Here is a 54655-nt window from a genome sequence, read left to right on the forward strand (position 1 = left end):
CGCCGTGCGACCAGCTCCCGGACTTCGTCGTGAGCGAGAGCCCCGTGTCCGGCGAGGCGCTGGAAGGCGCGATCACCCGGCTCATCCAGACCCGCGGCCGGACGCCCCTGCCCGAGGAGTGGGCGGACGTGCCGAGCGTGCGGGCCTGGTACGAAGCCGATCCGTTCGCTTCGACGGCGAGCGAGCCCGACGCGGAACTGGTGGAGAAGCTCGGCCGCGCCGAGCGGGAGCTCGCCGAGGCGCGCCGGGTGATCACCATCCTGCGGAAGAAGGCCAAGGCCCACGCCGAGGAACGGGACCGGCACGCCGGCGAGGTGAAGACGCTGCGCCGCCGCCTCGAGGACGCCTGCGCGACCGACGTGGCCTGCCTGCGCGGCCAGCTCGCGCAGCTGCAGGCGGAGGTGGACGACTACGCGAGGGCGTTCGAGGAGACGGAAGCCGAACGGGACGAGCTCAGGCGCGTCAACGGGTTGCTGGCCGGCCGGCTCGCCCGCCACCACGACGCCGACGACGAGGTCGCCGCCGCCGAGCGCCCCCCGGAAGACTTCCCCAGTTTCGCCGACCTCATCGGCGCCGCGTCGGCCTCGCTCAAGCACCTGGCGATCACGGCCGAGCCGGCGCCGGCCGCGATCCTCGACCACCACCCCAAAGCCGCCGCCTGGCGCCGCAAGGCGTGGGACGCGCTCCGCACTCTCGACGCCTACGCGGGCGCCCGGACGTCCTTGCTCGACGCGGGCCAGGACCCGGGCCCCGAGCTGTCGGACGTGCTCGCCTTCGCCCGCACCGGCCAGCCGGGTTCGCTGATCAGCGCGAACATCATCGCGCTGGCCGAGTCGGACACGGTGACCACGAACGAGCGGCTCCGCCAGGCGCGCACGTTCCGCGTCGATCCCCGGACGAACCCGGCCGGCCGCGACTACTTCGGCGCCCACATCGCCCTGGAGCGCTTCAAGTCGCCGGCACCGCGGCTGCACTTCCTCGACGACACCGACCGCACCGGCACGGTGTACGTCGGGTACCTGGGCGCCCACCTGCCGACGTCGAAGACCAACTGAGCGAGAATCGCGCGCATGACGGAGATCGCGCACAAGCACCTGGCCTACTGCTGGATCGCCCGCGGCGACCGGGTGCTGTTCCTCCGCCGCGGGCCCGGCGTGTTCCTGCCGGGCCGGTGGGAACTGCCCGGTGGCACGGCCGAGCCAGGCGAGCGCCTGGAGGACACCGCGACGCGCGAAGCGGCGGAGGAGACCGGGCTGACGGTGCGCATCACCGGCGAGCTCGCGCGGGATGCGTGGCCGGACGTGGCGGGACGAGCGCTGCGCATCCACGCTTTTGTTTACACGACGGAAGAAGAGGGATCGGGCGAAGTCGTGCTCAGCCCTGAGGAGCACGACGACTTCGCGTGGCTGACGCGCGCGGAGGCCCGGGAACTGCCGCTGCCGGACCACTTCCGGCGGCTGCTCGATCGGTAGCGGTTTTTCGTTGCGCAGCACCGGTTCGCGGCGCTGCGGAGGTCTTCGGGTGGTGATCATGTCTTCGACGGTACCCGAACAAATGTGCGAGCGTCATCGCTGAAACGGGTGATCTGCACGGAGCGCGCGGGCAGCGATTTTGCTTGCGCCACAAGGGAAACCCGCCTAGGGAGCCCCGAATTCCACATTACCGCAAGGGACCGACAAAACCGGAGCACCGCCGACCCCGAGCGGAGACGAACGGCCGACTAATCGCGAGGTGCCAGGTACCGCAACAGAACGCTGGCGCCGTCGGTGAGCACCGAAGCCAGCTCCATCCCGGACGGATCCACCACAGCGCCGAGTGATGCCCGGCCGGACGTTCCCGCCACCAGGAACGGCGCCACCGTCAACCGGAACTCGTCGACCAGTCCCGCCTCGATCAACGAGCCGAACAGCCTCGGCCCGCCCTCGCAGTCGATGCGGCCCAGCCCCTCCGCCACCAGCGTCGACACCACCTGCTCGGCCGACACCGCCAGCTCCCCCGCCACGAACACGCGGGCACCGTTCGCCGCCCAGGCCGAACGCAACTCCGGAGGCGCCGCCGCGGAGGTGAAAACCAGCGTCGGGACCGCCGCCTTGGTGATCACCGGGGCGTCCGCGGGCAGGGACCGTCCCGTGGTCACCACCGCCACCGGCGCGATCGGGGCGAGGCCGAACCGGCGGCGGCGGTCGGCCGTGGCGGCGTCCGGGCGCATGCCCTCGAAGCCTTCCGCCATCGCTGTTCCCGCGCCGACCAGGACCACGTCCGCGAGGTCGTTGCCGAGGCGGTAGACGATCCGGTCCGCCGGGGTCGACAGGCCGCCCGAACGGCCCTCGACGGTGATCGCCCCGTCCGTGCTCGACACGAAGTTCACCGCCATCCAGCGGGGGTCCGCCGGGTAGCGGTACAGCTGTTCGAGGTCGTCTTCGGTGAGGTCGCGCGAAGACGGCCAGACCTCGCGGATCACTCCCACCGGACCGCCTTCGCCGGCGGGCGGGTGCCCGCGATGCTCGCCGCCATCTCCGCCACGTGACGCACCTGGCGGACGTGCTTCGTGCGGATGATCGCCACGCCGGCCGACGCCGCGAGGGCCGCCCGTGCCAGGCCGCCGGGTGTTCCGTCCCCGGCCACCGAAGCCAGCACCGGCACCTCTTCCGCAGGCATCGACCGGAACTCCCCGATGTCGACCACAACGGACAGACCGGGCACGGAAGGGATCGCGGGAGCCACGTAACCGGCGTCGTACCGGGCCGCGACCTCGGCCAGGTCCGCCCGCGCCACGATCAGGTCGGCGCCCGCTTCGCAGCAGGCCGCGGCGACCGACGGGTCCGCGGTGTCCACCCCGATGACGAGGCCGGGAAAAGCTTCACGCGCCTGCTCGATCAGGGCGCCGGTTCCGGGGAAACTCACCAGGTCGGCACCGTCGGCGACGGCGGCACGGGCCGCGGGGAGCGACTCGACCGCGGCCAGCACCAGCGCGCGGTCCCTGCTCAACCGGCGGCCCCGGAAGACGAGGTCGGGGGTTTTCATCGCACTCTCCCTGGCTGGACGTCCTTCGCGATCATAAGCGAGGCCCAGCGGGCGAGTGTTCTTCGCCGTCAGGTGGCGGGGCTTCGTCGCCGGGCCACCCGACTCGACGGATCCTCAGGAGGCAAGCGCCTCGTTGATCGCCAGCAGCTCCTGGCAGGTGCGCGTGGCGGTGAACTCGATGACGTCGTAGCGCGCGAGCCGCCGGACGACGAACGGATCGCTGGCGAGCACGGCGTCGAGCTTGCCGCGCAGCACCGGACGGGTGAGGATCACCTGATCGGCCGCGCCGTTGCCCTTTCCGGAAACCAGGAAGAGTCCTTTCGCGAATTGTTTACGCACCCAGTCCGAATGGTCCGGAAGCGCGTAGTCGACTTCTGTTTCGGGTGCTGTATAGGTCAGCAATGCGATGTACATGTTCGCAGGATAGAACGCCTTCGCCGGGACCGCATCCGCCTGGCGAGTGGCACGCGGCACGCCTTTCATTAATATTCCGTCAAGAACCATGGAATTCCTTTACCGGCGCTTTTTCGACGTACTCGCCGATTGCCGTACGCACGTCGTCGTACGTCGTGGTGTCGCCGCCGGGCCGACGCGGCCGCCCGCGCACGCGAGCAAAACTGCACAGCATGAACGCACTGACCCGGATCTGGTCCGATGGACGGCGCCCCGAGCGGATCGCCTACGCCGTCGGCGCGGCCCTGTTCCTCAGCGGCCTCGCCCACGCTCTCGTGCTCATCGCCACCGGCGGCTCCTGGCTGGGCCCGCTGTCGATGCGCAAGGCCGTCACGTTCGGTCTGTCGTTCGGGCTGACGCTCGCGTCGGTCGCCTGGGCGGCGTCGTTCCTCACCATGCGGCCCCGGCTGCGCGGCGTCCTGCTCGGCGCGTTCACCGCCGCGAGCGTCGCCGAAGTCGCGCTGGTCACCATGCAGGCGTGGCGCGGGGTGCCGTCGCACTTCAACTTCGAGACCTCGTTCGACACCTTCGTCTCGATGACTCTCGCCGTGGGCGGCGGCGTGCTCGTCCTGACCGTCATCGGGTTCACGGCCGCGGCGCTCGTCGAGCCGGGGCCGGCCGCGCCGAGCCTGCGCCTGGCCGTCCGCGCCGGCCTGGTCGTGCTGCTGGTCGCGCTGGCCACCGGCGCGGTGATGATCGGCCGCGGGGTGGTCGCGGCCCGCGGCGGCGACCCGCAGCTGGCGTACACCACCGCAGGCTCCCTCAAGCCACTGCACGCGGTCGCCATGCACGCGATCCTGGTGCTGCCCGCGCTGGCCTGGCTCCTGCGGTTCACCGGCCATCCCGAAGCGCACCGGCTGCAGGTCGTCAAGACCGCGGTCGCCGCCGACGCCGTGCTCACCGCCGTGATCGGTGCCGAGTCCTTCACCGGCATCGACCCGCTGGCGGCACCGCTGCCGCTCCTGCTGCTGTCCGCACTGGCCGCGGCCGTACTGGCGGGTACCGGAATCCACGCGCTGTCCGGCATTGAACCGGCCGTCCGATTCGCACGTGTCCTCAACGGGAAGGCAAGGGGCCGGTAAAACGGCGGACGGAGAACACGCGTGCGGCACGGTATGACCACCCACGGCCTTTTCCAGCAGAACAAGGCCCACAGCCCGTCGTTCTTCTCCGTGGCCAGGGCGATGGGCCAGCACGCGGACGACCTCGCGGACTTCTGCATCCCCTGCAACCCGTACTTCCCGACCGACGAGATGTTCGGCGAGCTCGAACGCAACCTCCGCACGATCCTCAAGTTCTACCCGAGCGACGCCGCCGCGATCACCGCGCAGCTGGCCGGCGTGCTGCGGCTCAACCCGTCGACGATCTCGCTGGCCAACGGCTCGACCGAGCTGATCACCTGGATCGACCAGCTGCTGGTGGACTCCAGCGTCGCCGTGCCGATCCCGACGTTCGGCCGCTGGACCGACCAGCCGATGGAGACCGGCAAGCGCGTCGACATGTTCCTGCTGAAGGAAGCGGACGGCTTCGAGCTGCGCGTGGACGAGTACATCGACTTCATCAAGCGCCGCGGCTCCCGGGTCGCAGTGCTGTGCAACCCGAACAACCCCGACGGCGGGTACCTGCCGCGCCGCGAGGTGATCCGGTTCATGGACGCCCTCGAGGACCTCGACCTGGTCGTCATCGACGAATCGTTCATCGACTTCGTCGAGGTCGAGCAGAACCCGTCGGTGGCCGCCGAAGCCGTCGTCCGGCCGAACGTGATTGTGCTGAAGAGCCTCGGCAAGAACTTCGGGCTGCACGGAATCCGGTTCGGCTACCAGGTCTCGAACCCGGCGCTGACGCGCAAGCTGTCGGCCGCCCTGCCGAAGTGGAACCTGAACTCCCTCGCCGAAACGGTGATCTTCATGCTCGCCGAGCACCGCGCGGAGTACGAGGACAGCCTCAAGAAGCTCGCGCTCGACCGGTTCATGATGCATTCGCAGCTCGGGCAGTTCCCGGAGCTGACGGTGTTCCCCTCCCAGGCGAACTTCCTGCTGGTCAAGCTGCCCGCGTCGGTCGACGGCGCCGAGCTGTGCGACTACCTGCTCGCCGAGCACCACCTGCTGGTGCGCCAGTGCGGCAACAAGATCGGCATGACGAGCCAGTTCATGCGCTTCGGGGTGCGGCCGGACACCGAGGTCGAGCGGCTGGTCGAAGGACTGCGCGGCGTGGAACGGCTCGGCGGCGGGCGGCACACGACGCCGACCATCGAGCTGGTCTCCCACTCGCGCGAGCCGGAACGGTCGATCAGCTGAGCACCTGGGCGATGGCCGACTTCCAGGCGAACACCCGGCCGTTCGCCGAGCTCGACCGCGCCGGCCGGACCCGGCGCCTGCGACGGCTCGCGGAAGCGGCGTTGACGGCCTACGCCGTGCCGGTGGCCCGCCTGACCCCGCTGGCCCACGGGCACAACACGTCGTTCCGCGTAGACGGCGCGGACGGCCACCGGTACGTGCTGCGGGTACAGCGGCCGGACGGCCCCGGCGTCGCCCAGGTCCGGGCCGAGATGGCCTGGCTCGCCACGCTGCGCCGCGAAACCGGCCTCGTCGTCCCGCAGCCGGTGCCGACGCGCGCGCGGGACCTGGTCACCGTGGTCGCCGACCCCGCGGTGCCCGAACCCCGCACCTGCGTGCTCTGCCACTGGGTCGAGGGCCGGTTCCTCGACGAGCGGCTCAGCGCACCGCAGCTGTACGCGGTGGGCGAGTTCGCCGCGCGGCTGCACCTGCACGGCACGCGGATGAACGGCCTCGACCGGCGCCGCGTCGACGACCTGACCGAGTTCGGCCGCACGCAGGTGGACGGCTTCTCCGCGGCGGTCGTCGAACGGGCCGTCGCGGCGGCGGGCGGCGACGAGCGGATCCGCAAAGCGGTGGCGCGCGCCCGCGCGGTGCGCGCGGAGCTGGGGTACGGCTCCGACGTCTTCGGCCTGGTGCACGGCGACCTGCACCAGGACAACTACCTGCTGCACCGCGGCCGGGTGCACGCGATCGACTTCGACGACTGCGGCTACGGGCACTTCGCCTACGACCTCGCCGTGGCGCTCGACGCCCTCCGGCACCTGCCCCACCGCGAAGAGCTGAAGGAGGCGCTCCTGGACGGCTACCGCTCGGTCCGCCCGGCCGCGGCCACGACGGACGCGGGCGTGCTGGCCGCCTTCGCCGGGCTTCGCCGGGTCCAGCTCCGCCTCCGCTGACCTCGCCGACGTGGCACTTTCATAGGGAAAGTGCCACGTTACAAGCCGCCGTTACAATTGCTACATGGCCGGACGATCGAGCAACGCCACCAGTACCCGCGACCGCCTGCTCATGGCCGCCGGTCAGCTCCTGCACGAAGCGGGCGACGGGCCGGTGTCGACGCGGGCGATCTGCGAACGCGCCGGCGTCCAGGCACCCACGCTGTACCACCACTTCGGCAGCAAGCAGGGCCTGCTCGACGCGGTCGTCAACTACGGCTTCACCCAGTACGTCCAGGCGCCGGAACCGGGCGGCGACCCGGTGGACCGGATCCGCGCGGGCTGGGACAGGCACGTCGAGTACGGCTTGGAGCACCCCGCGTTCTACGTGCTGCTCTACGGCCAGATCGAGCCGGGCGTGCCGTGCAACCTCACGTCGAGCGCCGAAGCGATGCTGCTGGAGCTCTTCACGCCGTTGGCGCGCGACGGCCGCCTGCGCGTCGAGGCGGCGGAGGCCGCGCGGCAGTTCGCGGCGGCCAACAGCGGCGTGACGCTCAGCCTGATCGCCCAGCCGAAGGAAAGCCGGGACCTCACGATGTCCGCGCAGGTCAGGGAGTCGGTGCTGGCCGGGCTGCTCGCCGACCGCCCGGCCGAAGGCACATCCGTGAGCGCCCTCGCTGTCGCTTTGTCGACCGCCCTCGAGGACGACGATCGCGCCTTGACCCCGACCGAGCGCCTGATGCTGCGGGAGTGGCTGCACCGGCTGGCGAGCTGAACGCTACATTTGCTACATTGCTCGATATGGCAAATGTATCGAGCACTTTCGGCCTGTTCCTGGCTCCGCACCGCGACGACGTGGTCCGCAAGGAACAGGCGATCGCGGCGGACGCACTGGGGTACGGCGTGGTCTGGCTGGGCACCGGGAGCAACTCGGTCGGCGACCTCGCCTTCGTCGAAGAAATCCTCGCCGCCACCGAACGGGTCACCGTGGCGACCGCGATCGTCAACATGTGGCTGGACGAACCGGAGACGCTCGCCGAGTCCTACCACCGGCTCGCCGGGCGCTACGGACAGCGCTTGCTGCTCGGCATCGGCGTCGGCCATCCCGAGTCGGTCACCGGATACCAGAGCCCGTACGCCAAGATCGTCGGCTACCTCGACCGGCTCGACGCGGCCGGCGTTCCGGCCGAGGCCCGGGTGCTCGCCGCGCTCGGCGACCGCGTGCTGAAGCTGGCCGCCGAACGCACCGCGGGCGCGCACCCGTACCTCGTGCCCGCTACGCACACCAGGCACGCGCGCGCGATCCTGGGTGCGGGCAAGCTCCTCGCGCCGGAGCAGAAGGTGGTCGTGGACGACGACAGCGCGGCCGCGCGCGCCATCGGACGGCCGTACGTCCAGACCCCCTACCTTGGCTTGCGCAACTACGTGAACAACCTGCTGCGGCACGGGTACACCGAGGCCGACGTCGCCGGCGGCGGCAGCGACCGCCTGATCGACGACCTCGTCCTCCACGGCACGCCGGAGGCGATCGCGAAGGGCCTGCTGTCCCATGTGGACGCCGGTGCCGACCACGTGGCGGTGCAGGTGCTCGGCCCGTCACCCGAAGCGGAGCTGGAGAGCCAGCGGCGGCTGGCCGAAGTGCTGCTCTGATCAGCCGGGCGCGGGCAGCAGGGCGTTCAGCGCCGCCACCAGCGTGCGTTCCTCGCGGGCGAAGTGAGCGTCCAATTCGGACTTGAGCCGGTCGAATTCCGCGCGCAGCCGCACCGGGTCGGCTTCCGCCTCGACGAGCTGCCGGATCTCCTCCTGCAGCCGCGCGACGGCGGCGTGCTCTTCGTCCAGCTTCGCCAGCGTGGGCGCGAGGGCGGGAAACCGCTGGGCCAGCAACGGGAAGATGCTCGAGGTCTCACCGGTGTGGTGCCGAGTGAGGGCGGTGCAGAACCCGGCGCACCGCAGCCGCAGCTCTCGCGGGGTCCCGCAATCCAGCCCGGCGCTCAGTTCCTTCAGCTCGCCGCGCAGCCAGTCGTGCACCTCGACGAGCCAGTCGCCCATGCGGCGCGCGGTGTCGATCCGGTGCAGCTCGACGACGGGCAGGAGCCGGGCCGTTCGCGCCTGGTAGTCCGCGAACCCCGGCTCCCGCGCGATCACCGCGGCGAAGAGCCGGTCCCGGTCCGGCGGGAGGGCCGCCATCGCCTCGTACGCTTCGGTGTCCGTTTCCACCAGGACAAGCGGGTTGTGCCGGATGTTGTGGTACCAGGCGGGGTGCTTCGGCGATCCCATCGCCGAGGCGACGACGACCAGCCGGCCGTCGATGTCCAAGGCGCCCAAGGGAACCCGGTGCTTCCGGCCCGTCCGGGCACCGGTCGTGGTGAGCATGATCAAACTGAGTGGTCCTTTTCCGATGACGAAATCACCGGAGGCCGAGAGCCGACACGGAAGACACACCTCTGCCAGGAAAGGCAGAACTGTCGATCTCAAGGGGGCTTGAGTAGCCACTACCTCCGTGTGTCGGCCCATCCGGGGCGCACCGTCACGCTAGCACGGCTCACCGGGCGGCGTCAGCGGCTTTCCGCGCGGCGGCGGCGGCCGCGTCGGCTTCGTCGAAGGCCGCTTTCGCGGTCTCGAACTCCGCTTTCGCCCGCCCGGCGCGCTCCTCGGCTTCGGCCAGCCGCTCGCGCAGGTCGTCGACGCGGGCCGTGGCCTGCTCGGCCGCCCGCTCGGTGCGGACCAGGTCGCGCTCGGCCACCGCGCGTTCCTTGTCCCGTTCGGCCGCTTCCTTGCGCAGGCGCTCGCGTTCCGCGCGGGCGCGCGCCCGTTCCTCTTCTTCGCGCCGGTGGTCGCGCTTCGGCTCGGCCGGTTCGGCCTTGTCCACCAGCTTCCGCGGGCGCTTCCCGGTGGCGGGCGGGACGCTCGCGGCGAGGCTGAACCACTGGTCGGTGTCCTGGTGCGCGACCGACGTCAACCGCCCGGCGAGGGCCAGCGCGGCGGTGTCCGGCTCGGCCGCGACGGCCTCCAGGGTCGCCTCCACCTCGCGGCTCACCGTGTCGCTCATCGACGGCAGCTCGTGGAGGATCCGCCGCACCAGCTCGCCGCGACGCCGGGTCAGCGCCCGCAGCTCGTCGCCGGCCAGGCGGGTGTGGGCGTCCCGCAGCTCGGCACCGAGCTCGGCCAGTTCGCGCAGCTGGTCGGAGTCGTCCCTGGCCAGTCCGTTGACGATCGCCGCGGCCGTTGTCGGCTTGCGAAGCTGCTGGATCCGCTTCGCGAGCTCGGCGTCTCCTTCGGCCTTCGCCGCCTTCGCGGCCTTGTTGCGCGCGCTGACGAACTCCGCGAGGTCGCCCCCGTAGAGCTCACCGGCCACCGTGTCGAAGTCCATCGTGGTCCAGCGAACCACATCGGACTGGTGCGGGCACCCGGGACGAGTCATCATCGGAGGATGTTCTTCGATCTGGGTGTCCGGGACTTCCTCGACCGCGCGGAAACGGTGTACCCGGACCGCGTCGCGGTGGTCGACGAGCCGGACCAGCCCGCGCCGAGCTGGGGTTCGCTCACCTACCGGGAGGTGGCGCGCCGGGCCCGCGCGCAGGCCGCCAACCTCGACGCCCTCGGCGTGCCGGCCGGCGGGCGGGTCGCGATGGTGTCGCACAACGCCGCGCGGCTGCTCGTGTCGTTCTTCGGCGTGTCCGGCTGGGGCCGGACCCTGGTGCCGGTGAACTTCCGGCTGGCTCCCGCCGAGGTCAAGTACATAGTGGAGCACTCCGGCGCGGAGGTGCTGATCGTCGACCCCGAGCTCGAGCACCTGCTGGACACGGTGACGGCGAAGCACGTGTTCGTCCTCGGCCGCGACGACGACGCCATCTGGGGCGGCGACGCAACGCCCCGGCCCTGGGACGGCGACGAGTCGGCCACCGCCACCATCAACTACACGTCGGGCACGACCGCCCGGCCGAAGGGCGTGCAGCTCACCCACCGCAACATCTGGCTGAACGCCGCGGTGTTCGGCCTGCACACGACGTTGAGCGACAACGACGTCCTGCTGCACACCCTGCCGATGTTCCACTGCAACGGCTGGGGCATGCCGTACGCGGTGACCGGCCTCGGCGGGCGACACATCGTGCTGCGGAAGGTCGACGGCACGGAAATCCTGCGACGCATCGACCAACACGGCGTCACGATCCTGTGCGCAGCTCCCGCGGTGGTCACCGCGGCCCTGGACGGCGCCGCCGCGTGGGACGGCGACATCCCCGGCCGCGACCGCGTCCGCATCGTCGTGGCCGGCGCGCCGCCGCCGACGCGCACGATCGAGCGGGTCCGGGCGGAGCTGGGCTGGGAGTTCATCCAGATCTACGGGCTCACCGAGACCGCGCCGCTGCTGACGGTCAACCGGATGCGCAGCGAGTGGGCGGACCTCGACCCGCACGAGCAGGCGCGGCTGCTGGGCCGCGCGGGCACGCCGGCGCTGGGCGTCCGGATCGCCGTGGACACCGACGGCGAGGTGCTCGCCCAATCCAACCACAACCTCGACGGCTACTGGGAGAACCCGGCGGAGACGGCGCGGGTGCAGGAGGGCGGCTGGTTCCACACGGGCGACGGCGGCACGTTCTCGGACGGGTACCTGACGATCGCGGACCGCAAGAAGGACGTGATCATCTCGGGCGGCGAGAACGTGTCGTCGATCGAGGTCGAGGACGCGCTGAACTCGCACCCGGCGATCCGCGAGGCCGCGGTGATCGGCATCCCGGACGAGAAGTGGGGCGAGCTGGTGACGGCGCTGGTCGTGGTCGAGGGCTCGGTGACGGCGGAGGAGCTGATCCGGCACTGCCGGGAGCACCTGGCCGGGTACAAGTGCCCGAAGCGGGTGGAGTTCCTGGACGAGCTCCCCCGGACGGCGACGGGGAAGATCCAGAAGTTCAAGCTCCGGGAGCCGTTCTGGCAGGGCCGGTCGAGGCAGGTCAACTAGCGGACCAGCCGGAAGAACGTCCGCACCTCCTCGGCGAACAGCTCCGGCTGCTCGTACGCCGCGAAGTGCCCACCCCGCTCCAGCTCGTTCCAATGCCGGATGTCGGTGTACCGCCGCTGCGCCCATCGGCGGGACGGCCGGGGCATCTCCGCCGGGAAGATCGAACAGCCCGTCGGCACGTCGACCGTGTCCTCCGTCGCCTCCGAGAACCACTTCTGGACCTTGCGGATGCTCTCCCAGTAGAGCCGGGCCGAGGACGCCGCCGTGCCCGTCAGCCAGTACAGCGTGATGTCGTCCAGGAGCTCGTCGCGGGTGAACGGGAAGCCGTCGGACCAGGCGTGGAACTTCTCCACCAGCCAGCCGCACAGGCCCGCCGGAGAGTCGAGGAGGCTGTAGCCGATCGTCTGCGGGCGGGTCGACTGCAGCACCGAATACCCGTCTTCCCAGCGCTGCGCGTGCTCCAACGCGTCCAGCGCGGCCTGCTCGGACGGCGTCAGGTCGTCGAACGTCGCCGGGTCCGGGGCCGCGATCGGCGGGTTGAGGTGGATGCCCGCCAGGTGCGCCGCGTCCTGCTGGGCCAGCGACGTCGTGATCGACGTCCCCCAGTCGCCGCCCTGTGCCCCGTAGCGCGAGTACCCGAGCCGGGCCATCAACGTCGCCCACGCGGCCGCGATCCGCTCGATTCCCCAGCCGGGCGCGGACGGCCGGTCGCTGAACCCGTAGCCCGGCAGCGACGGGATCACCAGGTGGAACTCCTCGGACAGCGGCTCGATCACCTTGCCGAACTCCAGGAACGAGCCGGGCCAGCCGTGCGTGAGGATCAGCGGGAGCGCGTCCGTCCGGGGCGAGCGCACGTGCAGGAAGTGGATCCCGAGCCCGTCGATTTCCGTGCGGTACTGCGGAAACCGGTTGAACTGGGCCTCCACGCGACGCCAGTCGTAGGAGGAAGCCCAGTACTCGCACAGCGAGCGCAGGTACCCCAGCGGCGTGCCCTGGCTCCAGTCGTCCACCGGCTCGGCCTCGGGCCAGCGCGTCCGCCGCAGCCGCGCGCGCAGGTCGTCGAGGTCGGCTTCGGGGACCTCGATCCGGAACGGCGTGATCACGCCGGCACGTAGGTCAGCTGGACGACACCGTTGCCGAAGGTCGCCGATTTCTTCAGCTCCAACGGGAACGACGGCCCCTCGGCGGGGAACAACCGCTTCCCGCGGCCCACGACGACCGGGTACAGCAGCAGGTGCAGCTCGTCGACCAGGCCTTCGGCCAGCAGCCACCGCACCGCCGTCGGGCTGCCGCTGGTCATGATGTCGCCGCCGGACCCGGCCTTCAGCGTCCGCACCGCCTCGGCCGGGTCGCCGGTGAACAGCGTCGAGTTGTTCCAGCCGACTTCGGACAGCGTCGAGGAAAGCACGTACTTGCGCACGTTGTTCATGAACTCGGCGCCTTCGTCGTCCTCGACGGTCCGGCCGGGCCACGCCTCGGCGAACCCTTCGTAGGTGACGCGCCCGAGCAGCATCGCGTCGGCGGCGGCCATCCCGCTGCCGACGGCCTGGCCGATTTCGTCGCTCCAGTACCGCAACGACCACTTGTCCGGCGCTTCGACCACGCCGTCCAGCGAGATGAACAGGTTCGCGACGATCTTGCGCATGCGACCACTATAAACCGGCGAAACGTCAGGATCGTCCACTCGCGACGATCACGCGGTCCGCCTCCGCCCGGGCCCGCTCCTCCTCGGTCGCCGGTTCCAGCCGCGCCGGGACGTCCTTGTGGTGCGGTGTGCCCGCGATCGGATCGCGGTCCAGCGCGTCGGTCAGGAGGTTGATCCGCGGGCCGCTGACCACCCGCCGTCCGTCGGCCACCGGGTGCGCCATGCCGTAGCCGTGCGGCAGCGCGAGCTGGCCCGGCCGCAGCGCGGGATCGGCCTCGGCGCGGACGACCACCCGCCCCGCCGGCGTCACGACGGCCACCCAGTCCCCCGGCGCGGCCCCGATCGAGGCCAGTTCTTCGGGACGCGCGCGCAGAGCGCCGTCCGGATCCGTGCGGCGCCAGCGCGGGTCGCGCAGGATCTGGTTCGCGTTGTGGGCCCGTCGCTGCCCGTTGAGCAGCGAGAACGGGTACGCCGGGTCGGTCTGGTCGGCCGTCGGGTCCAGTGCGGCCAGCCAGTCCAGCAGCTCGGGCACGGCCAGCTGGACCTTCGCACGGCGCAGCAGGCTCCACACCTCGTCCTGCTCGTGCGCCGAGAACGGCGTCGGACCGGCCAGGACGCGCTCGAACAGTTCCTCCCCGAGCCGCGGGCCGGTGGCCGAGCTGCCCAGCGCGCGCTGCACCGGCATGGTCATCGTCTTCGCGGCGCGGTGGCAGCCGGCCCACAGCGGCGCGATCGACGCCGCGCCGTCGGGCAGCGACGCGCCCAAGGTGCGGTAGAGCAGTACCGGCAGAATCGCCGCGCGCTCCGGCATGGCCTGGACCAGCGCGCCGAGGCCCGCCTGCAGCTCCGCACGCGGCCCGGCGGCCAGCGCGGCGAGGACGTCGGACGGCGGTAGCACGCCGAGCTCGTCGAACAGACGCGCGTAGATCTCGGCCTCGACGAGCGTGCCCGGCAGCGGGTCCAGCAACGGCCGTCGTAGCTGGAAGTAGTTGGTCGGCCACTCGAAAGTGAAGAGCGTGAACTCCCACTTCTCGTGCTGGGACGCCGCGGGCAGCACGTAGTCGGCCAGCGCGGCCGTCTCGGTGTAGGCGACGTCGACGACCACGGTCAGCTCCGCGGCCTCCAGCGCGCGTTCGACCTCGCGGGTCCCGGCGAAGGTGTTGGCCGGGTTCGACGACTCCACCCACACCGCGCGCACGTGGTTCGGGTGCTCGGCGAGGACCTCCTCGGCCAGGGTGTTCGCCGGCAGCAGGCCACCGATGTACTCGAAGCCGGTGAGCTCGGAACGCTGCCCGGTCGTCGCACCCCAGAGCGGCTGCAGCCACGAGTGCAGGTTGTTCGTGCCGCGCCGGCCGAAGTGCCCGGTGAGCAGGTACAGCAGCTTCTCGAGGTAGCTGTTGAGCGTCGAGTGCCGCCCCTGCTGGATGCCCAGCTCGACGCGCACGGTCATCGCCTCGGCCGCGAGGATCAGCTCGACCGCGCGCTCGACGTCCACCCGGGACACTTCGGCGTGCGCGATCCAGGCGTCCACCGGCACTTTCGCCAGCACGGCGGCGACCTCGTCGAAGCCTTCGGTGCGCTCGGCGAGGAACCGCTCGTCCGCGCCACCGCGTTCGAGCAGCAGCGCCAGGATCGCGCCCAGCAGGTAGGCGTCGGTGCCCGGGCGCAGCGGGAGGTGCAGATCGGCCATCTCCGCGGTCTCGGTGCGCCGCGGGTCGATCACGATCATCCGGCGGTCCGGGTCGTTCTTGAGCGTGTTCAACGCGTGCCGGGCGTTGCTGAACCCGTGCGCCTGCCAGGGGTTGCAGCCGAGCACGACCAGCAGGTCGCAGTGCTCGACGTCCTCGGCGGTGTGCACGATCGTCGAGCCGAACATCCGGCCGTTGACCCAGAAGTCGCCGGTCTTCTCCTGCGACAGCGCGTTGAAGTGCCGCGTCGAGTTCATCCACTTCAGCAGCGACGTGCCGTACGCGCCGCCGGAGTGGTTGCCCTGCCCACCGCCGCCGACGTAGGCGAACGACCCCGGTCGGCCGGCCGCGGTGTCCGCGTCCCGGATCGCGTGCAGCTTCGCGGCGATTTCGGTGAGCGCGGTGTCCCAGTCGATCGGCTCGTGCGTGCCGTCGGGACGACGGCGCAGCGGCGTGGTCAGGCGGTCTTCGTGGTCGCCGTAGAAGGTCAGGCGCTGGGCCTTCTGGCACAGGTAGCCCGCCGAGCGCGGGTGCGCCTTGTCGCCGCGGACGCGGGTGATCTTCCGGCCGTCGAGCTGCACCTCCAGCCCGCAGTTGAGGTAGCAGAGGCTGCACGCGGTGCGGTGCCATTCGCCGGTCACATCAGCTCCAATGCACGGCCGAGCGTCGTGAGACGCGCTTCGAGCGTTTCGCCGGCCGGGTAGAGCCGGACGGTGTCGATGCCGGCGTCACGCCAGACGCGCAACCGTTCCCGCACCATCTCTTCGGTGCCGATCAGCGTCGTGGCCAGCACCATTTCGTCGGTGACGAGCGCGGCGGCGCCGTCGCGGTCACCGGCCTGCCAGCGGTCGCGGACCTCGGCGGCGACGTCCGCCCAGCCCTGGCGGCTGTAGGCGTTGTTGTAGAAGTTCGTGGTGGCCGAGCCCATCCCGCCGAGGCTGAAGGCGAGTTCCTTCTTGCGGCTGCCGACCAACGTGCGCAGCTCGTCTTCGTTGTCCGCGAAGGCGACTTCGGCGCCCTGGCAGACGTCGATGTCCTCGCGCTTTCTGCCCGCCTTCGCGAGTCCGGCGTCGAGGGGCGCGAAGTACGCGTCGGCGCCTTCGGGCACGAAGCTGGTGCCGAGCCAGCCGTCGGCGACCTCACCGGTGAGCTCCAGGAGCTTCGGCGACAGTGTCGCGAGGTAGATCGGGATGTCCGGGTTCGGCGCGGTGGACAACCGCATCGGCCGCGCTTCGCCGGGCAGCGGGATCTCGAACGCCTTGCCGGAGAACGAGATCTTCTCGCCCGCGAAGGCCTGGCGGATGATCTCGACGGTCTCGCGCATGCGCGTCAGCGGCTTCGCGAACGGGACGCCGTGCAGGCCTTCGACGACCTGCGGCCCGGACGCGCCGAGCCCGAGCGCGAACCGGCCGCCGGAGAGGTCGGCCAGGGTGAGCGCGGCCTGCGCGATCGCGACCGGCGTGCGCGTGCCGAGCTGGACGATCCCGGAGCCGAGCCGGATCCGGGAGGTGCGGGCGGCGAGGTAGCCGAGCGCGGACGGCGCGTCCGAGCCCCAGGCTTCGGCCACCCAGCAGACGTCGAGGCCGAGCTTTTCCGCCTCCAGCACGAAGTCGAGCGTCGTGCGGGTGTCCCGGGAGAACTCGACGGTCGTCGCGGTCCTCATCGGGTTTCGATCCGGGCCTTGATCGCGGCGAGGGTGCCCTGCATCGCCGTCTCGAACTCCCGCAGGCGGACGAAGACGATCTTCTGTTCCTTCTCCGGCATCCGGTCGATGGCGAACGACAGCCCGGACCGGCCGGGCCCCATCCGCATCCACTGGCTCAGGAGCGTGCCGCCGTTGTCCGGCTCGAGGGTGAACTTCCAGACGGCGCTCGGCTCATCGGGGTCTTGCACGGCCCACGCGAACACCCGCGGCGCTTCGCACTCCACGACGTACGACGTCGTCTCCCACTCGCCGAACGCGTCGTGCTTGCTGCGGCCGAGGAACTTGCGGCCTGCTTCGCACCACTCGACCGACTGGAGTTCCTGGCTCATCTCGGGCATCAGCGAGATGTCCGAGACCACCGGCCAGACGTCTTCGGGTGCGGCGTCGATCCAGGTCCGCACCTCGACGGTCGGCAGGTCGGCGTACCGCGCACCGGTCCACTCCATCGTGGTCGCCTTTCTCCCGTTTGACCACGATAGTTGCGTAGATAGACTGACTCTGTCAATCACTCCTGCCGGGCGAAGCGCTCCTCGACGTCCGGGCGCTCCGCCAGCCGGGGCGGGAAGCCGGGGCCGCGCCGCATCCGGGTGTCGTCCGGGGTCATCGGTTCCCGACAGTCGGCGCAGACGGTTTCGGCGTGCGTGTCGTGCCCGCAGGCGAGGTGGTGCACGGTGATCGGCGGGCCCGCCTCGGCGGCGAGCCACTTGTCGCCCCAGCGGGTCATCGCGAGCAGCACCGGGTAGAAGTCACGGCCCTTTTCGGTGAGGACGTAGTCGTAGCGCACCGGCTCGGTCTGGTAGGGCACCTTCTCCAGCAGCCCCTCGTCGACCAGCCGCTTCAGCCGGTCGGCGAGGGTGTTGCGCGCGATGCCGAGCGCCTGCTGGAACTCGTCGAAGCGGCGCACGCCGTAGAAGGCGTCCCGCAGCACCAGCGGCGTCCACCAGTCGCCGAGCAGATCCATGGTGCGCGCGATCGAGCACGGCCACTGCGCGAACGATGTCCGTTTCATGCGGCCGAGCGTACGCCGTTCCGGGAAAAGACTCAGCAGGTCAGACCCGGTGGCCCGTCGTGACGTCGACGTGGGCGGGCACCTCGTCGTGCTCGTCGCCGACGCTCAGCGTCCCGGCCGGCTCGACCAGCAGCACACTCGCCCCCGCCTTCGACGACGGCTTGTGGAACGTACCCTTCGGGACCACGAAGACCTGCCCGCGGCCGAGCGTGACCACGCGTTCGTCCGGGTCGCGCAGGCCGATCTCGATCTCGCCGTCCAGGACCAGGAAGAACTCGTCGGTGTTCTCGTGGACGTGCCAGACGTGCTCGCCGTCGAAGCGCGCGAGGCGGATGTCGTAGTCGTTGACGCGGGTGACGATGCGCGGGCTCCAAGCGGCGTCGAAGCTCGCGAGGACTTCGTTGAGGTCGATCGGGTTCATGCGTCCCATGCTCGACCTGGTGTTCCGCCGCCGCGAGTGCTAGGAATCGCACATGCCGCAAGAATTCTCGCACCGGGTCGTCGCGATCGTCACCGAGGAGTCGAACCCCTTCGAGATGGGCGTCGCGACCGAGCTGTTCGGCCTCCGCCGCCCCGAACTCGACCGGCCCTGGTACGACTTCACGCTCTGCGCGGCGACCCCTTCGGTCCGGATGAACCTGGGGATGTTCACCCTGTCCGGCGTCGCCGGGCTGGAGGCGGCCGACACGGCGGACACGCTGATCGTCCCGGCCCGCCCGAACACCGGCGTCCCCACGGCCCCGGCGATCATCGAGGCGATCCGCCGGGCCGCCGACCGGGGAGCCCGCCTGGTCAGCTTCTGCACGGGCGCGTTCGCCCTGGCCGAGGCGGGCGTGCTGGACGGCAAGCGGGCGACGACGCACTGGCAGTGGGCCGCCTCGCTGGCCGCCCGGTTCCCGCAGGTCAGGTGGGAACCGGACGTGCTGTTCATCGACGAGGGCAACGTACTGACCGCGGCGGGCAGCGCGGCCTCGCTCGACCTGGGCCTCCACCTCATCCACCGCGACCACGGCGCCGAAGTGGTCAACGCGGTGAGCCGCCGCCTGGTCTTCACGGGCCACCGCGACGGCGGCCAGCGGCAGTTCATCGCCCGCCCGGTCCCGGCGGTCCCGGACACGTCGCTGGCCCCGGTCCTGGCGTGGGCGCTGGAGCGGCTCGACACGCCGTTGACGGTGGCGGACCTGGCGGCACGCGCGGCGACCAGCCCGGCGACGCTGCACCGCAAGTTCCGCGCGGAGCTGGGCACGACCCCGCTGGCGTGGCTGACGACGGAACGCGTGACGCTGGCCTGCCGCTTGATCGAGCGGGGCGAGCTGCGCCTGGACCGGGTCGCGGCGTTGAGCGGCTTCGGAACGGCGGCGAACTTGCGGGCGCAGCTACGTCGCCACACGGGCCTCAGCCCGAGCGCTTACCGCCGCCGCTTCGGCCCGGCGGCCTGACCTCGGCGAGCGCCTCGGCCAGCGCGTCCCGCTGCAGCCGCGCCGGGTAGGTCGCCGGGTCGGCCGCGGCCAGGACGTTCAGCCCCTCCACCAGCGCCACCAGGCTCTTCGTCGTCAGCTCCAGCCGCTCGTCCGTCCACTCCGGACGGCAGGACGCCACCAGCCGGCGGATTCGCGCCAGGAACGAACGGTTGGCCGCGCGGTGGCGCTCGGCCAGGTCTTCGTCGGCCAGTGCGGCGGCCAGGAAGCCCACCCAGACCCGGGATTCCTCGTGGTGGCCGTGCGGGAGGTCCACCGCCTGGCCGAGCACCGCCGCGAGCGCGTCCGACGCCGAAGGGCACTCCGCTTCGGCCGCGTCCGCGCGGACCGCCGTGCGTTCGTACAGCAGGTCGCGTGCGTGCAGGAGCAACGCCTTCTTCGTCGGGAACGCGTGCATCACCAGGCCGGTCGTGCAGCCGGCGCGCTCGGCGACCGCGCGCAGCGTCAGCCCCGGCAGGCCGTCGTCGGCGAGCACCTGCCACGTGGCGTTCGAGAGCAGCTCCCGCTGGGCCTGGACGTCACGCTGCTTCGGCATGGCCCGGAAGCGTAACAGATGCTACGGTAACGCCTGTTACGGAAAGGGAGAGTGGCCTGATGATCGACTGCACGCTGACGATCACCGCGGTGACCTGGGACGATCCCGACGCCGTCCGCCTGCGGGAAGCCCAGCGGACCGAGCTCGACGCCCGCTACGGCACCGACGACCACGAACCCGGCGCGGTCCCCACGGCCGAGACCGTCGCCGTGTTCCTGCTCGCGCGCGACGCCGGCGGCGCCGCCGTGGGCTGCGGTGGACTGCGGCTGCTCGGACCCGGGTCGGGCGAGGTCAAGCGCATGTACGTCGAGCCGGCGGCCCGCGGCACCGGCGTCGCGGCCGCGCTGCTGCGCGCCCTCGAAGACCGCGCGCGGACGCTCGGCATCACCCGGCTGCTGCTGGAAACCGGCACCGGGCAGCCGGACGCGATCCGCTTCTACCAGCGCGAAGGCTACGAACCGATCGAGGCGTACGGGCCGTACCGCGGCGAACCGCTCTCGCGCTGCTTCGCCCGCGATCTGTGATCGGTTTTCCGATGGCCGGCCCAAGCTGAGCTATTGGCGGCGGGGTGCGCGGCGGGCCTACGGTCGACGTACCGTCCCTCCTCGATCCGGAGTTCCCCTTGCGCATCAAGCAGATCGGTGCCGCGCTGGCCGCGGCCGCCGTCGTCCTGACCGTTGCGGCGCCCGCCCAGGCGGCGTCGAGGATCATCCCGCTCGACCTCGCCGCCGGGCAGCAACCCGAGAACATCGCCCTGGAACCCGACGGTTCCGCCGACCTCACCTTCGCCTACTCCGGCGAAATCGGCCGGGTCACGCCCTGCGGGCAGGTCGGTGTCATCGCCCGGATTCCCGTCCCCGCCGACGGCGACGTCCCGGTGGTGCACCGGAAACTGTTCCTCGGCGGGATCGTCCGCGCCCCCGGCGGCAACCTGTACGTGGCCGTTTCCACCGGCACGGTGGCAACGGGCCTCTACCGCGTCCGCCCCGGAACCACTCCGGTACAGGTCGCCGCCCTGCCGCCGACCGGGTTCCAGAACGGCGTCGCGCTCGATCCCGCCAGCGGCGACGTCTTCGTCGCCGACTCCTTCGGTTCGGTCGTCCGGCGCGTCTCGCCACGCACCGGGCGGGTCACCGACTGGGCGACCGGCGAGCTGCTCGCCCCGGTGAGCGGCTTCGGCGCGAACGGCGTGAAGGTGCACGACGGCGCGCTCTGGGTGTCCAACCTGGACCGCGGCACCCTGGTCCGGTTCCCGCTCACCGGGGCACCCGGCCGGGTCGTGGCCTCGGGTCTCGGGCCGGTCGACGACTTCGCGTTCCACGGCGCGGACGTCGTCGCGGCGATCAACCAGGAGAACCGGGTGGTCACGGTCGGCCACGACGGTGTCCGGACCGTTTTGTCCATTTCGGACGGGCTGGCCAACCCGACCTCGGTCGCCGTCCGCGGTGACACGCTGTACGTGGCCGACAGCGCATACTTCGGTGGGACGCCCAATCTGCTGCGCGCCCGGCTGAAATGAACGTGCATCCGCACGCCGATTGTGCACGCGCTTTCGGTGATCTCCGGGAAACGGTTGCTGGGAAACAGATCCACCGGTAAGTTGGCGGACCCCGGTGTTCGGTCATCGGTCACCGGGGTTCGCGCTGCTCGGCGGAGCGGGGGAGGTTCCCGCCGAGAGAGCGCTTTCCGGCGGTAGGGGTCACCGCCGGGTGCAGGAGGGAAGCGGTGCCTTGGTGTTGCGGGGAACGGTCATGGCCGAGCACGTGACCGAGCCGTACGTGGTCGGCCTGGAAGCCATCGCGGGCGAGCTGCTGCGCGGCAAGTGGTGCGTCTACCTGCACGAATGGCTCGGCGACGACCTCGACCTGCCCACCTGGCAGGCGGAAGTCGCCGCCCACGCCGAACACGCCGGCGTCGAGGTGTGCTTCATCGAAATCCCGCGCAAGGACATGACGCTGGTGGCGAACGTGCGCGCCCTCCCCAGCTTCGAGCAGGTCACCGAGTCCGTGGCGGCCCTCGAGCACTACCGGGGCCTCAAGGCGGGCAGCCGGAGCGTGGTTTCCCGCCGATCAGCCCAGTGACACGAGGGCGATCGCCGCGCCGGCGCCGAGCAGCCCGGCGACCTGGGCGCGGCTCAGCCGTTCGCGCAGGAAGACCAGCGCGAGCAGCACCGGCACCGCCGGGTAGAGCGCGGCGAGCACGGTCGCGACCGCCAGCAGCTGCTGCTGGGCCGCGAGCAGGTAGAGCACGATCGCCGCGCTCCCGCACACCCCGGCGAACGCGGCGGGCGCGCACAGCCGGGCCGGCAGCCGCCACGGCGTCCGGGTCGCCGCGACCAGGCCGGCGACGGCGGCCACCGACACCGCGCGGCTGAACACCACCGGCCAGAACCCCGCTTCGGCCGGGATCCGCGAGAGCGCGACGAACTGGACGGCGAAGCCGAGCCCGGCGACGAAGGCGTCCGGAATTCCCGCCGCGGTCCGGCCGTCCCGGTCTCCGGGCGAGCGCGAGACCAGCCACAACGCCGGTACCGCGCAACAGATCCCGGCGAGCGCGGGCCCCGAAAGCCGTTGCCCCAGCAGGAGCAGGCCGAAGAGGACCGGCAGGACGACGGCGGCGACGTCGCTCGCGGGCACGACCAGGCTCATCGCCCCCTTGCCCATCGCCCGGTAGAGGAAGGCGACACCGATCCCGGTGCCGGCGCCGGACAGCGCGCCCCAGCCGAGCGCGGCCGCGGTGGGCGTGCCTTCGACGGCGAACAGAGCGAACGGCACGGTCGCCACCGTGCCCGCGACCTGCGCGTACAGCGACACGGTCATCCCCGGCGCGCGGCGGGAAACCAGCCCGCTGACGAAGTGCGTGACCCCGAAGCACAGGGCGGAGACGAGCGCGAGGACGTTGCCCATCACGGTGTCCCGGATTCGCGCTGTGCCTGCCCGACCGGGCAGATCCGGTCCTGCGCGACGCAGCCGGGGCGGTCGCAGAGGCGGCACATCAGGTCACCCGAGCGGACTTCGGCGTGCAGGCCCCGCAACAGCTGCTCCAGCAGCGGCTCCAGCGCGTCCTGATCGGACACCGCGCCCAGGGCGACGGCCAGCACTCGCTGCCGGGCGGCCAGCGCCCGGTGCGCCGCGGACCGCCCCGCGCGGGTGAGCACGACGCCGACCGCGCGCCCGCTCTTCGCCTGCCGCCGCACCAGCCCGTGAGCCTCCAGCTGGTCGAGCATCCGGGCGCAGGCCGGCTGGCTGAGCCCGATCCGCTGCCCCAGCTCGGTGCCGCCGAGGCCGGGGAACTCCGCGAGCACCACCAGCGCGGCGGTTCCGCTCAGGCTCACCCCGGCGGCCGCCGCGGCGGCGCCCGTCATCCGGTCGGACAGGTTCAGCACCGCCGCGCCGAGCAGGTTCGCCAGCCGCGTCTCATGCATTACTCATGCATAGCAGAGGTGGGCGGCACGGACAAGGTTGACTTCAACCTTCCTCGAGCTTTTACCGTCGTGCCCATGACCGATCTCCGCACCGCCCTGCCGCCGATTCCGCGCGCCGTCTGGATCGCCTCCGGGGTGATGGCCCTCGGCGGCTTCCTGGGCAACATGGACGCTTCGATCGTCGCGGTCGGCCTCGAATCGATGCGGGACAGCCTCGGCGTCCCGCTCGTCGAGATCCAGTGGGTCGCGACGGCGTACCTGCTGGGTCTTTCGGCCGCGCTCCCGCTCACGCCGTGGCTCGGGCACAAGTTCGGCGCGGGACGGCTCTGGCTCGCCGCGCTGGCCGCGTTCCTGTTCACGTCGGTGGCCTGCGCGTTCGCCCCGGACGCGGGCACGCTGATCGCCTTCCGGGCCGTGCAGGGCATGGCCGCCGGCGTCATGGTCACCGCCGGGCAGACGGTGATCGGGCTGGCCGTCGGCCCGGAACGGCTGGGCCGCACCATGGGCACGCTGGCGCTCGTCGTCGGGCTCGCGCCGGTCGTCGGCCCGAGCGTCGGCGGCTTTCTGCTCGAACACTTCTCCTGGCCGGTGCTCTTCTGGCTCAACGTCCCGATCGGCCTGCTCGCGTTCGGTCTCGCCCTGCGCTACGTGCCGCGCGGCGACCGGCAGCAGCCGCCGCCGATGGACTGGCGCGGCTTGGCCATGGTGTCGCTCGGGCTGCCGCTGCTGGTGTACGGGCTCACCGAACTCGGCGCTCCCGGCTCGCTCGCCATCGTGCTCGCGGCCATCGGCGCGGCCGCCATGGGCGTGTTCACGTGGTGGTCGCTGCGCACCCGGCACCCGGTGCTGCAGCTGCGGCTCGCCGCGCGGCCAGTGCTGGGTTCCGCGCTCGCGTCCGTCCTCCTCGGCGGCGCCGGGATGTTCGGCGCCGTGCTGCTGCTGCCACTGTGGTTCCAGCTCCGGCTCGGGGCCGGGACCGCCGAGTCGGGCGTCCTGCTCGCGCCGATGGGGCTGGCCACGGCGGTGTTCGTGTTCGTGGCCGGGCGGCTGACCGATCGCCACGGCGGCGGGACCGTCGCGCTCACCGGGTCGCTGGTGGTGCTGGCGAGCACCGTGCCGCTGCCGTGGCTGGGCCCGGACTCGCCGATGTGGGTCGTCCAGGCCCTGCTCGTGGTCCGCGGCGCCGGGCTCGGGCTGTCGATCATTCCCGCGTCGACGGCGGCGTACGCCTCGGTCGACGCCCTCGAGCTCGGCCACGCGACCGCGCTGGTGAACATCGTGCTGCGCGTGGGCGGCGCACTCGGCGGCGCGCTGTGCGTGATCGTGCTTTCCCGGGGCCTGGCCGACGGCCCGGCGACCGGGTTCGGCTGGGCCTTCGGCGTGCTGGCAGTGCTGTGCGTGCTGGGCTCGCTGGCCGCGGCCTGGGTCCGGCGGGCGGAGCGTTCATCCACAGTGGACGCTAAGGCGTGACTCACCTGGGAAGCTGGCGGGATCGCCGGATCGGTGCTTTCCTGGAGCCGGTCAAGCACTGTCGGTAGGGGGAGGACGGGCGATCGCGGGGGTCGGCAAGCGGCTGGTGACGGCCGTGGCGGTGACCACGGTCTTGGGGAGCCTGCTGGCGGCAGCGCCGGCTGCGGCCGCGGAATCCGTCGATTGGCAGCCGTGCGCCGGCGCGCCCGGCGTCGACTGCGGCACGGTGACCGTGCCGGTGGACTGGGCACACCCGGACCGGGGCACCACCACCGTCGCGCTCGCGAGGCGCAAGGCCACCGACCCGCAGGCCCGGATCGGCTCGGTGCTGATGGACCCGGGCGGCCCCGGCGGTTCGGGCACCGAGGAAGTCAAGAACGGCTGGTCGCTCTCGCCCGAGATCACCCGGCGGTTCGACACCGTCGGGTTCGACCCGCGCGGCGTCGGCGCCAGCGCCCAGATCAAGTGCGGGCTCGACGAGCTGATCGCGGACTACCCGCCGATGCCGCGCAACCAGGCCGAGTTCGAGCAGCTCGCGACGCACAACCGCAAGCTCGGCGAGAGCTGCACCCGGCTCACCGGACCACTGGCGGAGTTCGGCGACACCAAGAGCGTCGCGCGGGACATGGACGTCATCCGCCGTGCGCTCGGCGAGCAGAAGCTGACCTACTACGGCGTTTCCTACGGCACGCTGATGGGCCAGCAGTACGCGGAGCTGTTCCCGGACAAGGTCCGCGCGCTCGTGCTGGACAGCAACATGGACCACGCGCAGTTCACCGCGTGGGACTTCATCATGAGCGAAACCCGCTCGCTCCAGGCGGAGTTCGGCGAATTCGCCGCCTGGTGCGGCCGGACGCCGAGCTGCGCACTGCACGGGCGGGACGTCTCCGAGGTGACGCGCGCCCTGCAGGACAAAGCCGCGCGCGGCGAGCTGACGGACCCGCGAAGCGGTGAGCAGGTCACGCCGCTGACACTCGCCTCGATCATCCAGAGCAACTCCTACGGCCCGACCTGGGATCGGCTCGCGTCGGTGCTCAAGTCCCTCGCCGACGGCACCGGAGCTTCGGCACAGCTGCGCGCGGACATCCCGGTCAACTACGTCACCCCCAGCGTGCTCTGCGACGACTGGCGCCTGCCCGTGCACAACGTCGCCGAACTCGAGGTGTATCGCCGCGCGGCCGCGGCGCTCGCCCCGGACGTCAAGCTCAACCCGCTGGGCTGGGCGTCGGTCACCAGCTGCATCGGCTGGCCGAACCGGACGAGCAACCCCCAGCGCCCGCTGCAGATCCACGGCGCACCACCGCTGTTGCTGCTGAGCAGCCGCCACGACCCGGCGACGCCGTACGCGTGGTCGCAGTCCGTGGCCCGGCAGACGGGCAGCACCCTCCTCACCTACGACGGCTGGGGCCACGGCGCGTACTTCAAGAACAGCTCCTGCGTGACCAAGGCGACCGACGACTATCTGATCACCGGAAGGCTTCCGGCGCCGGGCACGCATTGCGCGGCCGTCGAACCGGGCACGACGACGGCTCTGATCGCCCGGCCGCCTTCGACGATCGGTTTTTGAGCCTTTGTGGCTGTTCCGGGGTGCGGACAGTCGCGTGTGGACGTACCCGATCGAGTGATGACATGTGTTCGAATCTCGGTAGCTTGGAGGTATGACCAGCGACGCGACTGTGTGTTCCTCGGAGGCGGTGGCTTTTGCCGACCGCATCGGGGAGTTAGTCGCGTCCATGCGGGCCGCTGAAGCCGGACTCGGTGCGCTGCTGGTGGAGATTGAGCAGCGTGGGGTGATGGAGGTGTTCGGGTATCGGTCTGTTGCTCGGTTGTTGGAGCATCTTGCCGATATTCCCAAGGCTGCTGCTGAACGGTTGGTGAAGCGCGCCCGTTTGCTGAACCCGGGCCGCAATCTTGACGGCAGCCCCATCCCTGCTTTGGCGCCCGCCACCGGTGCTGCTGCTCTTGCGGGGCAGTTGAGCAACCCGATGATCGATGTGATCACCGGTGTGCTCGCCGAGGTTCCCTGCGAGCATCGCGAGAGCGCCGAGACCCACCTTGTTTCCTTTGCTGCCGAGGCCGGGCACAAGCAGGTCGCCGCCCTCGGCGCCCGCATCCTCGCCCACCTGAACCCCGACGGTTCTGAACCCGACGACACCGAACCGGTGGCGCCGACCCGGGAGTTGTTCCTGCGGCGCAAGAGATCTGGGTTCTGGGAGTTGAGCGGCAGGTTCGATGACGAGACCGGCACCCGAGCCAGCGCCTTATTGGACGCCCTGGCCGAACGCCGCACCGGTGACGACGGCCCGGACTTGCGCACACTGCCCCAGCGCTACGGCGATGCCTTCTCCGACGCAGTCGACCTGGCCCTGAACTCCCCGGACCTCCCCATGCAGGCCGGGGAACGAGCCCACGTCATGGTCGCGGTCTCCCTCGACGACCTGAAGACCGGCGTCGGCACAGCAACCCTCGGCGACACCGGCACCCTCTCGGCCGCCGAAGCCCGGGTGCACGCCTGCGACGCCATGATCATCCCCGCGGTCCTCGGCGCGAAGAGCGAACCGCTGAACCTCGGCCGCCTGCGCCGCCTGATTTCCGCTGGGTTGCGGCGGGCGTTGTTCCTGCGGGACCGGGGTTGCGCGTTCCCGGGCTGCCATCGGCCACCCCGGCACTGTCAAGGTCACCACATCCGCCACTGGGCCGACGGCGGCCCTACCAGCCTGAACAACCTGGTGTTGATGTGCGCTCACCATCACCGGTTGCTGCACCGCTCGGGATGGGAAGTCCGCATCGCAGCCGACGGTCTACCGGAATTCCTTCCACCAGAGTTCATCGACAGGCGCCGAAAACCCCGGCGCAACAACCTCCACGAACCGCTGCCCTTCGCAGCCTGAACATGGGAAAGGCCCGCAGCCACACGGCTACGGGCCCACACCCACGCCCAGCCACCAGAAGACCCGCGGCCGACAAGATCCGAGCTTGCCGCGAGGCGCTACCTCGACCTGCGCCGCCAAAGCCCGGTGACGACCGCCAACGCCCGGGCTCCCGGGGACGGAACCGGTACCACTGCCTCCGGACCGATCCGGCGGCGCATCCGGTACGCCAGTTCGAGCACTTCCAAATCCTCCGGGCGGCGGCGGCCACGGACATCCGGCCGCAGCATCAGCTCCCCCACCGAGACGCGTCTGCCGCTGGCACGGTGCGCCGTGCGCGCCATCAGGAACCTCCGCTGCTTTCGCCGACCGACCGGGCTCCGCGAGTGTATGAATTTGATTCGGGTTCGTCACCTTACTCGCGAGTTGTGTCCGGTGCGTGTCCCCCGCGCGTTAGCCTCGGACCCATGATCACCATTGGGGGCCTCACCGAAAACGACCGCGCTGCCTGGGAAAACCTGTTCGCCGGCTACAACACGTTCTACGGCAGGACCCTCGCTCCCGAACTCGTGGACCGGGCCTGGCGCGAGTTCGCGAGCGGCGAGCGGATGCACGCCCTCGGCGCGCGGGTCGACGGCGAACTCGTGGGCATCGTCCACTTCCTCACGCACGTCAGCACCACCTCGGCCGACGTCTGCTACCTGCAGGATCTCTTCACCGACCCCGGCACCCGCGGGCGCGGGGTCGGCCGGGCCCTCATCGAAGCCGTGGCCGGCTGGGCGCGGGCGCGGGGGTGCGCGCGCGTCTATTGGCACACCCAGGCCTCGAACACCACCGCTCGGCGGCTCTACGACAAGGTCGCGCTCGACAAGGGTTTCCTGCAGTACCAGATTCCGCTCGGAACCTGACCTCAGCGGCGGTGCCGGCCACCGCCGCATTCGTGGTGGTGGCCGCCGCCCGGAGAAATGCCCGCTGGGCGGCGGCCGGCCCACATCGCCTGCCAGTCCGGGGTTTTCGGACGGCCGCCGCGCGACCACAACGGGATGTCCGGGATCTCGTGGCGCACCGGCGCCGCCTGCTCGGGCGGGTTCGGCTTCAGCTTCACCGGCGCCTTGACCTTGTCGACGATCTTCACCGCGCGGGCCAGCTTTCCGCGGTGCGCGGCCGGGCTGACGGAATCCGACACCGGCTCCACGACCGCCGGGGGAATGCCGTCCGGCTCGGCGGGCGGGGCTGCGGATTCCGGAACCGACGGGGGCGGCGACGCGTGCTTGGCCGGCGGCACGACGACGTCCGCGGGCAGCGGCACCAGCGCCACCGCCGGGGGTTCCAGGCCGGCCGGCGGCCAGACCGCCGCCGCGTTTCGCTGGCTGGGCATCGAGACCGCCGCACTGACTCCGCCCGTCAGCGCCAGGGCCCCCGCGACCACGGACAACATCCGCAACCGCGTCAGCGACCGCAGGACCTGCGGCTTCTCCCGGTGGCGAGCCCGCGGGAACACCAGGGTGTCTTCGTCGCGGTAGCGATCAGGCGGTACGTCGGACCGGACCAGCAGCTCGGCGACGGTGACCTGCTCTCGGCGCGGAGCCCTACGTGCCATCAAACCCTCCACCTGGGCCGTCCGGACGGGCGGCAACGCATCCGGACGGCCGATCATAGGAACGCTTCAAGTCCGTGTAAAGGCTCGTTCACTGAGGGTTTCGCGGTCGCGGCCTTCACAGCACCCCGTTAAGTCCTGGTGAATCTGACAGATTTCCTACGAAGGTTTTGTGCCATCCAGACGAACTTCTCCGTCAGAAGCCGATTTGGCTGTCGCGTTCGCCAAAGTTTGGTTCCATCGGATAGCTTGCTCCTACCGGTCAGTACCGGTGGGTGAGGCCGATCGGGTGAGGCGATCAGCGACAGATCGAGGGAAGCGGGGACGACCATGCCCAAGCACCGGCCACGTCGCAACGGCGCGCGTTCGGTCCGCCGGACCGCCGCCGCGCTCGCGGGTGGGGCGCTCGTCGTGCTGCCGACGCTGACCACCGGCCTGCCCGCGCCGGTCGTGGTGGCCAACGCCGGCGACGCGCAGCGGGACCCGGCCGTCGCCGCCCCGTCGCCGCAGCAGCCGAACGTCGTCATGCCGCCGATCGCCGTCGACGGCAGCCTGCCCCAGCCGCCGCTGCCCGAGCCGCTGGTCGTGCCCGGCGGGCGGGCCGGCTCCGCCGGCATCTCCGGCTCGCTCGGCATCCCGGGGAGCATGCTCAAGGCGTACAAGAACGCCGCGGACATCCTGGCCAAGGAACAGCCGAACTGCCACCTCGACTGGGCCCTGATCGCCAGCATCGGCCGGATCGAGTCGAACCACGCCCGCGGCGGGTACGTCAACGCCAACGGCGACACGCTGGAGCCGATCCTCGGCCCGGTGCTCAACGGTGCGGGCGCGTTCGCCGCGATCCCGGACACCGACGGCGGCAAGTACGACGGCGACACCGTGTGGGACCGCGCGGTCGGGCCGACGCAGTTCATCCCGTCGACGTGGCGCGGCTACGCCTCCGACGGCAACGGCGACGGCGTGTCGAACCCGAACAACATCTACGACGAGGCGCTGGCCACCGCGCGCTACCTGTGCTCCGGCGGCCTCGACCTCTCCACCGACGCGGGGCAGCGGATCGCCGTGCGCCGCTACAACAACTCGCAGTCCTATGTGGACACCGTGCTGGCCTGGGCCGCGGCCTACCGCGGCGGCGTGGCCCAGCTGCCCGACAGCCAGGTGCCGATCGGCGCGCCCGACGCCCCGGACGCCGCCGCCGCGGGCGCCCCGGTCGGTGTTCCGGCGCCGCCCGCGCCGCCGGTCGACACCCCGCCGACGGACACCCCGGCGACCACGCCGACCGACAACCCGACGTCGCCCACCGCGCCCACCGCGCCCACCACCCCGACGACGCCGACCACGGACCCGGTCACCCCGCCGTCCACGAACCCGACGACCCCGCCGCCGGCCACGACGGACCCGACCACACCGCCGCCGGCGACGACCAGCACCACCACCCCGCCGCCGTCGTCGACGGCCGCCGCCACCCCGGCCGACTCGGAGAAGACGCCGACCGAACCGACCTCGACCAGCTCGGCCGGGTGAGCCCGGTGGAGCCGTTCCTCGTGCACATCCGCTGCGACACCGACGGCTACACCCACGCCGTCACCGAGGACGAGTTCGCGGCGGGGCGGCACGAGGGGCGGTTCCGGGCGGTGTGCGGGCACGTCGTGCTGGCGGCGCCGATGATCGAGGAACCCGGCCGGTTCGACCCGGTCTGCCGGGACGTCCTGCGTGCCGGGGCACCGCAGCAGGCCGAAGTGCCCCGGCAGGAGCGCCGCCGGCTGCGGTGGCGCAGCCGGCGCTAGTCCACCAGGGCCTGGATGCCGTCGAGCATCCGGTTCAGGCCGAACGCGTACGCGGTGTCGCCCTGCGCCTTGGCGCCCTGGTCGAAGCCGCCGCCGAGCCAGATCCGGTTCATCGCCGGGTGCGCGTCGACGACGAAGTAGTTTTCCCAGAACGACGACCGCTGGTCCCACCACGCCTCGGTCGACTGGCCGGTGCTGCGCTCCAGCCGGGCGTTCTCCGCCTCGAGCGCGGCGTTCGCGTCGACGTACGTGCCGATCCCGTTCGCCGCCGCGACGGCCTGCCGCGGCGGCAGCCCCAGCTCGTCCATGATCGACAGCAGGTACTCCTGGCCCGCCAGCTGGCCGGGCCCCAGCGGCGGCCGGACCCGCGAGACCTCGCACAGCCACGGGTGCTCGCGGTAGGCCTGCCGGGTCCGCTCGGCGTAGAGCGCCACCTGCTCGCGCCAGTCCCCGCGGCGGGGCTCGCCCGGCCCGGGCAGCCGCCGCCCGACGAGCACGTCGTCGACCATCAGGTCCACCAGCTCGGCTTTGCCGGGCACGTAGGTGTAGAGCGTCATCGTGCCGGCGCCGAGCTCCTTGGCGACGCGGTGCATCGACGCGGCGGCGAGCCCGTCGGCGTCCGCGACGGCGATCGCGGCGGTGACGATCCGCTCGATCGTCAGCGTCGGGCGGCGGCCCCTGGTCGGTTCGGCGGCGGCGCCGCGGGCGCGCCAGAGTAGCGCGAGCGTCCGATCGACGTCCTCGGCGCCACTGCGTTCGACGGTCATGCGGTCCCCTCGCTTTACGTCCGGAGATTACCCTGGAAGGGGACGGAGGGGGTGTGAGGAGATGACGGCGCGCAAACCACCCAAGGTGTCGTTCCGCTGGTGGGTCGACCGGAAGATCGACGAAGCCCGGGCCCGCGGCGAGTTCGACGACCTGCCCGGCACGGGCAAGCCGCTCCCGAAGCCCACCGGCAACGACGCCGCGACCGACTGGGTGCTCCGCGAGGTCCGGAGGGGCGGCCACGACACGACGGCGCTGCTGCCGCCGTCGCTCGCGCTCAAGCGCGAAGTCCAGGACCTGCCGCAGCGGCTCGCCGGGGAGCGGACCGAACGGCAGGTCCGGGACGTCGTCGAGGACCTCAACACCCGGATCCGCCAGGCCTACCTCAACCACCACACCGGGCCGCCGCTCACGGTGGCGCTGGTGGACGTCGAAGAGGCCGTCACGGAGTGGCGGCGGTCACGAGCCGCGTCGTAGCAGCGTCCGCTCCGCCGCGCTCCACGCGGTCGTGGTGAGCAGGTAGATCCCGGCGGCCTGCGGCACGACGAGCGTCGCGAGCACGGTGCCGTAGGGCAGCAGCCGCAGCAGCTTTCCGCCCGGAACCGGGTTCTCCGGGGCGGGCTGCACGCGCACCGAAAACCACGCGACGGCGGCGAGCCCGGCCGCGATCACGAACACGAGCGGGCTGCCGGCCAGGCCGTGCGCGCCCAGCGGCGTCCCGAGCAGTGTCGCGCCGAGCAGCGAGTTGGGTTCGCCGCCGATCGTGGCCGTGGTGAACAGCCGGTACATGACCATGAAGAACGGCAGCTGCAGCAGCATCGGCAGGCAGCCGACGAACAGCGACGTCCCGGACTCCTGCTGCAGCTTCGTCATCTCCGCGGCCAGCCGCTCGCGGTCGCTGCCGTGCTTCTCCTGCAGCGCCCGGATTTCGGGCAGCAGGGCGGTCCTGGCTCGTTCGCCGCGGGCCGCCGACCGGGCGAGCGGGTGCAGCAGCAGCCGCACGCCGAGGGTGAACACGACGATGGCCAGCGCCGTCGAAAGCGGGCCGGTGAGGGTGTGGATCAGGTGGTACGCGCCTTCGACGGGCACGTCGAGAAAGCCGAACATGGGCAGCACTCCGCATGGCTCAAAGGGGTGTGGGTGAGCGGAATGGCTGCGTCGAAGCAGTTCCTACGCAGCCGTGCTGCGGGAACCGGGTGCTCGTGGGCGGCTCCGGCCCGGTCGGCCCGGGTCGCGGAGCCGGATCGACTCGGCGCGCCGGGCCCGGCGGCGCAACGCCGTGGCGCGGCTGCGCACCGGCGCCGACCACAGCGCGAGCTCGGCGCGGTGGGTGCTGCCGACCAGCAGGACGACCAAGAGGCTGGCGGCGGCGAGGGAGGCGAAGGCGACCAGCGCCGTCGGGCTGGTCAGCGCGGGGAACGCCAGTTCCAGCAACGCGTGCACGGCACTCCCCCTTCCTTCCAGCACCAGAGTAGCGAAAACTCTAACAGCCCGATGGGCTGTAACCTGGTTCGATGAGAGGGCAACTCGTCGTCGTGCCGATCCTGGCCATGCTCCTGCTGTACGGCGTGCCGTGGTGGACGCTCGTCCTGGCGCCGGAGTGGGGCCTGGCCGGCACGATCGCCGGCACCGTCGTGCTGGCGGCCGGCCTGGTCACGATGCCGTTCGCGATGTTCCGCGGGCACTCCCGGCACCAGAGCGACCGCGCCGCCCGCCTCGGCGATTCGCTGCTCGCCGTGATCTGGGTGCTGTTCAGCTGGTCGATCCTGAGCCTGGTGCTGCGGGTCGCGCTGCTCGGCGTCGAGGATCCGCTGCGGTCGCGGATCGTCGCGGGCGCGACCGTGCTGATCGCCGCCGGGCTGCTCGCGCACGGCCACCGCGTCGCCATGCGCGTGCCGCCGGTGAAGGCGGTCGACGTCGTCATCCCGCGGCTCGGGCCGGGGCTCGACGGCTTGACCGTCGCCGTCCTGACCGACACCCACTTCGGCCCGATCGACCGGACGAAGTGGTCGGAGGACGTCGTCGCGGCGGTCAACGCGCTCGAGGCGGACGTCGTCTGCCACGCCGGCGACCTCGCCGACGGCGCGGTGGCCAAGCGCCGCAAGCAGGTCGACCCGCTCGGCGGCGTCCAGGCCGGGCTCGGGCGGTTCTACATCACCGGCAACCACGAGTACTTCGGCGAGGCCCAGGCGTGGCTCGACCACATGGAGGGGCTCGGCTGGGACACCCTGCACAACCGGTCGACGCTGCTCGAGCGCGGCGGCGACCGGATCCTCTTCGCCGGCATCGACGACCCGACCGGCACGGCGTCCGGCCTGCCCGGCCACGGCCCCGACCTGGCCGCGGCGCTGGCCGGCCGGCCCGACGGCGTCCCGGTGGTGCTACTGGCGCACCAGCCGAAGCAGATCCGCCAGGCCCGCGAAGCGGGTGTCGACCTGCAGATCTCCGGGCACACGCACGGCGGGCAGATCTGGCCGTTCCACCTCCTGGTGCGGTTCGACCAGCCGACGCTGTCCGGCTTGACCCGGCACGGGCCGACGCAGTTGTACAACAGCCGTGGCACCGGGTTCTGGGGTCCGCCGTTCCGGATCTTCGCCCCGAGCGAGATCACGCTGCTGACGCTGCGTTCGGCCTGACGACCACCTCGGCTCGTCCGGGGCGGTCGCTACCGACAAAATTTTTTGTCTTGACAGACCGATACGTCGGAGGCAGGCTGTCCGCATGACCACGACAACCTCCGCAGACGGCACCAAGATCGCCTACACCCGCGCCGGCTCCGGCCCCGCGCTCGTCCTCGTCGACGGCGCGATGTGCTACCGCGGCTCGTCCCCCAACGACGCGCTGGCGAAGGAGCTGGCCGCGCACTTCACCGTGTACACCTACGACCGCCGCGGGCGCGGCGAGAGCGGCGACACCGGGCCGTACGCGGTCGAACGGGAGGTGGAGGACCTCGCCGCGATCGCCAAGGAGGCGGGCGGCGAGGTATTCCTGTTCGGCATTTCCTCGGGCGTCGCACTCGCCCTCGCAGCGGCGCCCGACCTCCCGGTGCGGAAACTGGCGCTGTACGAGCCCCCGTTCATCGTCGACGGCACCCGAGCGCGCGTCCCGGCGGACTACGCGGCCCGGCTCGACCAGGCGCTGAAGGAGGGCAAGCGCGGCAAGGCGGTCAAGATGTTCATGACCGAAGGCGTCGGCCTGGGCAGCGTGATGGTGGCGGTGATGCGGATCATGCCGTTCTGGTCGAAGCTCAAGCGGGTGGCCCACACGATCCCCTACGACACGGCGATGGTGGTCGAGCACCAGGCGGGCGAGCCGCTGCCGGCGGCCTGGCCGGAGGTGAAGGTCCCGGCTCTGGTGCTCGACGGCGGCCGCAGCCCGGACTGGATGCGTCACGGCGTGGCGTCGCTGGCCAAGGTGCTCCCCTCGGCGGAGTACCGGACGCTGCCGGGCCAGACGCACATCGTGAAGGCGGCCGCGCTGGCCCCGGTGCTCAAGGAGTACTTCCTCGCCTAGGTGGGCTTGTACCTGTTTTGTACGACCGCGCCCGATCGTGGCCGCCATGAGACGTTTGCTTCCCACCGCTCTGGCCGCCGCGCTGGCCACCGGATTGCTCGCCGCGCCCACGCCGGCAGGGGCGGCCGACCTGCGGATCGCCAACGGCGGGTTCGACCAGGGACTGACCGGCTGGAGCGGGTCGCACAGCCCGGGCGGGTTCACCGCCGTGACCTGGGATGGGCGCACCGCGGCGCGCGTGGACGACACGTCCGCGAGCAACGCCTACGGCCGGGAAAGCCAGCCCGGGCTGCCCGCCACCGCCGGCGTCCGGTACACCGCGTACGCCCAGGTGTGGACCGAGAGCGGCGCTGCCGACCTCTACCTGCGGTTCCGCGACTCGTCCGGGCAACTGCTCGGCGGCGTGACCGGCGGCTCGGTCTCCGGCCGCCAGTGGAACACCGCCACGGCTTCGGGCACGGCGCCCGCCGGCACCGCCAGTGTCTCCGCGCTCATCTACTCGGGCGTCGGCAACGTCGGCACCGCGTACTGGGACGAGGTGGTGATCAGCAAGGACGACACGGACCTCGGCGTCCAGCTGGAAAGCAGCGTCCCCAACGCCACCACCTTCTCCGGTGGCAAGGCCTACGCGGTCTACACCGGCACCGCCGACAGCAACCCCCAGCTGGCGGTCATCGACGTCGCCACCGAAAAGGTCACCTCGAAGCTCACCTTCCCGGACACCACCGAAACCCCCACCGTCGGCGGCTGGGCCGCCACCACCGCCACCGACGGCAGCGTCTACCTCGGCACCTACCCCAACTCGAAGCTGTACCGCCACGTGCCGGGCACCAGCACGCTGACCGACCTCGGCCGCGCCGAAGGCGGGTACTCCTTCATCTGGGACCTCGAAGCCGGCGCGAACGGCAAGGTCTACGGCGGCACGTACAACAACGGCCGCTACTTCAAGTACGACAACGGCACGTTCACGACCATCGGCGCCACCCCGATCGTCCCCGGCGCGGAGTACGTGCGCAGCATCGCCCACGACCCGGCCGCCAACGCGACCTACCTCGGCACCGGGACGAACGCTTCGCTGGTGCGCTACGACAACGTCACCGGGCGGACCGACAGCCTGCTGCCCGCCGAGTACGCGCACAACTCCATGGTGGGCGGACTGACCTGGACCGGCGGACGGCTGTTCGCGTGGCTCGACCGGACGCTGCTCGTGCTGCAGGTCGTCAAGAACACCGACGGCTCGTACCGCTCGGTGGTGGACGCGACGATCACCGACACCGACCTGCACCACTCCCCGGCCGCGGACGGCAAGGTCTGGTTCGTCAAGGACGGGCTGCTGCAGTCCTACGACATCGCCACGAAGACCGTGCAGGCGACGGCCGTCCGGCCCGACCTCGACGTCACCGGCTACAGCTGGGAGAACGGCACGCTCGCCGGCCTCGGCGCGGGCCCGGACGGCACCCGGATCTTCAAGTACAGCCCGGCGACCGGCGCGTCGAGCACCCGGCTCGTCACCGGCACCCCGGTGCTGCCCGCCGCGATCAACGCGCTCGGCACCGGCCCGGACGGCAAGATCTACACCGGCGGCTACCTCACCGGCGGCACCGGCGCGTACGACCCGCTGCACGGCGACGCCGACGAGAACCACCCGGACGCGAAGACCCTCACCGGCCTGAACCAGACCGACAGCCTGCTGGCCCACGACGGGAAGCTCTACATCGGCGTCTACCCGTCGGCCCGGCTGTACAGCTACCAGCCGGGCGGCGAATGGCCCCCGAAGCTGCAGTACACCGGCGGGGCCACGGGTGACAAGGCCGCCGACTGCCGTGCGGGCGAAGGCCCGCCGCCGCAGGACCGCCCGTACGCGCTGGCCGGCGCCCCCGACGGCACTGTCTACATGGGAACGGTCCCGAAGTACGGCAAGCGCAGTGGCGCGCTGAACATCTGGAAGGAGGGCACCCCGGGCCGGAGCATCTGCGTGGTCCCGGACCAGGCGGTGGTCGCCCTGGCCTACGCGGGCGGCAAGGTCTTCGGCGGCACGTCGACGCGGGGTGCGCTCGGCGTCAACCCGGTGTTCGCGCCGGGCGCCTCGGCGCAGGTGTTCTCCTACGACCCGGCGAACGGCGCGGTGACGCGGTACCCGCTGCCGTCGGCCACGGCGGTCACCGCACTGACCGAGGTGGACGGCAAGGTCTGGGGCCTGGCCGGGGGAACCCTGCTCACGTTCGACCCGGCCTCGCCGTCGGCGATGAAGACGCAGCGCCTGTTCCCGGACCCGGACTACGCCGCGAAGTCGACGATGGCCTGGCGCGACGGCGTGCTGCTGACGGTGGCCAAGGACCCGGACCACGTCTACGGCACCCAGGGCGACCGGATCTTCAAGATCGACAAGGCCACCAAGGCGGTCACGGTCCTGCTGACGAAGTCCGGCGTCGAGGACCTGACGGCCGACCGGTTCGGCGACCTGTACTACAAAATCGGCGAACGCCTGTACCGGCTGACCGTCACTCCCTGATGCGGCAGAGACCCGGCCCGTGCGGCGATCGTCCGGAAGGGCGGCCGCGGCGGGCCGGGCTCGTCGGCCGTCATCGGCTCGAAGGCGCGGCGCGGAAATGCAGCAGTACGAGCCCACCGTGTCAGGCAGGATTGCCCCATGCGCATCCGGATCCTCGACGCCGACATCACCACCCTCGAGGTCGACGTCGTCGTCAACGCCGCCAACTCCTCGCTGCTCGGCGGGGGCGGGGTCGACGGGGCCATCCACCGCAAGGGGGGTCCCGAGATCCTCGACGCGTGCCGGAAGCTGCGGGCCGGGCACTACGGAAAAGGGCTGAAGACCGGGCAGGCCGTGGCCACCACCGCCGGGAAGCTGCCCGCGAAGTGGGTCGTGCACACCGTCGGCCCGGTGTGGTCGGCGTCCGAGGACCGCTCCGGGCTCCTCGCCGACTGCCACCGCAACGCCCTGCGGGTGGCGCGGGAGCTCGGGGCCCGGACCGTCGCGTTCCCCGCGATCTCCACCGGCGTCTACCGGTGGCCGGTGGAGTCGGCCGCGGACATCGCGCTCACCGGCGTCTCCGCAGCCGACCCGGGTCCGATCGAAGAGGTCCTCTTCGCCCTCCGCGGCGAAGCGGCCGTCCAAGCGTTTCAGGCTCGTCACAACTCCCTTGCCTGAACGATCACCGAGCAGGCAGGGTGCAGGCGTGCCCACCCGCGCCCTGGTCTTCGACTTCGACGGCACCCTCGCCGACACCGAATCTGCCGTGCTGCAGTCGTGGCAGGCGGTCTTCCGGGAACACGGCACCGAACTGCCGATGGACGCCTGGTACGCCGTCATCGGCACGCAGCGCACCACGCCCGCCATGTTCGCCCTGCTCGCCGAGCACGTCCCCGGCATCGATCCGGAGGCCCTGCGCCCCCGGACCCGGGCGCACGTCCTGCGGCTCCTCGAAAACCTCGGCCCGCGCGAAGGGGTCCTCGGCTACCTCGAAACGGCCAAGAGCCACGGCCTCAAGCTGGCCGTCGCCTCCAGCTCGTCCGGGGCCTGGGTGAACCCGCACCTGGAACGGCTCGGCCTCGACCACTACTTCGACGCCGTCCTCACCGGGGACCTGCACAAGGCGAAACCCGATCCCGACCTCTACCTCGCCGCGCTCGACGCACTCGGAACCACCGCGGAAGACGCGATCGCCTTCGAGGACACCCCGCACGGCGTCACCTCGGCCAAGGCCGCCGGGCTGACCTGCGTCGCCGTGCCCAACGCGATCACCGGGAAGCTCGACTTCGGGCAGGCGGACGTCGTGCTGCCGTCGTTCACCGCCAAGCCCCTCGAGGCCCTGCTCAGCCGCTGACCAGCGCCAGCAGCCGGTCCAGGAACGGCAGCTGGCCCTTCACCAGCTTCTCCCGGGCCTCCGGCAGCGAGAACCACGCGACCCGGTCCACCTCGGGGAACTCCTGCAGGCGGCCCGAGCGGGGCGGCCACTCCATGGTGAACGTCCCGGGCACCACCGAGGCCGGATCGAGGTCGGCCTCGACCGCCCACGCCGTGACGACCTTGCCGCCCGACTGCTTCACCACGCCCAGCTCGACGTACTCGCCGTCGGGCGCCGGCAGCCCCAGCTCCTCCTCGAACTCCCGCCGCGCCGCCTTCTCCGGGGACTCGTCCGGGTCGAGCTCACCCTTGGGCAGCGACCACGCGGCCGCGTCCTTCTTCGCCCAGAACGGCCCGCCCATGTGCCCGAGCAGCACCTCGACGTCTTCGCCGCGGCCTCGGTAGAGCAGCAGCCCGGCACTCTGTTTGCCCGCCATCGACACAGTCTCCCGAAACTCGTCCAAGATTTTTCCGCGGGGCTGTCGATCCGGGGAGAACCCACTCGACGCGTAGGCAGAAGGCAAGAAAAACCCAGGGAAGGACCCACCATGACCGCCACCATCGCCCGCGAAACCCGGACCACCACCGCCGCCCCGGCCAAGACCAAGGTCACCGGCATCGTGGTCGGCGCGAGCCGGATCGTGATCTCGTTCCTGTTCGGCTTCCACGGCCTGCAGGATTTCGGGTTCTTCGGCGGCATCGACGGCCAGGGCGGCGGCGTCCCGTTCGGCTCGTTCCCCGGCTGGTGGGGCAGCGTTCTCGAGCTGGTGGGCGCGGCGCTGCTGCTCGTCGGGCTCGCCAGCAGGCCCGCCGCCATCCTGCTCTCCGGCGTGATGGCCTTCGCCTACTTCACCGTGCACGCCCCGATGGGCCTGCTGCCGCTGCAGAACATGGGCGAGCCCGCCGCGGTCTACTCGTGGGTCTTCCTGCTGCTCGCCGCGGTCGGCCCGGGCCGGTTCGCGCTCGACAACCTGATCAAGCGCCGCCGCTGACGCGAACCAGGCGCGGTCCGGTCAGTAGCCGCCCTGGGCGGCTGCCAGGTCGGACCGCGCCATCACGTGTTCCATCAGGCTGGTCAGCACCTGCTTCGTCGACTCGCGCTCGCGGGCGTCGCACAGCAGCAGCGGGACGTCCATGCCGACGTCGAGCGCCTGCCGGACCTCCTCGGTGCCGTAGCGGTACGCGCCGTCGAAGCAGTTCACGCCGACGACGAACGGCAGGTTGCGGCGCTCGAAGAAGTCCACCGCGGCGAAGCAGCTGTCGAGCCGGCGCGTGTCGGCCAGCACGACGGCGCCGAGCGCGCCTTCGGCCAGCTCGTCCCACATGAACCAGAACCGGTCCTGCCCCGGCGTGCCGAACAGGTAGAGGATCAGGTCCGGGTTGATCGTGATGCGGCCGAAATCGAGCGCGACCGTCGTGGTGGTCTTCTGCTCGACACCGGAGAGGTCGTCGACCCCCTCGGACGCGGTCGTGATGACCTCTTCGGTCCGCAGCGGCGGCACTTCGCTCACCGAGCCGACCATCGTGGTCTTGCCGACCCCGAACCCGCCGGCGATGAGTACCTTGACCGCGGTCGCGGTCAGGTTCCGCCGGGGGTCAGAGTTTCCGGATGCCATCAAGGACCGCCTGCAATACGTGTCGGTTGGGGGTTTCCTGGACCGGTGCCGCGGTACGGAACAGCACCAGGTTCTGCTCGATGAGGTCGCTCAGCATCACCTTCACCACGGGCAGCGGGAGATCGATCCGGGCGGCCACCTCGGCCACCGAGACCGGCCGCTGGCACAGGGCGATGATGCGGGCGTACTCCGGTTCGAGCATGCCCGCTTCGTGCGCGGTGCGCAGCGCCACCACGAGCGTGATGAGGTCGAGCCCGAGCGTGTCCGACCGGGTGCGGCCGCCCGTGACCGCGTAGGACCGGACCAGCGGGCCGGCCTCGTCGTCGAACCAGGCTTCGTGCCGTGGGCTCATGGCGCAGTGGGCTGCGCGCCGGCGGTCCGCGGGGCCGAGGTGAGGACCTGGCCGACCCGCTTCACCATCAGGTTCATCTCGTACGCGACCAGCCCCATGTCCGCGTCCTCGCGGGCCAGCAGGGCGAGGCAGGCGCCCCGCCCGGCCGCGGTCACGAACAGGAAAGCGTGGTCCATCTCGACCATCGTCTGGCGGACGTTGCCGCCGCCGAAGTGCCGCCCGGTGCCGCGGGCCAGGCTCTGGAACGCCGAAGCCACCGCGGACAGGTGTTCGGCGTCCTCCTCGGAAAGGTTGCCGGACCTCCCGATGAGCAGGCCGTCCGAGGACAGCACCACCGCCCGGTCCGCCCCGGCGACCCGCTTGACGAGGTCGTCCAGCAGCCAGTCGAGCTCGTGGGCGCCTGAGTTGACCATTACTCGCGCTCTCCGTACCTGTCGTCGTTCTCGGGAAACTCTTCGTCACGGGCCCGCCGGGTGCCCTGCTGGAAGGCGGACAGCCTGCTGCGGGCGGCCTCCGGCGAGTCCAGCCGGACCTCTTCCCGTTCCTGTGCGGGCTTATCTTCCCGCAGCTGCGGGACGAGGTTCTGCTGGCGTCGCCGTTGCGGCAGCGGCGGACGGCCGGGGGCCTCCGGGCGGCGCGGCTGCTGCGGGCGGCTTTCGGACGTCGCCGCGGTCCGCGGCTCCTGCGGCGGCCACACCGGCTGCTGCGCGGCCGGCCGCGCCGGGCGCGAGGTCCGGTTCGGCGGGGCGGGCGGCCGGACGGCAGCCACGGGCTGGGCCAAGGTCGGCTGGCTGACCGGCTCCGACACGGACCCGACCGGGACCGGCGTCGGCACGGACGACGGCTGCGACTGCGCCGGCGTCCGCTCCGGGGTCGGCGGCGGGACGGTGACCGGCGGGACGGCCGCGGGCGGCACGGGGGCCGGCGGCGGGGTCACGGCGGCCGGGGCCGTCACGGGCGGGGCGGGCGGCTCGGTGCGGTGCCGGGCCGGGCGGCGCACCGGCCGCTTGAGCGGCGCGACCTCGTCGTTGGCCGTGGTCTCCGGCTCGGCCGGGTTCGGGACCAGCTCCGGCTTCGGCGGGGTGATCGGCTGCTCCGGCTCGGTCTCCGCGAGCGGGGCCAGCAGGTCGGTGCGCACCAGGACGATGGCCCGGGTGCCACCGTAGGCGGACTCGCGCAGGTGCACCTGGATGCCGTGCCGCGCGGCCAGCCGCGCGACCACGAACAGGCCGAGGCGCGGCTCGTCCGACAGCGCCATGATCCCGAAGTCCGGCGGGTCGGCCAGCATCGCGTTGATCTCTTCGGTCTGGTCCGGCTCGAGCCCGAGGCCCTGGTCCTCGACCTCGATCACGACACCCTTGCCGACCACGTTGCCGCGGATCTCGACCCGCGACTGCGGCGGCGAGAACGCCGTCGCGTTGTCGATCAGCTCGGCGAGCAGGTGCACGAGGTCGCCGACGACCGGGCCGCGGACGGCGATCTGCGGCAGCACCGCCGCCTTGACCCTGGCGAAGTCCTCGGTTTCGGCGGACGCGCCGCGGACCAGCTCGGCCAGCCCGACCGGGTTGCGCCACTGGCGGCCCGGCTGCCCGCCGCCGAGGATGATCAGGTTCTCGGCGTTCCGGCGGGCGCGGGTGGAGAGGTGGTCCAACTGGAACAGCGTGTCCAGCTGCTCCGGGTCCTCCTGCTTGCGCTCGGCCTGGTCGAGCACCTTGAGCTGGCGGTGCACGATGACCTGGCTGCGGTGGGCGATGTTGAGGAACACCGTCTTGGTGCCCTCCTTGGTCTTCGCCTCGTCGATGGCGGCCGCGATGGCGGTCTGCTGCGCCTTGTTGAACGCGTCGGCGACCTGGCCGATCTCGTCGGTGCCGTGGTCGAGGAAGTGACCACCCTCTTCGAGGTCGACGGGCTCGCCCGCCTGGACCCGGGCGACCAGTTCGGGCAGCCGGACCTCGGCCGCGTCGAGGGTGTCCTCGCGCAGCCGGTGCAGGCGGCCGATGAGCCGGTTCGACAGCCGGACGGCGACGAAGACCACGAAGACCGCGAACAGGACCGCGACCACGCCGGCGATCAGCGACTCGGTGAACGTCGAGTCCGCGTCGTTGATCGCGGCCTGGCTCGCGTTCGAGCTCTGCGTCACGAAGATGAGCATCAGCGCGTCGCCGACCTGGCGGGCAGCCGTGCGCCACTGGTCCTGCGCCACCGGCAGCTTCGACAGGTCACCGCGCAGGAACGCGGTCTCGACCTGGTTCACCGTCTGCCACGGCTGGCTGGCCAGCAGCTGGTCGTACTTCGCCTTGACCTCGGGGATCATCTTCGGCGCCGACGCGTCGAGCTGGGCGTGGTAGGCACCGACCTGGCCGACGTAGGCGCGGAAGTCCTCGTTGCTCAACCCGCCCGCGGCCAGCCCGGCGGCGGCGAGGGCGTCACTGCGCTGCATCGCGTCGGCCGCGGTGAACAGCGGGATGGCCGTCAGCCGGTCGAACGCGTTCTGGGCGCCGCGCGCGTTCTGCGCGAGCCCGGCCACGCCGTCGGTGAACTGGTCGAACAGCTTGTTGTAGTAGGCGAACGCCTGGCTGATCTGCATCTGGCCGCTGTCGACCGCCTGGCGGGTCTGCGGCAGCTGCTGGAACAGCCCGAAGAACGTGGCGATGTTCTTCTGCACGCTCGGCGGGGTGTTGTCGTAGTCGGCGAAGTTGTCGCGGAGGTTCTCGATCTCCTTCGCGGCGGTCGCGTCCGTCTTCGGGCGGACGGCCGCGAGCACGGCACGCTGGTTGCTCTGGCCGGCCAGCAGGCTCAGCGTCGCCTGGCGCTCTTGCTGCAGCGCGGCGAAGAAGGGGATCGCGGGGGCTTCCGAGTTCCGGATCCGGCTGGTGTAATCACGAGCGGTGACCGCGTCGTAGATGAGGTAGCCCGCGAGGGCCACCCCGACCAGCAGCAGGGCCACACTGGGGATGAGCGCGATCGTGAGCACGCGCTTCCGAATCGAGGATCCCCGGTTGCGTCGAAGAGAAATCTGCTTCACCTGGGTCCGTTTTCCTTCCGGCAGTACATGGTTTCGGGTCGCCCGAGGCGGTCAACACCCGGATTCCGACCAGCCGGATCAACATCACCGTGGTCTGCTTCGCCCGCGACGACGTTAGGCAGCCCTCCAGGGCGCGTCAAGTCCGTGGCGATAACGTGATCTTGGAACGGTGACCGCTCCACACTCGCTGCCTGCGCTTCGAAAGTCCACCACCGTAAGTCGTGACCTTCGTCGCAGGCCGGCATCGGTTCCACGCACAAAAGTGAGCAAAGGAAGCGCTCTCGGAACCCGCCGCGCGCCCCGGGCCGGCCCCCTACGTACGACAGCGGCGGATCGTTCGGTGACAAACATCACGGACCCGCGCTCGGACCTCCGCACACCCCGTTCGCCCGGAGTGGACGGCCCCGGGAAAGCGGAATGAGCAGGATCCGCGAACTGGGCCGCGGATTCCCCGGGCCGACGGCCGGAATTCCCGTCAATCCGCAATCGCACCCGGGTGATCACGCTGTGCTGGCCGCCGAAACCGGTTCCGCGGCACCGAAGGCCCGTCAGCCGGGGAACTCGTCGGCCAGCGTGTTCCAGAACAGCAGCTCGTAGCTCTGGAACAGCCGCGCGCAGCGGTGCGCTTCGCGTTCGTCGAGCCGGCGCGCGTCGAGGCCGGCCTGGATCGCGGCGAGTGCTTGTTCTTCTATTTCCGGGACGTCCGCGGCAAAGAAGTCGAAGAACGCGCACTGCTCGCCGGTGAAGCCGTAGTGCTCGCGCATGCCGGCGGCGACGTCCCGGCAGTACCGGCCGAAGGCGGCGAAGTTGGCGAAGATCCCGGCCGCGGTCGCCGACGATTCGCCGTTCAGCGCGAGCCAGGCGACGTACGCCGGGTAGACCTGACAGCCCGCGCGCGGCCGTTCTTTCCCATGGTCCGGACCAGTCGCGGCGAGCAAGGCGTCGAGCATCCCGTTCGCCTGCTGCTCGCCCGGCGCGAGGCCGCCGAAGAACGTGCGGGCGTGGGGTTCGTCCGCGCGGGCGGCCAGCTCGTGGAAGCTGCGCCAGTCGCTGAGCGTGATCAGCTTCTCTTCCGCGGCGAGCGCGGCGAACACCGCGCGCGGCGCCCGGCCGGCGGTGATCAGCGGCACGAGCCGGTTGTCGCCGTCGCGCGGCGCGAGTTCGTCCTGGATCTCTTCGAGCAGCTTGCGCGCCGAGCGCGTCATCGGTACCCCCAGGTGTCCGTGCTCCCTCCATTGAAGCGCGGTTCCGGCACGGACGCTCGTGTGCACAGTGGACAGTGGTGGAGAGCTGACCGCTATGTCCGTTTCGATGGCGCCGGTTGACGTGGCCGCGATTCTCTATCCACCTGCGCCAGGAGCCCCTACAGTGTGGCCATCCGGAGCACCGAGGAGGCCAGCGTTGACCACCCCGTCCGTCGCCGAGCAGACCGAAGGCCAGACGATCCCGCGGCTGCTGCACCGCAACGCGGTCGAGTACCCGGACCTGCCGGCGATCACCTCGCTCGACATCGAAGGTCAGCCGACGCTGACGTGGGGGGAGTTCCGCGCCGCGATCGCCGAGGTCTCCCGCGGGCTGGCCGGGCTCGGGCTCGCCCGGCGCGACCGTGTGCTGATCATGGCGCCCGGCTGCCCGGACCACATCATCGCCGACCTCGCGGCGACGCACCTGTCCGCGATCCCCTGCACCGCCTACGCCACCCTCAGCCCGGACCAGATCCGGTTCGTCGCCCGGCACAGCGCGGCGCCGGTCGTGGTGCTCGGCGGGGAGAACGAGCTGGCGCGCTGGCGGCCGGTGCTCGACGACCTCCCGGCGCTGCGCCACATCGTCGTCATGGACGAGACCGCGCTCCCCGAAGGCGACGACCGGTTCCTCTCCTTCGCCGACCTGCGCGCCCGCGGCCGGGAAGCGCTTGCCGAAGACCCCGGCGCGTTCGAACGGTCCTGGCAGGACATCCAGCCGGACGACCCGCTGTCGATGATCTATACCTCGGGCACCACCGGTGACCCGAAGGGTGTCGTGCTGTCGCACCGCAACGCGATCCAGGGGTACGCGGTCACCGAGCTGCACCACCCGCCGATGCACGCGACGAACATCGCGTACCTGCCGCTCGCGCACATCGCCGAGCGGGAACTGTCGATCTACCTGCCGATCATCTGGGCGGGGCACGTGCACACCCTCGCCGACCCGGCCGCGGTCGTCGGCGCGCTCGGCAAGGTGCACCCGCAGAGCTTCTTCGGCGTCCCGCGCGTGTGGGAAAAGATGGTCGCCGGCCTCAAGAACATGCTCGGCGGCGTGCCGGAGGACAAGCGCACCGCGCTGCTGCAGGCGAACGAGCTGCTGCAGCAGGGCTACAAGCTGCGCAGCGCCGGCAAGCCGGTGCCCGCGGAGCTGGCCGAGAAGATCCGGCAGACCGACGAGGCCGCGCTGGCCCCGATCCGCGCGTTGCTCGGGCTGGACAAGGTGCTCGTCGCCTCCAGCGGCGCGGCCGCCCTGCCGGTGGAGATCATCTACTTCCTGGCCGGGCTCGGCATCGAGATCTGCGAGGTCTGGGGCCTGTCCGAGACGACGGGCGCGGCGACGTCCAACTCCGGCTCGGCCTTCCGCGCCGGCACCGTGGGCAAGCCCCTCGAAGGCGTCGAGGTGAAGGTCGCCGAGGACGGCGAGCTGCTGGTCCGCGGCCCGATCGTGTTCCTCGGCTACCTCCAGGAGGACGGCACGATCGCCGACGCCACCGACGCCGACGGCTGGCTGGCGACCGGCGACATCGGCACGATCGACGAAGACGGCTTCGTGACGATCACCGACCGCAAGAAGGAACTGATCATCACCTCGAGCGGCAAGAACATCGCGCCGACCCGCGTCGAGGGCCTGCTCAAGGAGCACCCGCTGATCGGCCAGGCGGTCGCGATCGGCGACGACCGCCCGTACGTGACGGCGCTGATCGTGCTCGACGACGAGATCGCCCCCGGCTGGGCCGCGGCGAACGGTGTCGAGGCGTCGCCGGACGAGCTGGCTTCGCACCCGGCGGTGCGCGCCGAGCTGGAACGCGCGGTCGAGTCGGCCAACAGCAGGCTCGCCCGGATCGAGCAGATCAAGCGCTACCACGTGCTGCCGAAGGCGTGGACGCCCGAATCCGGCGAGCTGACCCCGACGCTCAAGCTCAAGCGCCGGGTCATCAACGACCGCTATTCGGCCGACATCGAGGCCCTCTACGCCGCGACCCGCGACCCCGAGCCCGCCGCCGGTTCCTAGCCCTGCCGCACCCGTCGTGAGTGGTAAGGCGGGTTCTAACCCGCCTTACCACTCACGACCGGGCGGGTCAGGCGGTGCGGGGGGAGGTTGTCTCCGTCCACTTGCGCAGCCGCGGCGGGACGCGCTTTTCCAGGCCGTAGTTCTCCAGGTGGGCGGAGAAGACCTCGTCGAACGCCTTCTGCACGGTCTCGGTGTCCCACACCGGGCGCTCGAGGATCGGCTGCTTGAGGAACGGCTGGCCCATGACGTGCAGCTGCGGGCCGTTGCACCGGATCATCTGGCCGGTGATGCCGTGCGAGCCCTCGCCGAGCAGGAACAGCACGACCGGCGCGATCCGCGACGGCGTGCGGTCCGGCGGGCAGGCGCGCAGCGAGCGTTCGGACTTCCACACCATCCGCGTGTGCGCCAGCGGGCAGACGGCGTTGACGCGGATGCCGACGTCTTCGAGGTCCAGCGCCCAGGAGTAGGTCAGGGACGCGACCGCGCCCTTGCTCGCCGCGTACACGCCGAGCTTGCGCTGCCCGAGCGAAGCGCCGGAGGAGATGTTGACGATCGAGCCGCCGGTGCCCGCGTCGACCATCGCCTTGATCGCGGCCAGCCCGGTGTTCACCACGCCCAGGACGTTGACCGCGACGAGCTCCCGCGCCTGCTCGGCGTCGTCCTCCCAGGGCAGCGCCTCGTAGTTGAGCCCCGCGTTGTTGACCAGCCCGTCGATCCCGCCGAACTCCTTGACGCAGAGGTCGACGATCTCCTGCGCTTCGCCCGCCTCGGCCACGCTGTGCCCGCTCGCGACGGCGCGGCCGCCGTGCGCGCGGATGTTCTCCGCCGTCCGCTCGGCCAGTTCGGCGTCGACGTCGTTGACCACCACCGCCCCGCCCGCGCGCGCGACGTGCACTGCGAACGCTTCGCCCAGGCCCCGGCCGGCGCCGGTGACGACGACCGCCTTGCCCTGCATCAACCCGTCCATCGCTCTCCCCGATCTGCAGCGCCGGCGGCGCGCGGTCCGTCCACCCCGGCCGGCTCACCACCAGTCTTCGCCCATTCGGTCCAACGCGGCATCGGCGCGACGACGAGCGGCCGCCGCCCTGCGCCGAGCGAGTCCGGTTCGATCAGTCGGGACGTACCCGCGGGCCGGTCACGAGGGGGTGACTGGCCCGCGTTCCGGGGACACCGGGCCGTGACCGGCGGCATACTGTGGGTGCTTTCCGGTGGTCGACCGTGACTCCCCCGGATGGGGTCGTCACCGGAGAGGCACAATGCGGACGGTCCATGTTCACTCGATCGGGGGACGGTGGTGACGAGGGTGACAACGCGCGCGACACCCCGGCTCCGGGCCGTCCTGGCCAACCGCGAGTTCCGCGCGCTGTGGTTCGCCGAGACGCAGTCGATGCTCGGCGACCAGCTGACCATCGTCGCGCTGGCCATCCTGATCTTCGACCGGACCGGATCGCCGCTGCTGTCGGCCGTCGTCTACTCCCTGACGTTCCTGCCCGCCCTCGCCGGCGGGCTCGGGCTCTCCCAGCTGGCCGACCGGTTCCCGCGGCGCGCGGTGCTGGTGGGCGGCTCGCTGGCGCAGGCGGTGCTGATCGGGCTGATGGCGGTGCCCGGGATGCCGATGGGCTGGCTGTTCGTCCTCTTCGTCTTCGCCCGGCTGGCGAACGCGCCGTGCAACGCGGCGCAGAACGCGCTGGGCCGCGAGATCTTCGCCGACGACGACGTCTACCTGCAGAGCCAGGACCTGCGCGGGATCACGAACAACACCGCGATGCTGGCCGGTCTCGCCGCCGGCGGCCTGCTCGTGACGGGCATCGGCACGTCGTGGGCGCTGGCGATCGACGCGCTGACGTTCGTGGTCGCCACCGTCGCCGTGCGGCTGCTGGTGCTGCGGCGGCCGGCCGCGGGCAGCGGCGGGGCCCCGTGGTTCGGCGCCGTCCGGCAGGTTTTCGGCGACGAACGGCTGCGGGTGCTGCTCTACCTGTCCTGGCTCGTCGGCCTCGCGGTGATCCCGGAGGGCCTCGCCGCGCCGCTCGCCGCCCAGCTGGGCGCGGGTGACCAGGCGGTCGGCTGGCTGCTGGCCGCCGACCCGCTGGGGTTCGTCGTCGGGACGTTCCTGCTCTCGCGGTTCGTCTCGACGGAACACCGCCGCAAGCTGCTGGGCGTGCTGGCCGCCCTGCCGCTGGCCGCGCTCGCGGCCTTCGCGCTGAAGCCGAACCTGGCGGTGGCGCTCGTCCTGCTCGCGCTGGCCGGGGCGACCGGCGCGTACGTCATCACGGTGACGGCCACGTTCATCACGTGGGTGCCCAACGACATCAGGGGCAGCGCCGGCGGGCTCTACCGGACGGGGCTGCGGGTCGCGCAGGGCGTGGGCGTGGGGGTCGGCGGGCTGGTCGCGCAGGGGCTCGGTTCGGCGAACGCGACCATTGCGCTCGCGGGGGCGGTGGGACTGCTCGTGGCCGTCCCGGTCGCGTTGTCGTGGCGCCGGGTCTGGAGTGCGAAACCGGAGCCGGGGTCGTCATGAACGGATTTCCACCGGGGATTCAGCAGTCACGGTTCGACATCGGTCGCCACCTCTCCGTGCAGGACAAGATCATGAAGGACATTCAGCTGGGGACGGCGAGCAATTCGCGTCCGAGTCAGCCGTCGCGGTTCGACATCGGGTCGCCACCTCCGTCAAGCGAAGCATGAACAAGCGATTGAGCCGCGTTCGACGGTCAGTTCGACCACGAACGCGGGGTTCTGCTGGTGAAGGATGATACCCGGCCACGGAATGCGTCAACACTCTGGCAGGTACCGATGAGATTACTCAAGTGCGGAGCTAGGCTGGAAAGGAGGTGACCATTTGCATCCCGGACCAGACGACGACCCGTCCGCCGCCGGCGGGGCGACCGCCCGGCCGGCGCCGGAACCGGACCGGCGCCCGCCGGTGACCGAGCACGCCGAAGCGGCAGGCAGCCCGGCCGGGCGCGACCACCCGTACCGGCCCCGCCACTGGGCGCTCTGGCGGCGCCCGCCGGTGCTGATCGCCTTCATGCTCGGCCTGGAAGCCGTCGCCGTCGCCGTGCTCGCGATTTCCTTCGCCCATTCCGCGGTGCCGGGCGAGCGCGACTGGATCAATTTCGGGATACTCGCGGTCGGCGCGACCGTCCACATTCAACTGACGCAACGCCAGGAAGAGCGGCGGCGGAACCGGACCAAAAAGGTCCTGATCGACCTGACCGCAGTCTGGACCTTTTCCGCCGCATTGATCCTGCCGGTGCCGCTGACCCTGCTCGTCGTTTTCCTCATTCGCATGCAGCACTGGTTCATCGCGCGCAGGCCGGCCCACAACTTCATTTTCTCGTCGATCACCCACGGCCTGGCCGGCGCGGTCGCCCACCTGACGTACGTGTCGCTCGGACCACACCTGCTCGGGCTGCCCGGCTGGGGCGGCTTCTGGCGGGAAGCGGGCACCATCGTGCTCACCGGCCTCGTCTACGAAGCGATCCAGATCCTCTACGTCGGCGGCGCACTGGCCCTGGGGCTCTCGTCCGAGCCGACCCTGCGTAACGTTCTGGGCAGCCCGGCCGACAACCTCCTCGAAGCGGTCACCATCGGCCTCGGCGCCGTGACCGCGATCCTGCTCACCGTCGTCCCGCCGATGGTCGTCGTGATGGCGGTGGCGACCGTGGTCTTCAATCGCCTCGCGGAACTCGACCAGCTCCAGAACGACGTCCGGACGGATCCGAAAACGGGCATTCTCAACATGCGCGGCTGGTCGGAGGCGGCCGAGCGGGCTCTTGAACGGACCGCTCGATCGGGTGATCAACTGGCCCTGCTGATGGTCGATCTGGACCACTTCAAGTGGATTAACGACACCTATGGACATCCGGCGGGTGACGACGTGCTCCGCACCGTTGCGCAAACGCTGGACGAAGTGACCAGACCGAGCGACTTGGTCGGCCGTTTCGGCGGTGAGGAATTCCTCGTTCTGCTCCCGGACATCGACGAACAGGCGACCTGGGACGCGGCCGAGCGCATCCGCATCGCGGTCGCCAAGCTGCACATGGTGACGACGGACAAGCGCGGCGACCCGGCGACGATCGCCGACCGCACGACGTCGATCGGCGTGGCCCGCCACCCCCGCCACGGCGACACCCTCGAGCGCCTCCTCCAGTCCGCCGACGCGGCGGTCTACCTCGCGAAGGAGAACGGCCGCGACCAGGTCTGCTTCGCGCCGGACACGGTCACGCCCCCAGCCGGACGGTGAGTTCGAGCTTCACGAGCACCTCGGCGCACGTCCCGGCGGCGGCGGGCTCCAGCCGCACCCGCTCTCCCCGGTAGCCGGCGGACTCCAGCCGCAGGACGCGCGCGCCCGGCGCCGGCCGCGGGTGGCACCAGTGCCGGACGGTCCCGGTGCCGGCGTGGTCCTTGGCCAGCAGGAGGTATTCGTGGCCGAGATCGTCGGTGACCCGGCCAAGGCCGTTCCACCAGAGCGAGCGGAGGGTGAGGCCGTCGCCGTCGCGGAGGAGCTCGACCGGGGGATCGGCGTGCACGTCGACCTGGAAGCCGTGCTCGGTGACGCGCACCGAGCGCACGCGCAGGAAGGCGCTGTTCCCCGCCCCGGCGGGCGGTGGCCGACCGGGCCGACCCTCCTCACCGACACCGGAACCTGGCGGCACACCGAACGGCCCCGGGCCCGCCGAACCACCGTCGGCCGGCCCCTCCGGTCCGGGCAGCAGCACCTCGCGTCCCCCGGCCCCGCGCTCAACCTGCGGCAGCAGCGCCGCCACCGCCAGCTCCGCCGCCAGCCGTCCGTCCTCTTCCTCCGGCGCCGCCGGAACTCCGCGCAGCTCCCCCGCCAGCATCCGGTGCCCGAGCACCTCCGCCCAGGCCAGCGCCGCCGTCCGCAGGCCCGGCTCGGTGGCCAGCCGGTCGTGCAGCGACCTCGCCCGCCGGACCCGGCCGAACCGCGCGGCCCTCACCAGCCGGGCGGCCTCCGGGACACCCGTGGCGAAGAACCCCGTCATCGCGCGGTCCAGCGCGCCCAGCTGGGCGGCCAGCACCGCACGGGCGACCGGTCCGGGATGCGCACCGGCCAGCTCCCGCGGTGCGCACTCACGCAACGCCATCGCGAGAACGCGCAGGTCCGGCGTTCCCGGCGTGCGCAAGCGGGCGCCGGGGGCGAGCCGGCGCAGTGCGCGCACGGTGTTCTCCGCGGGCACGGCGAGCTCGGTCGAGCGCACTGCTGCCTCCTGGTCACCGCGGCCCCTCCGCCCAGTCTCACCGGGCCCGCTCCGCCGCGGAAGGGAAGAACGGGCAGCCATCCGGGCAACCCCACCGCACCCCTGCGGTTATCCCCATGTCGGCCGCCGAGCGGGGCTGGCACCCTTGAACCCATGCCGGCCCCGACCGATCCGCCACGCACCCGCCGACCCTGGTCGACGTCGGGCTGGCTGCTGCTGGTCCTGCTGGTCGTCTTCGCCTTCGGGCTGATCGCCTCGCGCCCGCCGTCGCCGCCGGACCAGGGCCCGCCCACCGGTGACGTGCTGGCCGCGCAGAACGCCATCGAGGCGCTGGTCCACCCCGGCCCGCACCCCGACGCGCTCGCCCTGCTGCCGAAGGACTTCACCGCGCTCAGCGGGGTCACCCCGGGCGCGATGCCCGCCCGCGACGGCACGGTCCGCGCCGTGCACACCGACGGCGGCTGCTCGACGCCGTGGGGCGACGACAACACGAAGTGGGACTACGCCGTGCCGTGCAAGGCCCACGACCTCGGCTACGACCTGCTGCGGTACGCCGACCGCAAGGGCCACCCGCTCGGCCCGGAGGTCCGGGAGGCCCTGGACGACCGGCTGTCCTACGACATGCACCACGCCTGCGACCTCAACCCGATGAACTCCGCGCTCACCTGCCGGGTCGTCGCCTCCCTCTACTCGGCCGGGCTGGTCGTCAACTCGTGGCACCAGCGCTGGGGCCCGCCGGTCGGCGACCCGATCGGCCCGATGGTCGCCGGGGTGCTCGTCATCGGCTGCCTGCTGGTCTTCCGGCTGCGCGGCTGGCTGCGCGCCCGCCGCGAGCCGCGGGCGCCCGTGCCCGCCGCCGTTCCCGCGGAGGTCAGCAGGTGGGCCCTGCTCGGGGCCGGCGGGGTCGTGCTCCTGCTGCTCGGCGAGTCGGTGGCGGCGCTCGCGCACTGGGCCGGGGCCCCCGAGCCGGCGCTGTGGCCGCTGACCTGGCTCGCCCAGCTCGCCCCGCTGATCTACTTCGCCGGCGGCCACGCCAACGCCGCCGGCTGGCGCGCCGAGCAGGAGGCGGGCGGCGGCTACCGCCACTACCTGGCCGAACGCGCGAGCCCGCTGCTGCGCCCGGCGTTGATGTTCGCGGTCGTGGCGCTGCTGACGCCGCTCGCGCTCGAACTGCTGGGCAGCCCGGCGGGGACGACCGCGACGGTGATGCGGATCGCCCTGCACCCGCTCTGGCTGCTCGGCGTCTACCTGCTGACGATCGTCTGCGCTCCGCCGCTGCTGGCCCTGCACCGCCGGGCGCCGGTGAACGCGGCCGTCGGCCTGCTCGCCCTGGTCGCCGCCGGCGAGCTGGCCGCGAGCTGGTCCGGTTCGCCGTTGCCGCGCTACGCGGCGACGTTCGCCATCGCCCTGCTCGCCCAGCAGCTCGCCTTCGCCCACGCCGGCGGCGTCCGGCCGTCGCGGCGGCTGCTCGCCGCGGCCGCCGTGGCCGGGCTCGCGGGCCTCGCCGGGATGAGCGTCCTGCGGGACGGGCCACCCGTCCTGCTCGGCAGCCCGGGCGCGCCCGCCGCGTTCTCCGCGCCGCCGTGGGGCGTGCTGCTGCTGGGCCTGGTCCAGCTGGGCCTGCTCGGGCTGCTGGCCCGCCCGCTCGGCCGGCTCGGCGACCGGCCCGGCGTCGCCCGCGCCTGCCGGCTCGTCCTGCGCGCGCCGATGAGCCTCTACCTGGCGTTCCTCGCCGCGATGCTGCTGCTGGTCGCCGTCGTGTACCTGCCCGGCCGGATCGCCGACGGTTTCAGCTGGCTGGTCCGCCCACGCACGCTGGTCGCGGTCGGGCTGCTCGCGGTGCCCGCCACGCTGGTCTTCTGGTGGTTCGAACGGCACACCCACGGCGTGCGGGAGCCGCGGGCGGCCGACCACCCCGGCCGCCGGACGGCGGTGCTCACCCGGGCCGCGGCCGGGCTCGGGATCGGCTACGCGACGCTGGGCGTGTTCGGCTTCGCGCTGACCCGCTTCGGCGGGGTCGCCGCCGACGCCGACCTGCTGGGCCTGCGGCTCGACCCGATCCAGAGCCTGGTGCACCTGCTGCTCGGGGTCTTCCTGCTGCACACGATCCGGATCGGGGCGGGCGCGGCGACCGGCACCTGGCTGGCGACGGCGCTCGCCTGCGCGCCCTCGCTGCTCTTCGCCGCCGA

At 71.7% G+C, this 54655-nt stretch carries 57 protein-coding genes (2 of these 57 cut by a window edge); 29 read left to right on the forward strand and 28 right to left on the reverse strand.

All coding sequences use genetic code 11. The features are described 5' to 3' along the window. Positions 1–1055 carry the 3' portion of a hypothetical protein gene (locus tag ACFPLC_RS04390; protein ID WP_378188590.1) on the forward strand. 616 nt of this gene lie to the left of the window's left edge, so only the last 1055 of its 1671 coding nucleotides appear in the window; the start codon falls outside the window, past its left edge; it ends in the stop codon at positions 1053–1055. A gap of 15 nt (positions 1056–1070) precedes the next feature. Next, positions 1071–1472 (forward strand): NUDIX hydrolase, encoded by a 402-nt coding sequence (locus ACFPLC_RS04395; RefSeq protein WP_378188593.1) that lies wholly within the window; start codon positions 1071–1073, stop codon positions 1470–1472. 248 nt (positions 1473–1720) lie between these two features. Here the strand turns inward: ACFPLC_RS04395 and ACFPLC_RS04400 are convergent, their stop codons facing one another. The 3 genes from ACFPLC_RS04400 to ACFPLC_RS04410 all read right to left on the reverse strand — a co-directional run bounded on the left by ACFPLC_RS04400 (position 1721) and on the right by ACFPLC_RS04410 (position 3438). Beyond that, positions 1721–2461 (reverse strand): dihydrofolate reductase family protein, encoded by a 741-nt coding sequence (locus ACFPLC_RS04400; protein WP_378189059.1) that lies wholly within the window; start codon positions 2459–2461, stop codon positions 1721–1723. Next, the gene (locus tag ACFPLC_RS04405) at positions 2458–3024 is read right to left on the reverse strand and encodes a dihydropteroate synthase (RefSeq protein WP_378188596.1); all 567 of its coding nucleotides are present in this window, start codon (positions 3022–3024) and stop codon (positions 2458–2460) included. The genes ACFPLC_RS04400 and ACFPLC_RS04405 overlap by 4 nt, the downstream gene beginning before the upstream one ends. A gap of 114 nt (positions 3025–3138) precedes the next feature. Further along, positions 3139–3438 (reverse strand): YciI family protein, encoded by a 300-nt coding sequence (locus ACFPLC_RS04410; protein ID WP_378188598.1) that lies wholly within the window; start codon positions 3436–3438, stop codon positions 3139–3141. Between the two features lie 212 nt (positions 3439–3650). Here ACFPLC_RS04410 and ACFPLC_RS04415 point away from each other — a divergent pair, with 212 nt between their 5' ends. The 5 genes from ACFPLC_RS04415 to ACFPLC_RS04435 all read left to right on the forward strand — a co-directional run bounded on the left by ACFPLC_RS04415 (position 3651) and on the right by ACFPLC_RS04435 (position 8341). Beyond that, the gene (locus ACFPLC_RS04415) at positions 3651–4559 is read left to right on the forward strand and encodes a hypothetical protein (RefSeq protein WP_378188599.1); all 909 of its coding nucleotides are present in this window, start codon (positions 3651–3653) and stop codon (positions 4557–4559) included. Between the two features lie 21 nt (positions 4560–4580). After that, complete coding sequence (locus ACFPLC_RS04420; protein ID WP_378188600.1) at positions 4581–5774, forward strand: pyridoxal phosphate-dependent aminotransferase; 1194 nt, start codon at positions 4581–4583, stop codon at positions 5772–5774. Positions 5775–5785: 11 nt separating this feature from the next. Next, a complete protein-coding gene (locus ACFPLC_RS04425) occupies positions 5786–6712 on the forward strand; it encodes a phosphotransferase enzyme family protein (protein ID WP_378188602.1) in 927 nt (308 codons plus the stop codon). Between the two features lie 64 nt (positions 6713–6776). Next, on the forward strand, positions 6777–7466 hold the full coding sequence (locus tag ACFPLC_RS04430) for a TetR/AcrR family transcriptional regulator (RefSeq protein WP_378188603.1): 690 nt from the start codon (positions 6777–6779) through the stop codon (positions 7464–7466). A 26-nt stretch (positions 7467–7492) separates the two neighbouring features. Next, positions 7493–8341 carry an LLM class F420-dependent oxidoreductase gene (locus tag ACFPLC_RS04435; RefSeq protein WP_378188604.1) on the forward strand — a complete coding sequence of 283 codons (849 nt, stop codon included), beginning with the start codon at positions 7493–7495 and terminating at the stop codon, positions 8339–8341. Here ACFPLC_RS04435 and ACFPLC_RS04440 read toward each other — a convergent pair whose 3' ends face one another. Beyond that, the gene (locus ACFPLC_RS04440) at positions 8342–9064 is read right to left on the reverse strand and encodes a nitroreductase/quinone reductase family protein (protein WP_378188606.1); all 723 of its coding nucleotides are present in this window, start codon (positions 9062–9064) and stop codon (positions 8342–8344) included. 169 nt (positions 9065–9233) lie between these two features. Further along, positions 9234–10061: a hypothetical protein gene (locus ACFPLC_RS04445; RefSeq protein ID WP_378189060.1), complete on the reverse strand. Its 828-nt coding sequence runs from the start codon at positions 10059–10061 to the stop codon at positions 9234–9236. Positions 10062–10121: 60 nt separating this feature from the next. Here ACFPLC_RS04445 and ACFPLC_RS04450 point away from each other — a divergent pair, with 60 nt between their 5' ends. Next, positions 10122–11645, forward strand: coding sequence for an AMP-binding protein (locus ACFPLC_RS04450; RefSeq protein ID WP_378188608.1), 1524 nt, complete (start codon positions 10122–10124; stop codon positions 11643–11645). Here the strand turns inward: ACFPLC_RS04450 and ACFPLC_RS04455 are convergent. Genes ACFPLC_RS04455 through ACFPLC_RS04485 form a run of 7 tightly spaced genes read right to left on the reverse strand, consistent with a single transcriptional unit; the run spans position 11642 to position 18113 of the window. Then, complete coding sequence (locus tag ACFPLC_RS04455; RefSeq protein WP_378188609.1) at positions 11642–12748, reverse strand: epoxide hydrolase family protein; 1107 nt, start codon at positions 12746–12748, stop codon at positions 11642–11644. The genes ACFPLC_RS04450 and ACFPLC_RS04455 overlap by 4 nt on opposite strands. Then, entirely contained in the window at positions 12745–13290 is a 546-nt protein-coding gene (locus tag ACFPLC_RS04460; RefSeq protein WP_378188610.1) for a dihydrofolate reductase family protein, read from the reverse strand. The genes ACFPLC_RS04455 and ACFPLC_RS04460 overlap by 4 nt, the downstream gene beginning before the upstream one ends. Positions 13291–13315: 25 nt before the next feature. Then, positions 13316–15619 (reverse strand): molybdopterin-dependent oxidoreductase, encoded by a 2304-nt coding sequence (locus tag ACFPLC_RS04465; protein ID WP_378188611.1) that lies wholly within the window; start codon positions 15617–15619, stop codon positions 13316–13318. Then, the gene (locus ACFPLC_RS04470) at positions 15616–16641 is read right to left on the reverse strand and encodes an LLM class flavin-dependent oxidoreductase (RefSeq protein ID WP_378188612.1); all 1026 of its coding nucleotides are present in this window, start codon (positions 16639–16641) and stop codon (positions 15616–15618) included. Before ACFPLC_RS04470 ends, ACFPLC_RS04465 begins: the two co-directional genes overlap by 4 nt. Further along, positions 16638–17129: an SRPBCC family protein gene (locus tag ACFPLC_RS04475; protein ID WP_378188613.1), complete on the reverse strand. Its 492-nt coding sequence runs from the start codon at positions 17127–17129 to the stop codon at positions 16638–16640. Before ACFPLC_RS04475 ends, ACFPLC_RS04470 begins: the two co-directional genes overlap by 4 nt. A gap of 59 nt (positions 17130–17188) precedes the next feature. Beyond that, complete coding sequence (locus tag ACFPLC_RS04480) at positions 17189–17692, reverse strand: winged helix-turn-helix transcriptional regulator (protein WP_378188615.1); 504 nt, start codon at positions 17690–17692, stop codon at positions 17189–17191. Between the two features lie 40 nt (positions 17693–17732). After that, entirely contained in the window at positions 17733–18113 is a 381-nt protein-coding gene (locus ACFPLC_RS04485) for a cupin domain-containing protein (protein WP_373309153.1), read from the reverse strand. Positions 18114–18165: 52 nt separating this feature from the next. Here ACFPLC_RS04485 and ACFPLC_RS04490 point away from each other — a divergent pair, with 52 nt between their 5' ends. Beyond that, positions 18166–19131 carry a helix-turn-helix domain-containing protein gene (locus tag ACFPLC_RS04490; RefSeq protein WP_378188617.1) on the forward strand — a complete coding sequence of 322 codons (966 nt, stop codon included), beginning with the start codon at positions 18166–18168 and terminating at the stop codon, positions 19129–19131. On the opposite strand, the gene ACFPLC_RS04495 is transcribed toward ACFPLC_RS04490, so the two are convergent. Beyond that, the gene (locus tag ACFPLC_RS04495) at positions 19088–19705 is read right to left on the reverse strand and encodes a TetR/AcrR family transcriptional regulator (protein WP_378188618.1); all 618 of its coding nucleotides are present in this window, start codon (positions 19703–19705) and stop codon (positions 19088–19090) included. The genes ACFPLC_RS04490 and ACFPLC_RS04495 overlap by 44 nt on opposite strands. 59 nt (positions 19706–19764) lie before the next feature. Between ACFPLC_RS04495 and ACFPLC_RS04500 the strand changes: the two genes are divergently transcribed. The 3 genes from ACFPLC_RS04500 (at position 19765) to ACFPLC_RS04510 (ending at position 21786) form a co-directional block, all read left to right on the forward strand. Next, the gene (locus ACFPLC_RS04500; protein ID WP_378188620.1) at positions 19765–20229 is read left to right on the forward strand and encodes a GNAT family N-acetyltransferase; all 465 of its coding nucleotides are present in this window, start codon (positions 19765–19767) and stop codon (positions 20227–20229) included. A 44-nt stretch (positions 20230–20273) separates the two neighbouring features. Continuing rightward, the gene (locus ACFPLC_RS04505) at positions 20274–21224 is read left to right on the forward strand and encodes an NHL repeat-containing protein (RefSeq protein ID WP_378235701.1); all 951 of its coding nucleotides are present in this window, start codon (positions 20274–20276) and stop codon (positions 21222–21224) included. Positions 21225–21456: 232 nt separating this feature from the next. Beyond that, positions 21457–21786: a hypothetical protein gene (locus ACFPLC_RS04510; RefSeq protein ID WP_378188622.1), complete on the forward strand. Its 330-nt coding sequence runs from the start codon at positions 21457–21459 to the stop codon at positions 21784–21786. Here the strand turns inward: ACFPLC_RS04510 and ACFPLC_RS04515 are convergent. After that, a complete protein-coding gene (locus ACFPLC_RS04515; protein ID WP_378188623.1) occupies positions 21775–22611 on the reverse strand; it encodes an EamA family transporter in 837 nt (278 codons plus the stop codon). The genes ACFPLC_RS04510 and ACFPLC_RS04515 overlap by 12 nt on opposite strands. After that, positions 22611–23129, reverse strand: coding sequence for a MarR family winged helix-turn-helix transcriptional regulator (locus ACFPLC_RS04520; protein WP_378188625.1), 519 nt, complete (start codon positions 23127–23129; stop codon positions 22611–22613). The genes ACFPLC_RS04515 and ACFPLC_RS04520 overlap by 1 nt, the downstream gene beginning before the upstream one ends. A 75-nt stretch (positions 23130–23204) precedes the next feature. On the opposite strand from ACFPLC_RS04520, the gene ACFPLC_RS04525 reads away from it, so the two are divergent. From ACFPLC_RS04525 to ACFPLC_RS04535, 3 genes are all read left to right on the forward strand, one after another. Further along, positions 23205–24599 (forward strand): MDR family MFS transporter, encoded by a 1395-nt coding sequence (locus ACFPLC_RS04525; protein ID WP_378188626.1) that lies wholly within the window; start codon positions 23205–23207, stop codon positions 24597–24599. A gap of 115 nt (positions 24600–24714) precedes the next feature. After that, entirely contained in the window at positions 24715–26166 is a 1452-nt protein-coding gene (locus ACFPLC_RS04530) for an alpha/beta hydrolase (protein WP_378188627.1), read from the forward strand. A 91-nt stretch (positions 26167–26257) separates the two neighbouring features. After that, entirely contained in the window at positions 26258–27490 is a 1233-nt protein-coding gene (locus ACFPLC_RS04535) for an HNH endonuclease signature motif containing protein (protein ID WP_378188628.1), read from the forward strand. A 98-nt stretch (positions 27491–27588) separates the two neighbouring features. Here the strand turns inward: ACFPLC_RS04535 and ACFPLC_RS04540 are convergent, their stop codons facing one another. Next, positions 27589–27759, reverse strand: coding sequence for a hypothetical protein (locus tag ACFPLC_RS04540; RefSeq protein ID WP_378235702.1), 171 nt, complete (start codon positions 27757–27759; stop codon positions 27589–27591). 177 nt (positions 27760–27936) lie between these two features. On the opposite strand from ACFPLC_RS04540, the gene ACFPLC_RS04545 reads away from it, so the two are divergent. Then, positions 27937–28377, forward strand: coding sequence for a GNAT family N-acetyltransferase (locus ACFPLC_RS04545; RefSeq protein WP_378188629.1), 441 nt, complete (start codon positions 27937–27939; stop codon positions 28375–28377). Between the two features lie 2 nt (positions 28378–28379). Here the strand turns inward: ACFPLC_RS04545 and ACFPLC_RS04550 are convergent, their stop codons facing one another. Then, positions 28380–29069, reverse strand: a complete 690-nt coding sequence (locus ACFPLC_RS04550; protein WP_378188631.1) for a hypothetical protein — start codon at positions 29067–29069, stop codon at positions 28380–28382. 327 nt (positions 29070–29396) lie between these two features. Between ACFPLC_RS04550 and ACFPLC_RS04555 the strand changes: the two genes are divergently transcribed. After that, on the forward strand, positions 29397–30590 hold the full coding sequence (locus tag ACFPLC_RS04555) for a lytic transglycosylase domain-containing protein (RefSeq protein ID WP_378188633.1): 1194 nt from the start codon (positions 29397–29399) through the stop codon (positions 30588–30590). A 5-nt stretch (positions 30591–30595) separates the two neighbouring features. Continuing rightward, positions 30596–30853 carry a hypothetical protein gene (locus tag ACFPLC_RS04560; protein ID WP_191317160.1) on the forward strand — a complete coding sequence of 86 codons (258 nt, stop codon included), beginning with the start codon at positions 30596–30598 and terminating at the stop codon, positions 30851–30853. Here the strand turns inward: ACFPLC_RS04560 and ACFPLC_RS04565 are convergent. Further along, entirely contained in the window at positions 30850–31620 is a 771-nt protein-coding gene (locus ACFPLC_RS04565; protein ID WP_378188635.1) for a TetR/AcrR family transcriptional regulator, read from the reverse strand. The genes ACFPLC_RS04560 and ACFPLC_RS04565 overlap by 4 nt on opposite strands. A 61-nt stretch (positions 31621–31681) precedes the next feature. On the opposite strand from ACFPLC_RS04565, the gene ACFPLC_RS04570 reads away from it, so the two are divergent. Next, positions 31682–32095: a DnaJ family domain-containing protein gene (locus ACFPLC_RS04570; protein ID WP_378188637.1), complete on the forward strand. Its 414-nt coding sequence runs from the start codon at positions 31682–31684 to the stop codon at positions 32093–32095. Here the strand turns inward: ACFPLC_RS04570 and ACFPLC_RS04575 are convergent. Next, positions 32078–32725, reverse strand: a complete 648-nt coding sequence (locus tag ACFPLC_RS04575) for a YidC/Oxa1 family membrane protein insertase (protein WP_378188638.1) — start codon at positions 32723–32725, stop codon at positions 32078–32080. The genes ACFPLC_RS04570 and ACFPLC_RS04575 overlap by 18 nt on opposite strands. Before the next feature lie 63 nt (positions 32726–32788). Next, a complete protein-coding gene (locus tag ACFPLC_RS04580) occupies positions 32789–33085 on the reverse strand; it encodes a DUF6412 domain-containing protein (RefSeq protein ID WP_378188639.1) in 297 nt (98 codons plus the stop codon). Between the two features lie 47 nt (positions 33086–33132). Between ACFPLC_RS04580 and ACFPLC_RS04585 the strand changes: the two genes are divergently transcribed. The 5 genes from ACFPLC_RS04585 (at position 33133) to ACFPLC_RS04605 (ending at position 38976) form a co-directional block, all read left to right on the forward strand. Beyond that, a complete protein-coding gene (locus ACFPLC_RS04585) occupies positions 33133–34254 on the forward strand; it encodes a metallophosphoesterase (RefSeq protein ID WP_378188641.1) in 1122 nt (373 codons plus the stop codon). Between the two features lie 85 nt (positions 34255–34339). Beyond that, the gene (locus ACFPLC_RS04590; protein WP_378188642.1) at positions 34340–35131 is read left to right on the forward strand and encodes an alpha/beta fold hydrolase; all 792 of its coding nucleotides are present in this window, start codon (positions 34340–34342) and stop codon (positions 35129–35131) included. A gap of 46 nt (positions 35132–35177) precedes the next feature. Further along, positions 35178–37643: an NHL repeat-containing protein gene (locus ACFPLC_RS04595; protein ID WP_378188643.1), complete on the forward strand. Its 2466-nt coding sequence runs from the start codon at positions 35178–35180 to the stop codon at positions 37641–37643. Positions 37644–37781: 138 nt separating this feature from the next. Continuing rightward, positions 37782–38300, forward strand: a complete 519-nt coding sequence (locus ACFPLC_RS04600) for an O-acetyl-ADP-ribose deacetylase (RefSeq protein ID WP_378188644.1) — start codon at positions 37782–37784, stop codon at positions 38298–38300. Between the two features lie 28 nt (positions 38301–38328). Continuing rightward, positions 38329–38976 carry an HAD family hydrolase gene (locus tag ACFPLC_RS04605; protein ID WP_378188645.1) on the forward strand — a complete coding sequence of 216 codons (648 nt, stop codon included), beginning with the start codon at positions 38329–38331 and terminating at the stop codon, positions 38974–38976. Here ACFPLC_RS04605 and ACFPLC_RS04610 read toward each other — a convergent pair. Next, entirely contained in the window at positions 38966–39433 is a 468-nt protein-coding gene (locus ACFPLC_RS04610) for an NUDIX hydrolase (protein ID WP_378188646.1), read from the reverse strand. The two genes, ACFPLC_RS04605 and ACFPLC_RS04610, sit on opposite strands and share 11 nt — an antisense overlap. A gap of 111 nt (positions 39434–39544) precedes the next feature. On the opposite strand from ACFPLC_RS04610, the gene ACFPLC_RS04615 reads away from it, so the two are divergent. Next, a complete protein-coding gene (locus ACFPLC_RS04615; protein WP_378188647.1) occupies positions 39545–39988 on the forward strand; it encodes a DoxX family protein in 444 nt (147 codons plus the stop codon). Positions 39989–40009: 21 nt separating this feature from the next. Here the strand turns inward: ACFPLC_RS04615 and ACFPLC_RS04620 are convergent, their stop codons facing one another. The 5 genes from ACFPLC_RS04620 to ACFPLC_RS04640 form a co-directional block, all read right to left on the reverse strand. After that, positions 40010–40612 (reverse strand): GTP-binding protein, encoded by a 603-nt coding sequence (locus ACFPLC_RS04620; RefSeq protein WP_004561734.1) that lies wholly within the window; start codon positions 40610–40612, stop codon positions 40010–40012. Then, positions 40593–40964 carry a DUF742 domain-containing protein gene (locus ACFPLC_RS04625; protein WP_191317151.1) on the reverse strand — a complete coding sequence of 124 codons (372 nt, stop codon included), beginning with the start codon at positions 40962–40964 and terminating at the stop codon, positions 40593–40595. Before ACFPLC_RS04625 ends, ACFPLC_RS04620 begins: the two co-directional genes overlap by 20 nt. Then, a complete protein-coding gene (locus ACFPLC_RS04630; RefSeq protein ID WP_043776694.1) occupies positions 40961–41377 on the reverse strand; it encodes a roadblock/LC7 domain-containing protein in 417 nt (138 codons plus the stop codon). Before ACFPLC_RS04630 ends, ACFPLC_RS04625 begins: the two co-directional genes overlap by 4 nt. Beyond that, positions 41377–43938, reverse strand: a complete 2562-nt coding sequence (locus ACFPLC_RS04635) for a sensor histidine kinase (RefSeq protein ID WP_378188648.1) — start codon at positions 43936–43938, stop codon at positions 41377–41379. The genes ACFPLC_RS04630 and ACFPLC_RS04635 overlap by 1 nt, the downstream gene beginning before the upstream one ends. Before the next feature lie 599 nt (positions 43939–44537). Next, on the reverse strand, positions 44538–45194 hold the full coding sequence (locus ACFPLC_RS04640) for a transcriptional regulator (RefSeq protein ID WP_378188650.1): 657 nt from the start codon (positions 45192–45194) through the stop codon (positions 44538–44540). A gap of 196 nt (positions 45195–45390) precedes the next feature. Between ACFPLC_RS04640 and ACFPLC_RS04645 the strand changes: the two genes are divergently transcribed. Next, positions 45391–47244 (forward strand): AMP-dependent synthetase/ligase, encoded by a 1854-nt coding sequence (locus ACFPLC_RS04645; RefSeq protein WP_378188651.1) that lies wholly within the window; start codon positions 45391–45393, stop codon positions 47242–47244. 67 nt (positions 47245–47311) lie between these two features. On the opposite strand, the gene ACFPLC_RS04650 is transcribed toward ACFPLC_RS04645, so the two are convergent. Then, on the reverse strand, positions 47312–48211 hold the full coding sequence (locus tag ACFPLC_RS04650) for an SDR family NAD(P)-dependent oxidoreductase (RefSeq protein WP_378188652.1): 900 nt from the start codon (positions 48209–48211) through the stop codon (positions 47312–47314). Positions 48212–48547: 336 nt separating this feature from the next. Between ACFPLC_RS04650 and ACFPLC_RS04655 the strand changes: the two genes are divergently transcribed. After that, positions 48548–49762 (forward strand): MFS transporter, encoded by a 1215-nt coding sequence (locus ACFPLC_RS04655; protein ID WP_378188653.1) that lies wholly within the window; start codon positions 48548–48550, stop codon positions 49760–49762. Positions 49763–50083: 321 nt separating this feature from the next. Further along, complete coding sequence (locus ACFPLC_RS04660; protein ID WP_378188654.1) at positions 50084–51490, forward strand: GGDEF domain-containing protein; 1407 nt, start codon at positions 50084–50086, stop codon at positions 51488–51490. Here ACFPLC_RS04660 and ACFPLC_RS04665 read toward each other — a convergent pair. Continuing rightward, positions 51468–52466: a hypothetical protein gene (locus tag ACFPLC_RS04665; RefSeq protein ID WP_378188655.1), complete on the reverse strand. Its 999-nt coding sequence runs from the start codon at positions 52464–52466 to the stop codon at positions 51468–51470. The two genes, ACFPLC_RS04660 and ACFPLC_RS04665, sit on opposite strands and share 23 nt — an antisense overlap. Before the next feature lie 153 nt (positions 52467–52619). On the opposite strand from ACFPLC_RS04665, the gene ACFPLC_RS04670 reads away from it, so the two are divergent. Continuing rightward, a protein-coding gene (locus ACFPLC_RS04670; protein ID WP_378188656.1) for a phospholipase A2 crosses the window boundary here: on the forward strand, positions 52620–54655 show its 5' portion. It continues 118 nt past the right edge of the window; 2036 of the gene's 2154 nt are visible here — the first part of the coding sequence; it begins with the start codon at positions 52620–52622; the stop codon falls past the right edge of the window.

Origin of the sequence: Amycolatopsis plumensis (assembly GCF_042652605.1) — a bacterium.
GTDB lineage: Bacteria > Actinomycetota > Actinomycetes > Mycobacteriales > Pseudonocardiaceae > Amycolatopsis > Amycolatopsis plumensis.

Bases quoted from the DNA above. Each gene is read 5' to 3' on its own strand.
- ACFPLC_RS04395 (WP_378188593.1), top strand. From the start codon at position 1,071: ATGACGGAGATCGCGCACAAGCACCTGGCCTACTGCTGGATCGCCCGC.
- ACFPLC_RS04405 (WP_378188596.1), bottom strand. From the start codon at position 3,024: ATGAAAACCCCCGACCTCGTCTTCCGGGGCCGCCGGTTGAGCAGGGAC.
- ACFPLC_RS04410 (WP_378188598.1), bottom strand. From the start codon at position 3,438: ATGTACATCGCATTGCTGACCTATACAGCACCCGAAACAGAAGTCGAC.
- ACFPLC_RS04415 (WP_378188599.1), top strand. From the start codon at position 3,651: ATGAACGCACTGACCCGGATCTGGTCCGATGGACGGCGCCCCGAGCGG.
- ACFPLC_RS04425 (WP_378188602.1), top strand. From the start codon at position 5,786: ATGGCCGACTTCCAGGCGAACACCCGGCCGTTCGCCGAGCTCGACCGC.
- ACFPLC_RS04430 (WP_378188603.1), top strand. From the start codon at position 6,777: ATGGCCGGACGATCGAGCAACGCCACCAGTACCCGCGACCGCCTGCTC.
- ACFPLC_RS04435 (WP_378188604.1), top strand. From the start codon at position 7,493: ATGGCAAATGTATCGAGCACTTTCGGCCTGTTCCTGGCTCCGCACCGC.
- ACFPLC_RS04440 (WP_378188606.1), bottom strand. From the start codon at position 9,064: ATGCTCACCACGACCGGTGCCCGGACGGGCCGGAAGCACCGGGTTCCC.
- ACFPLC_RS04445 (WP_378189060.1), bottom strand. From the start codon at position 10,061: ATGGACTTCGACACGGTGGCCGGTGAGCTCTACGGGGGCGACCTCGCG.
- ACFPLC_RS04450 (WP_378188608.1), top strand. From the start codon at position 10,122: ATGTTCTTCGATCTGGGTGTCCGGGACTTCCTCGACCGCGCGGAAACG.
- ACFPLC_RS04460 (WP_378188610.1), bottom strand. From the start codon at position 13,290: ATGCGCAAGATCGTCGCGAACCTGTTCATCTCGCTGGACGGCGTGGTC.
- ACFPLC_RS04470 (WP_378188612.1), bottom strand. From the start codon at position 16,641: ATGAGGACCGCGACGACCGTCGAGTTCTCCCGGGACACCCGCACGACG.
- ACFPLC_RS04475 (WP_378188613.1), bottom strand. From the start codon at position 17,129: ATGGAGTGGACCGGTGCGCGGTACGCCGACCTGCCGACCGTCGAGGTG.
- ACFPLC_RS04480 (WP_378188615.1), bottom strand. From the start codon at position 17,692: ATGAAACGGACATCGTTCGCGCAGTGGCCGTGCTCGATCGCGCGCACC.
- ACFPLC_RS04485 (WP_373309153.1), bottom strand. From the start codon at position 18,113: ATGAACCCGATCGACCTCAACGAAGTCCTCGCGAGCTTCGACGCCGCT.
- ACFPLC_RS04490 (WP_378188617.1), top strand. From the start codon at position 18,166: ATGCCGCAAGAATTCTCGCACCGGGTCGTCGCGATCGTCACCGAGGAG.
- ACFPLC_RS04495 (WP_378188618.1), bottom strand. From the start codon at position 19,705: ATGCCGAAGCAGCGTGACGTCCAGGCCCAGCGGGAGCTGCTCTCGAAC.
- ACFPLC_RS04500 (WP_378188620.1), top strand. From the start codon at position 19,765: ATGATCGACTGCACGCTGACGATCACCGCGGTGACCTGGGACGATCCC.
- ACFPLC_RS04510 (WP_378188622.1), top strand. From the start codon at position 21,457: ATGGCCGAGCACGTGACCGAGCCGTACGTGGTCGGCCTGGAAGCCATC.
- ACFPLC_RS04515 (WP_378188623.1), bottom strand. From the start codon at position 22,611: ATGGGCAACGTCCTCGCGCTCGTCTCCGCCCTGTGCTTCGGGGTCACG.
- ACFPLC_RS04520 (WP_378188625.1), bottom strand. From the start codon at position 23,129: ATGCATGAGACGCGGCTGGCGAACCTGCTCGGCGCGGCGGTGCTGAAC.
- ACFPLC_RS04525 (WP_378188626.1), top strand. From the start codon at position 23,205: ATGACCGATCTCCGCACCGCCCTGCCGCCGATTCCGCGCGCCGTCTGG.
- ACFPLC_RS04535 (WP_378188628.1), top strand. From the start codon at position 26,258: ATGACCAGCGACGCGACTGTGTGTTCCTCGGAGGCGGTGGCTTTTGCC.
- ACFPLC_RS04540 (WP_378235702.1), bottom strand. From the start codon at position 27,759: ATGCTGCGGCCGGATGTCCGTGGCCGCCGCCGCCCGGAGGATTTGGAA.
- ACFPLC_RS04545 (WP_378188629.1), top strand. From the start codon at position 27,937: ATGATCACCATTGGGGGCCTCACCGAAAACGACCGCGCTGCCTGGGAA.
- ACFPLC_RS04550 (WP_378188631.1), bottom strand. From the start codon at position 29,069: ATGGCACGTAGGGCTCCGCGCCGAGAGCAGGTCACCGTCGCCGAGCTG.
- ACFPLC_RS04555 (WP_378188633.1), top strand. From the start codon at position 29,397: ATGCCCAAGCACCGGCCACGTCGCAACGGCGCGCGTTCGGTCCGCCGG.
- ACFPLC_RS04565 (WP_378188635.1), bottom strand. From the start codon at position 31,620: ATGACCGTCGAACGCAGTGGCGCCGAGGACGTCGATCGGACGCTCGCG.
- ACFPLC_RS04570 (WP_378188637.1), top strand. From the start codon at position 31,682: ATGACGGCGCGCAAACCACCCAAGGTGTCGTTCCGCTGGTGGGTCGAC.
- ACFPLC_RS04575 (WP_378188638.1), bottom strand. From the start codon at position 32,725: ATGTTCGGCTTTCTCGACGTGCCCGTCGAAGGCGCGTACCACCTGATC.
- ACFPLC_RS04585 (WP_378188641.1), top strand. From the start codon at position 33,133: ATGAGAGGGCAACTCGTCGTCGTGCCGATCCTGGCCATGCTCCTGCTG.
- ACFPLC_RS04590 (WP_378188642.1), top strand. From the start codon at position 34,340: ATGACCACGACAACCTCCGCAGACGGCACCAAGATCGCCTACACCCGC.
- ACFPLC_RS04595 (WP_378188643.1), top strand. From the start codon at position 35,178: ATGAGACGTTTGCTTCCCACCGCTCTGGCCGCCGCGCTGGCCACCGGA.
- ACFPLC_RS04600 (WP_378188644.1), top strand. From the start codon at position 37,782: ATGCGCATCCGGATCCTCGACGCCGACATCACCACCCTCGAGGTCGAC.
- ACFPLC_RS04610 (WP_378188646.1), bottom strand. From the start codon at position 39,433: ATGGCGGGCAAACAGAGTGCCGGGCTGCTGCTCTACCGAGGCCGCGGC.
- ACFPLC_RS04615 (WP_378188647.1), top strand. From the start codon at position 39,545: ATGACCGCCACCATCGCCCGCGAAACCCGGACCACCACCGCCGCCCCG.
- ACFPLC_RS04620 (WP_004561734.1), bottom strand. From the start codon at position 40,612: ATGGCATCCGGAAACTCTGACCCCCGGCGGAACCTGACCGCGACCGCG.
- ACFPLC_RS04625 (WP_191317151.1), bottom strand. From the start codon at position 40,964: ATGAGCCCACGGCACGAAGCCTGGTTCGACGACGAGGCCGGCCCGCTG.
- ACFPLC_RS04630 (WP_043776694.1), bottom strand. From the start codon at position 41,377: ATGGTCAACTCAGGCGCCCACGAGCTCGACTGGCTGCTGGACGACCTC.
- ACFPLC_RS04640 (WP_378188650.1), bottom strand. From the start codon at position 45,194: ATGACGCGCTCGGCGCGCAAGCTGCTCGAAGAGATCCAGGACGAACTC.
- ACFPLC_RS04650 (WP_378188652.1), bottom strand. From the start codon at position 48,211: ATGGACGGGTTGATGCAGGGCAAGGCGGTCGTCGTCACCGGCGCCGGC.